60 protein-coding genes (2 of these 60 cut by a window edge) are annotated in these 54366 nt (G+C 74.8%); 21 read left to right on the top strand and 39 right to left on the bottom strand.

Annotated elements, in window-relative coordinates; all coding sequences use genetic code 11:
* Positions 1-1772 carry the 3' portion of a glycoside hydrolase family 65 protein gene (locus O2W17_RS20585; protein WP_269194325.1) on the top strand. 589 nt of this gene lie to the left of the window's left edge, so only the last 1772 of its 2361 coding nucleotides appear in the window; its start codon lies off the left edge, out of view; it ends in the stop codon at positions 1770-1772.
* A 90-nt stretch (positions 1773-1862) separates the two neighbouring features.
* Here O2W17_RS20585 and O2W17_RS20580 read toward each other — a convergent pair whose 3' ends face one another.
* On the bottom strand, positions 1863-2567 hold the full coding sequence (locus tag O2W17_RS20580; RefSeq protein WP_269194324.1) for a M50 family metallopeptidase: 705 nt from the start codon (positions 2565-2567) through the stop codon (positions 1863-1865).
* A 120-nt stretch (positions 2568-2687) separates the two neighbouring features.
* Here O2W17_RS20580 and O2W17_RS20575 point away from each other — a divergent pair, with 120 nt between their 5' ends.
* Positions 2688-3284, top strand: a complete 597-nt coding sequence (locus O2W17_RS20575; protein ID WP_269194323.1) for an antibiotic biosynthesis monooxygenase — start codon at positions 2688-2690, stop codon at positions 3282-3284.
* Positions 3285-3320: 36 nt separating this feature from the next.
* Here O2W17_RS20575 and O2W17_RS20570 read toward each other — a convergent pair whose 3' ends face one another.
* The 3 genes from O2W17_RS20570 to O2W17_RS20560 all read right to left on the bottom strand — a co-directional run bounded on the left by O2W17_RS20570 (position 3321) and on the right by O2W17_RS20560 (position 4603).
* The gene (locus tag O2W17_RS20570; protein ID WP_269194322.1) at positions 3321-3509 is read right to left on the bottom strand and encodes a hypothetical protein; all 189 of its coding nucleotides are present in this window, start codon (positions 3507-3509) and stop codon (positions 3321-3323) included.
* Positions 3510-3580: 71 nt separating this feature from the next.
* Positions 3581-3943, bottom strand: coding sequence for a VOC family protein (locus tag O2W17_RS20565; RefSeq protein WP_269194321.1), 363 nt, complete (start codon positions 3941-3943; stop codon positions 3581-3583).
* A 69-nt stretch (positions 3944-4012) separates the two neighbouring features.
* The gene (locus O2W17_RS20560) at positions 4013-4603 is read right to left on the bottom strand and encodes a hypothetical protein (protein WP_269194320.1); all 591 of its coding nucleotides are present in this window, start codon (positions 4601-4603) and stop codon (positions 4013-4015) included.
* 50 nt (positions 4604-4653) lie between these two features.
* Between O2W17_RS20560 and O2W17_RS20555 the strand changes: the two genes are divergently transcribed.
* Positions 4654-5736 (top strand): DNA glycosylase AlkZ-like family protein, encoded by a 1083-nt coding sequence (locus O2W17_RS20555; RefSeq protein ID WP_269194319.1) that lies wholly within the window; start codon positions 4654-4656, stop codon positions 5734-5736.
* Positions 5737-5738: 2 nt separating this feature from the next.
* Here O2W17_RS20555 and O2W17_RS20550 read toward each other — a convergent pair whose 3' ends face one another.
* The 3 genes from O2W17_RS20550 to O2W17_RS20540 are packed head-to-tail and all read right to left on the bottom strand — an operon-like array spanning position 5739 to position 6797.
* Positions 5739-6041 (bottom strand): transcriptional regulator, encoded by a 303-nt coding sequence (locus O2W17_RS20550; RefSeq protein ID WP_269194318.1) that lies wholly within the window; start codon positions 6039-6041, stop codon positions 5739-5741.
* A complete protein-coding gene (locus O2W17_RS20545; RefSeq protein ID WP_269194317.1) occupies positions 6031-6474 on the bottom strand; it encodes a hypothetical protein in 444 nt (147 codons plus the stop codon). Before O2W17_RS20545 ends, O2W17_RS20550 begins: the two co-directional genes overlap by 11 nt.
* Positions 6475-6518: 44 nt before the next feature.
* Positions 6519-6797, bottom strand: coding sequence for a hypothetical protein (locus tag O2W17_RS20540; protein WP_269194316.1), 279 nt, complete (start codon positions 6795-6797; stop codon positions 6519-6521).
* A 427-nt stretch (positions 6798-7224) separates the two neighbouring features.
* Between O2W17_RS20540 and O2W17_RS20535 the strand changes: the two genes are divergently transcribed.
* Complete coding sequence (locus tag O2W17_RS20535) at positions 7225-7452, top strand: hypothetical protein (protein ID WP_269194315.1); 228 nt, start codon at positions 7225-7227, stop codon at positions 7450-7452.
* Positions 7453-7461: 9 nt separating this feature from the next.
* Here the strand turns inward: O2W17_RS20535 and O2W17_RS20530 are convergent, their stop codons facing one another.
* Positions 7462-7869, bottom strand: a complete 408-nt coding sequence (locus O2W17_RS20530) for a hypothetical protein (RefSeq protein WP_269194314.1) — start codon at positions 7867-7869, stop codon at positions 7462-7464.
* A gap of 65 nt (positions 7870-7934) precedes the next feature.
* On the opposite strand from O2W17_RS20530, the gene O2W17_RS20525 reads away from it, so the two are divergent.
* The 6 genes from O2W17_RS20525 (at position 7935) to O2W17_RS20500 (ending at position 13521) form a co-directional block, all read left to right on the top strand.
* Positions 7935-9158, top strand: coding sequence for a MalY/PatB family protein (locus O2W17_RS20525; protein WP_269194313.1), 1224 nt, complete (start codon positions 7935-7937; stop codon positions 9156-9158).
* Between the two features lie 4 nt (positions 9159-9162).
* On the top strand, positions 9163-9939 hold the full coding sequence (locus tag O2W17_RS20520; protein ID WP_269194312.1) for a glycerophosphodiester phosphodiesterase: 777 nt from the start codon (positions 9163-9165) through the stop codon (positions 9937-9939).
* The gene (locus O2W17_RS20515; protein WP_269194311.1) at positions 9936-10817 is read left to right on the top strand and encodes a lysophospholipid acyltransferase family protein; all 882 of its coding nucleotides are present in this window, start codon (positions 9936-9938) and stop codon (positions 10815-10817) included. The genes O2W17_RS20520 and O2W17_RS20515 overlap by 4 nt, the downstream gene beginning before the upstream one ends.
* Positions 10818-10869: 52 nt before the next feature.
* Complete coding sequence (locus tag O2W17_RS20510; RefSeq protein WP_269194310.1) at positions 10870-12225, top strand: MFS transporter; 1356 nt, start codon at positions 10870-10872, stop codon at positions 12223-12225.
* On the top strand, positions 12222-12986 hold the full coding sequence (locus tag O2W17_RS20505) for a thymidine kinase (protein ID WP_269194309.1): 765 nt from the start codon (positions 12222-12224) through the stop codon (positions 12984-12986). The genes O2W17_RS20510 and O2W17_RS20505 overlap by 4 nt, the downstream gene beginning before the upstream one ends.
* Before the next feature lie 190 nt (positions 12987-13176).
* Complete coding sequence (locus tag O2W17_RS20500) at positions 13177-13521, top strand: RNA polymerase-binding protein RbpA (protein ID WP_269194308.1); 345 nt, start codon at positions 13177-13179, stop codon at positions 13519-13521.
* Positions 13522-13598: 77 nt separating this feature from the next.
* On the opposite strand, the gene O2W17_RS20495 is transcribed toward O2W17_RS20500, so the two are convergent.
* From O2W17_RS20495 to O2W17_RS20480, 4 genes are all read right to left on the bottom strand, one after another.
* Positions 13599-14096: an FxsA family protein gene (locus tag O2W17_RS20495; RefSeq protein ID WP_269194307.1), complete on the bottom strand. Its 498-nt coding sequence runs from the start codon at positions 14094-14096 to the stop codon at positions 13599-13601.
* A gap of 63 nt (positions 14097-14159) precedes the next feature.
* Complete coding sequence (locus tag O2W17_RS20490; RefSeq protein ID WP_269194306.1) at positions 14160-14933, bottom strand: polyprenol monophosphomannose synthase; 774 nt, start codon at positions 14931-14933, stop codon at positions 14160-14162.
* Positions 14930-16579, bottom strand: coding sequence for an apolipoprotein N-acyltransferase (gene lnt / locus O2W17_RS20485; protein WP_269194305.1), 1650 nt, complete (start codon positions 16577-16579; stop codon positions 14930-14932). The genes O2W17_RS20490 and lnt overlap by 4 nt, the downstream gene beginning before the upstream one ends.
* 502 nt (positions 16580-17081) lie before the next feature.
* Entirely contained in the window at positions 17082-18659 is a 1578-nt protein-coding gene (locus O2W17_RS20480) for an amidohydrolase (RefSeq protein WP_269194304.1), read from the bottom strand.
* A 189-nt stretch (positions 18660-18848) separates the two neighbouring features.
* On the opposite strand from O2W17_RS20480, the gene O2W17_RS20475 reads away from it, so the two are divergent.
* Entirely contained in the window at positions 18849-19376 is a 528-nt protein-coding gene (locus tag O2W17_RS20475; RefSeq protein ID WP_269194303.1) for a GNAT family N-acetyltransferase, read from the top strand.
* Between the two features lie 10 nt (positions 19377-19386).
* On the opposite strand, the gene O2W17_RS20470 is transcribed toward O2W17_RS20475, so the two are convergent.
* Both O2W17_RS20470 and O2W17_RS20465 read right to left on the bottom strand, forming a co-directional pair.
* Positions 19387-20250 carry a lysophospholipid acyltransferase family protein gene (locus O2W17_RS20470; RefSeq protein WP_269194302.1) on the bottom strand — a complete coding sequence of 288 codons (864 nt, stop codon included), beginning with the start codon at positions 20248-20250 and terminating at the stop codon, positions 19387-19389.
* 9 nt (positions 20251-20259) lie between these two features.
* A complete protein-coding gene (locus O2W17_RS20465) occupies positions 20260-21438 on the bottom strand; it encodes a carboxylate-amine ligase (RefSeq protein WP_269194301.1) in 1179 nt (392 codons plus the stop codon).
* A gap of 239 nt (positions 21439-21677) precedes the next feature.
* Here O2W17_RS20465 and O2W17_RS20460 point away from each other — a divergent pair, with 239 nt between their 5' ends.
* Complete coding sequence (locus O2W17_RS20460; protein ID WP_269194300.1) at positions 21678-22523, top strand: hypothetical protein; 846 nt, start codon at positions 21678-21680, stop codon at positions 22521-22523.
* Positions 22524-22530: 7 nt separating this feature from the next.
* Here O2W17_RS20460 and O2W17_RS20455 read toward each other — a convergent pair whose 3' ends face one another.
* Genes O2W17_RS20455 through O2W17_RS20445 form a run of 3 tightly spaced genes read right to left on the bottom strand, consistent with a single transcriptional unit; the run spans position 22531 to position 25319 of the window.
* On the bottom strand, positions 22531-23676 hold the full coding sequence (locus O2W17_RS20455) for an Rv2578c family radical SAM protein (protein WP_269194299.1): 1146 nt from the start codon (positions 23674-23676) through the stop codon (positions 22531-22533).
* A gap of 40 nt (positions 23677-23716) precedes the next feature.
* Entirely contained in the window at positions 23717-24190 is a 474-nt protein-coding gene (locus tag O2W17_RS20450) for an Lrp/AsnC family transcriptional regulator (protein ID WP_269194298.1), read from the bottom strand.
* Entirely contained in the window at positions 24165-25319 is a 1155-nt protein-coding gene (locus tag O2W17_RS20445) for a M24 family metallopeptidase (RefSeq protein ID WP_269194297.1), read from the bottom strand. Before O2W17_RS20445 ends, O2W17_RS20450 begins: the two co-directional genes overlap by 26 nt.
* Before the next feature lie 171 nt (positions 25320-25490).
* Here O2W17_RS20445 and O2W17_RS20440 point away from each other — a divergent pair, with 171 nt between their 5' ends.
* Positions 25491-26408: a 5'-3' exonuclease gene (locus O2W17_RS20440; RefSeq protein ID WP_269194407.1), complete on the top strand. Its 918-nt coding sequence runs from the start codon at positions 25491-25493 to the stop codon at positions 26406-26408.
* 6 nt (positions 26409-26414) lie between these two features.
* Here the strand turns inward: O2W17_RS20440 and O2W17_RS20435 are convergent, their stop codons facing one another.
* The 4 genes from O2W17_RS20435 to O2W17_RS20420 all read right to left on the bottom strand — a co-directional run bounded on the left by O2W17_RS20435 (position 26415) and on the right by O2W17_RS20420 (position 31154).
* Positions 26415-27122 (bottom strand): DUF4333 domain-containing protein, encoded by a 708-nt coding sequence (locus O2W17_RS20435; RefSeq protein WP_269194296.1) that lies wholly within the window; start codon positions 27120-27122, stop codon positions 26415-26417.
* 89 nt (positions 27123-27211) lie between these two features.
* Entirely contained in the window at positions 27212-30040 is a 2829-nt protein-coding gene (locus O2W17_RS20430; RefSeq protein ID WP_269194295.1) for a DEAD/DEAH box helicase, read from the bottom strand.
* Between the two features lie 59 nt (positions 30041-30099).
* Positions 30100-30996, bottom strand: coding sequence for a diacylglycerol kinase family protein (locus O2W17_RS20425; RefSeq protein ID WP_269194294.1), 897 nt, complete (start codon positions 30994-30996; stop codon positions 30100-30102).
* Positions 30993-31154, bottom strand: coding sequence for a hypothetical protein (locus O2W17_RS20420; RefSeq protein ID WP_269194293.1), 162 nt, complete (start codon positions 31152-31154; stop codon positions 30993-30995). The genes O2W17_RS20425 and O2W17_RS20420 overlap by 4 nt, the downstream gene beginning before the upstream one ends.
* A gap of 104 nt (positions 31155-31258) precedes the next feature.
* On the opposite strand from O2W17_RS20420, the gene O2W17_RS20415 reads away from it, so the two are divergent.
* A complete protein-coding gene (locus O2W17_RS20415; protein WP_269194292.1) occupies positions 31259-32641 on the top strand; it encodes an FAD-dependent oxidoreductase in 1383 nt (460 codons plus the stop codon).
* Between the two features lie 16 nt (positions 32642-32657).
* Here O2W17_RS20415 and tatC read toward each other — a convergent pair whose 3' ends face one another.
* The 5 genes from tatC to O2W17_RS20390 all read right to left on the bottom strand — a co-directional run bounded on the left by tatC (position 32658) and on the right by O2W17_RS20390 (position 36257).
* A complete protein-coding gene (tatC, locus tag O2W17_RS20410; RefSeq protein WP_269194291.1) occupies positions 32658-33632 on the bottom strand; it encodes a twin-arginine translocase subunit TatC in 975 nt (324 codons plus the stop codon).
* Between the two features lie 25 nt (positions 33633-33657).
* Positions 33658-33981, bottom strand: coding sequence for a Sec-independent protein translocase subunit TatA (tatA, locus tag O2W17_RS20405; protein WP_269194290.1), 324 nt, complete (start codon positions 33979-33981; stop codon positions 33658-33660).
* 111 nt (positions 33982-34092) lie between these two features.
* Positions 34093-34299 carry a hypothetical protein gene (locus O2W17_RS20400; RefSeq protein WP_269194289.1) on the bottom strand — a complete coding sequence of 69 codons (207 nt, stop codon included), beginning with the start codon at positions 34297-34299 and terminating at the stop codon, positions 34093-34095.
* A gap of 9 nt (positions 34300-34308) precedes the next feature.
* Entirely contained in the window at positions 34309-35283 is a 975-nt protein-coding gene (locus tag O2W17_RS20395) for a helix-turn-helix transcriptional regulator (RefSeq protein ID WP_269194287.1), read from the bottom strand.
* Positions 35280-36257, bottom strand: coding sequence for a helix-turn-helix transcriptional regulator (locus O2W17_RS20390; RefSeq protein ID WP_269194286.1), 978 nt, complete (start codon positions 36255-36257; stop codon positions 35280-35282). Before O2W17_RS20390 ends, O2W17_RS20395 begins: the two co-directional genes overlap by 4 nt.
* A 75-nt stretch (positions 36258-36332) precedes the next feature.
* Here O2W17_RS20390 and O2W17_RS20385 point away from each other — a divergent pair, with 75 nt between their 5' ends.
* Together O2W17_RS20385 and O2W17_RS20380 are read left to right on the top strand one after the other, a co-directional pair.
* Positions 36333-37496 carry a DUF3866 family protein gene (locus O2W17_RS20385; protein ID WP_269194285.1) on the top strand — a complete coding sequence of 388 codons (1164 nt, stop codon included), beginning with the start codon at positions 36333-36335 and terminating at the stop codon, positions 37494-37496.
* Positions 37493-37786 carry a putative quinol monooxygenase gene (locus O2W17_RS20380; RefSeq protein ID WP_269194284.1) on the top strand — a complete coding sequence of 98 codons (294 nt, stop codon included), beginning with the start codon at positions 37493-37495 and terminating at the stop codon, positions 37784-37786. The genes O2W17_RS20385 and O2W17_RS20380 overlap by 4 nt, the downstream gene beginning before the upstream one ends.
* A 5-nt stretch (positions 37787-37791) precedes the next feature.
* Here the strand turns inward: O2W17_RS20380 and pafA are convergent, their stop codons facing one another.
* From pafA to O2W17_RS20350, 6 genes are all read right to left on the bottom strand, one after another.
* On the bottom strand, positions 37792-39150 hold the full coding sequence (gene pafA, locus O2W17_RS20375) for a Pup--protein ligase (RefSeq protein ID WP_269194283.1): 1359 nt from the start codon (positions 39148-39150) through the stop codon (positions 37792-37794).
* 55 nt (positions 39151-39205) lie between these two features.
* On the bottom strand, positions 39206-39553 hold the full coding sequence (locus O2W17_RS20370; protein ID WP_269194282.1) for a hypothetical protein: 348 nt from the start codon (positions 39551-39553) through the stop codon (positions 39206-39208).
* A gap of 28 nt (positions 39554-39581) precedes the next feature.
* Positions 39582-40463 carry a proteasome subunit alpha gene (prcA, locus tag O2W17_RS20365; RefSeq protein ID WP_269194281.1) on the bottom strand — a complete coding sequence of 294 codons (882 nt, stop codon included), beginning with the start codon at positions 40461-40463 and terminating at the stop codon, positions 39582-39584.
* 3 nt (positions 40464-40466) lie between these two features.
* The gene (gene prcB / locus O2W17_RS20360; protein ID WP_269194280.1) at positions 40467-41324 is read right to left on the bottom strand and encodes a proteasome subunit beta; all 858 of its coding nucleotides are present in this window, start codon (positions 41322-41324) and stop codon (positions 40467-40469) included.
* Positions 41325-41420: 96 nt separating this feature from the next.
* The gene (locus O2W17_RS20355) at positions 41421-41903 is read right to left on the bottom strand and encodes an endonuclease VII domain-containing protein (RefSeq protein WP_269194279.1); all 483 of its coding nucleotides are present in this window, start codon (positions 41901-41903) and stop codon (positions 41421-41423) included.
* Positions 41904-42104: 201 nt separating this feature from the next.
* Entirely contained in the window at positions 42105-42314 is a 210-nt protein-coding gene (locus tag O2W17_RS20350) for a ubiquitin-like protein Pup (protein ID WP_269194278.1), read from the bottom strand.
* Positions 42315-42596: 282 nt separating this feature from the next.
* Here O2W17_RS20350 and O2W17_RS20345 point away from each other — a divergent pair, with 282 nt between their 5' ends.
* Positions 42597-43574 (top strand): hypothetical protein, encoded by a 978-nt coding sequence (locus tag O2W17_RS20345; protein WP_269194277.1) that lies wholly within the window; start codon positions 42597-42599, stop codon positions 43572-43574.
* A gap of 62 nt (positions 43575-43636) precedes the next feature.
* On the opposite strand, the gene dop is transcribed toward O2W17_RS20345, so the two are convergent.
* Positions 43637-45142 (bottom strand): depupylase/deamidase Dop, encoded by a 1506-nt coding sequence (gene dop / locus O2W17_RS20340; protein ID WP_269194276.1) that lies wholly within the window; start codon positions 45140-45142, stop codon positions 43637-43639.
* Positions 45143-45428: 286 nt separating this feature from the next.
* Between dop and O2W17_RS20335 the strand changes: the two genes are divergently transcribed.
* Positions 45429-46037, top strand: a complete 609-nt coding sequence (locus O2W17_RS20335) for a LysM peptidoglycan-binding domain-containing protein (RefSeq protein WP_269194275.1) — start codon at positions 45429-45431, stop codon at positions 46035-46037.
* Between the two features lie 76 nt (positions 46038-46113).
* Here the strand turns inward: O2W17_RS20335 and arc are convergent, their stop codons facing one another.
* Positions 46114-47892 carry a proteasome ATPase gene (gene arc, locus O2W17_RS20330; RefSeq protein WP_269194274.1) on the bottom strand — a complete coding sequence of 593 codons (1779 nt, stop codon included), beginning with the start codon at positions 47890-47892 and terminating at the stop codon, positions 46114-46116.
* A 116-nt stretch (positions 47893-48008) separates the two neighbouring features.
* Entirely contained in the window at positions 48009-48932 is a 924-nt protein-coding gene (locus O2W17_RS20325) for a tRNA (adenine-N1)-methyltransferase (protein WP_269194273.1), read from the bottom strand.
* Between the two features lie 96 nt (positions 48933-49028).
* Here O2W17_RS20325 and O2W17_RS20320 point away from each other — a divergent pair, with 96 nt between their 5' ends.
* Positions 49029-49979 (top strand): RecB family exonuclease, encoded by a 951-nt coding sequence (locus O2W17_RS20320; protein ID WP_269194272.1) that lies wholly within the window; start codon positions 49029-49031, stop codon positions 49977-49979.
* A gap of 58 nt (positions 49980-50037) precedes the next feature.
* Here the strand turns inward: O2W17_RS20320 and O2W17_RS20315 are convergent, their stop codons facing one another.
* The 4 genes from O2W17_RS20315 to O2W17_RS20300 all read right to left on the bottom strand — a co-directional run bounded on the left by O2W17_RS20315 (position 50038) and on the right by O2W17_RS20300 (position 52914).
* A complete protein-coding gene (locus O2W17_RS20315; protein WP_269194271.1) occupies positions 50038-50517 on the bottom strand; it encodes a mycothiol transferase in 480 nt (159 codons plus the stop codon).
* Between the two features lie 51 nt (positions 50518-50568).
* Complete coding sequence (locus O2W17_RS20310; RefSeq protein ID WP_269194270.1) at positions 50569-51297, bottom strand: HAD family hydrolase; 729 nt, start codon at positions 51295-51297, stop codon at positions 50569-50571.
* A 64-nt stretch (positions 51298-51361) separates the two neighbouring features.
* Positions 51362-52054, bottom strand: coding sequence for a class F sortase (locus tag O2W17_RS20305; RefSeq protein ID WP_269194269.1), 693 nt, complete (start codon positions 52052-52054; stop codon positions 51362-51364).
* 83 nt (positions 52055-52137) lie between these two features.
* Positions 52138-52914 carry a hypothetical protein gene (locus tag O2W17_RS20300; protein WP_269194268.1) on the bottom strand — a complete coding sequence of 259 codons (777 nt, stop codon included), beginning with the start codon at positions 52912-52914 and terminating at the stop codon, positions 52138-52140.
* Between the two features lie 309 nt (positions 52915-53223).
* Between O2W17_RS20300 and O2W17_RS20295 the strand changes: the two genes are divergently transcribed.
* Positions 53224-53829, top strand: a complete 606-nt coding sequence (locus O2W17_RS20295) for a copper resistance CopC family protein (RefSeq protein WP_269194267.1) — start codon at positions 53224-53226, stop codon at positions 53827-53829.
* Positions 53830-53843: 14 nt separating this feature from the next.
* On the top strand, positions 53844-54366 hold the start of the coding sequence (locus tag O2W17_RS20290; protein WP_269194266.1) for a copper resistance D family protein. The gene runs 845 nt beyond the window's last position; 523 of the gene's 1368 nt are visible here — the first part of the coding sequence; the start codon lies at positions 53844-53846; its stop codon lies off the right edge, out of view.

The raw sequence follows: 54366 nt of genomic DNA, 5'->3' as shown, positions 1-54366 counted from the left end.
GGCCGCTGGAGTGCGAGCTGGCCGCCGGCCGGGGCCGGCGTGCCGTGCTGGTGCACCGGACGAAGCGCAGCCGGCTGCGCATGGCGGCCGGCATGGACCACGTCATCCAGATCCCCGACACCTGCACCGAGGACATCGAGGCCGCCGGGGACCTCGCCCGCTACACCCTCGCCGCGCGCATCCCGCCCGGTGGCTCGCTGAAGCTGGTCAAGTTCCTGGCCTACGGGTGGTCCTCGCGCCGGTCGGGCGCGGCGCTGCGCGACCAGGTGGAGGCCGCGCTCGCGACGGCGAAGCTGGCCGGCTTCGAGCGGCTGCTGCGCGAGCAGCGGGAGCTGCTGGACCAGCACTGGGAGGAGGCCGACGTCGAGATCGAGGGCGACGACGAGCTCCAGCAGGCCGTGCGGGTCGGGATGTTCCACGTCCTGCAGGCCGGGCTGCGCGGCGAGCGGCAGGCGATCCCCGCCAAGGGGCTCACCGGGCCCGGCTACGACGGCCACACGTTCTGGGACACCGAGACCTACGTGCTCCCGGTGCTCACCTACACCGCGCCGCAGGCCGCACGCGACGCGCTGGTGTGGCGGCACACCACCCTGGCGCTGGCCCGGGAGCGGGCGCGGGTGCTGGGTCTGCGCGGGGCGGCCTTCCCGTGGCGCACCATCCGCGGCGAGGAGACCTCCGGCTACTGGCCGGCGGGCACCGCCGCCTTCCACATCAACGCCGACATCGCCGACGCCGTCGTCCGCTACCACGACGCCACCCTGGACGAGGCCTTCGACCGCGACTACGGGGCGGAGCTGCTCGTGGAGACGGGCCGGCTGTGGGCCTCGCTGGGGCACTTCGACCCCGAGCACGGCTTCCGCATCGACGGCGTGACCGGGCCGGACGAGTACACGGCCGTGGTCGACAACAACGTCTACACCAACCTCATGGCGCAGCGGAACCTGCGCGAGGCCGCCGCGGCGGTGCGCCGGCAGCCCGAGGTCGCCGCCCGGTTGTCGGTGACCGAGGAAGAGGTCGAGGTGTGGCTGCGGGCGGCGTCGCTGATGGCGGTGCCCTACGACACCCAGCGCGGCGTGCACATGCAGTCCGACGGGTTCACCCACCACGAGGAGTGGGATTTCGCCGCCACGCCGCCGGAGAAGTACCCGCTGCTGCTGCACTACCCCTACTTCGAGATCTACCGGACCCAGGTGGTCAAGCAGGCCGACCTGGTGATGGCGCTGCACCTGCGGGGGGACGCGTTCACCCTCGAGGAGAAGATCGCCGACTTCGCCTACTACGAGGCCCGCACCACCCGTGACTCGTCGCTGTCGGCCACCCAGCAGGCCGTCGTCGCCGCCGAGACCGGGCACCTGCAGCTGGCCTACGAGTACTGGGCCGAGGCGGCGCTGACCGACCTGCAGAACCTGCACTCCAACTCCGGGCACGGGCTGCACATCGCCTCGCTCGCGGGGGGCTGGACCGTCGCGGTCGCCGGGTTCGGCGGGCTGCGCGACCACGGTGGGCAGCTGGCCTTCGCGCCGCGGCTGCCCCAGCGGATCAGCCGGCTGCGCTTCCGGGTGGTCTACCGCGGCCGCAAGCTGACCGTGACCGTGACGCGGGACCGGGCTGTCTACCGGCTGGTCGACGGCGACCCGCTGGACATCCGGCACCACGGCCGGCAGGTCCGGATCGACCACGACGACGTGGTGCTGGACGTGCCACCGCCTCCGCAGGTGGAGCCGGTGCGTCAGCCCCCGGGCCTCGGTCCCCGGCGGCGCTCGCGCGGCTGAGCCGGCCCGCCGCCGCCCCGGTGCGGGGTCCGTCGCGTGCGTCGCGGATACGACCGTTATCCCCAACAACCCACCGGCTGGAACCGTGCCTCAGCCGAGCAGCCACCTCGCGCCCAGAACGAGGGCACCGACGTCGACGAGCAGGAAGACGCCCACCCAGACGAGTGCGGGGAACGGGGTCAGCCGGGCCAGCTGGTCGGCGTCGGAGTCGCGGGCGCCCCGGCGCCGGCGGGCGGTCTGCAGCTCGAGCACGGCGCGGGGCGCGGCCAGCAGCAGGAACCACGTGGCCAGCGCGGCGAACACCGACTGGCCTGCCGGTGGCAGCCACCAGGTCGCGGCGAAGACGATCCCGCCGGTGACCAGCACCGACCACAAGCCGAACCAGTTGCGGATCTGCACCAGCAGGAGGGCCAGCAGGAGCAGCAGCGCCCAGAGCAGCCCGACGGCGTGACCGGCGGCCAGCAGGGCTGCGGCGCCGAGCCCGAAGATGGCCGGCCCGGTGTAGCCGGCGGCGCAGGTGAGCACCATGCCCAGTCCGGTCGGCCGCCCCGCGGAGACCGTCAGGCCGGAGGTGTCCGAGTGCAGCCGGATGCCGGACAGCCGCCGTCCGGCGGCCAGCGCCACCAGGCCGTGGGCGCCTTCGTGGGCGATCGTCACGACGTTGCGGGCCGGACGCCAGAGGGCGGGGGAGAGGACCAGGAGGGCGGCGGCGGCCGCAGTGGCGAGCAGCACCCCGGTCGAGAGGTCCGGGACGGTCGTCGTCACGCGGGCCCAGAAGCGGGCGAGGACCTCCACGCCCGGCAGTCAACCGCACGCACCTGGTAGCTCCCGGGGAGCGCGCGGGGTGTCGGAGGAGGCAGGTCTCACACCGGCACGGGGGACGCGGCGGAGCGGTGGAGGCCGGATCCTGGAGGCATGACGACGTCAGCCTCCGTCACCCGGGACGACCTCCCGGTGACGGTGTCCTTCACGCGCCGGGCCGACCCGGCGCACGCCCGGGAGATGACGGCGTGGATCCGCGCCGGCCTCAGCATGGCGGAGAGCTTCCCCGGGTTCCTCGGAGCCGGCTGGGTCCGCTCCCGGCGCGACGCCGACGAGTGGCACATGCTCGCCCGCTTCGCCGACCAGCCGACCCTGGCCGCGTGGGAGGCGTCCCCGGAGCGGCAGTGGTGGCTCCGGTCGGCACAGGGCTTGGCCGAGGTGACCCGCACCGAGCGGCGCACCGGCATCGAGGGCTGGTTCGACTCGCCGGTGGCCGAGGAGGTGGACGCCGCTCCGCCCGTCGCCGCCCCACCGCGGTGGAAGCAGGCGGTCACCATCTGGCTGGTCTTCTTCCCGGTGAACCTGCTCGCCACCGTCACCCTCGGGGCGGCGCTCGACGACGTGCACGTGGTGCTCCGGGTCTTCGCCATCACCCTGGCCCTGACGCCGGTGATGACCTACCTGCTGCTGCCGTGGATCACCGCGCGGCTGCAGTGGTGGCTGCAGGGCCGGCGCCGGCGCGACCGGTAGCGGAGCGGTGCCGGGATGCCCGGCACCGCCGCTCCGTCAGTTGCCCGGCTTGACCGCCTTGCCGCGCTCCTGCTCGGCCTCGTCGGCCTGGTAGGCGCCCGGCACGGCTCGCGCGGCGCCGTCGTCACCGGGCCCCACGGGGCGGTCGGTCAGGTTCCCCGGGCCGGGTGCGGGCGTGCCACCCGGCTCGCGGCGGTCGTCGGTGTCGGGTCGGGCCTCGGTCATGGGTCCTCCTGGTCTCGGGCGTCCTGCACCGGGGCGCTACCCGTGGACCGGCGGCGGAACCGGGCGAGCGCTCACAGCTGCTGCGTCAGGTTGACGGCGTTGCCGTCGGGGTCGGTGACGTGGGCGACGCGCTGGCCCCAGGGCATGTCGTTCGACCCGGACGGCGCAGAGCCGCCGAGCTCGGTGACGCGGGGGAGGACCCCGTCGACGTCGGGCACCTCGATGCTCAGCAGCACCCGGCCCGGTGCGCCGGGGCCGGCGTCGCCGTCGGCGGTGAGACCGAGCTCGGAGTTCCCCACGCGCAGGCCCAGGTAGAACAGCGGGCCCTCCTCGGGGAACCGGTCGGTCTCCTCCGCGTCGAGCAGGCCGACGTAGAACGAGCGCAGCCGCTCGAGGTCGGGCGTGACGAGGATCGGGCGGACGGTGGGGGACATGCGGGCTCCCTGAGGTCGGCGTTCGCTGCTGCTGCGGGGTGGACCGCCGGGACCGCGGGAACTGAGCGGTCAGCCCTCGCGGGTGAACAGCCAGCGGGCGAAGACGGCGTCCTCGTAGAGCTCCGTGCGCCAGCGCACCGAGAGCCGGAACGCGCCCGGGGGCACGACCAGCAGCGGGCTGGCGTCGGTGGCCGCGCCGTCGTCGAGCACATCGGAGTCCGGCGTCGGGCCGGGGGACTCGGGCAGGAGGAAGGCGCCGTCCTCACCGGTGCCGTCCAGCGCCGCGCTGATGAACGCCAGCCGGCCGCTGGGCACGGTCACCACGTCGCCGACCTGCTCGTCGCCCGCCGGGAAGGCGAGGGCGGCGTCCAGCGTGCCCCGGTAGTCGCCGGCGCTCGCCTGGACGACGGCGATGCTGCCGTCGTCGGCCCGGAACACCTCCAGCCAGCCCTCGTCGCCGATCTCCGGGTCGGTCAGGACCAGCGCCGCGGTGCCGGCACCCACCGGGACGCCGGTGAGCGAGTAGTCCAGCAGCGGAACCAGCGCCTCGTACGCCTCGTCGGTGAGGCCGCGCCAGGAGGGGAGCAGCTCGCCGTCGAGGGCGAGGAACGGCTCGCCGTTGGTCCAGCAGCGGCCGACGTGGGTCCAGGTGCGGGGCATGGTCCGATCATCGTCCCCACCGGCGAGCGGCCGCGGCTACCGTCCGCACCGTGTCGGTGCACCGGCTGAGCCAGGACGAGGCGCGGGCGATCGCGGTGCGCGCCCAGCTGCTGGACGCCCGCCGTCCCGGATCCCTGGTGGAGACGGTCCGGCACCTCACGCTCCTGCAGATCGACCCCACGGCGGCGGTCGCACCGAGCGCGGACCTGGTGGCCTGGAGCCGGCTGGGGAGCGGTGACCGGCCCGAGCACCTGACCCGGGCGCTGGCGGACCGCCGCCTGGTGGAGCACAACGCGCTGATCCGGCCGATGGAGGACATCGGGCTCTCCCTCGGCGACGCGATGGCCCGCTGGCCCGGCCGGGACGCGCCCCGGCAGTGGCTGCGGGCGAACGAGTCGTTCCGGCGGGACGTCCTCGCCCGGCTGCGCTCGTCGGGCCCGCTGCTCTCCCGGGAGATCCCCGACACCAGCGCAGTCCCGTGGGCCTCGACGGGCTGGACGCACGACCGGAACGTCACCCAGATGCTCGAGTTCCTCGGGATGCGGGGCGAGGTCGCCGTCTCCGGCCGGCGCGGTCGGCAGCGCCTGGGGGACGTCGCCGACCGGGTCTACCCGGCGGGGATCCCCGTCGTCCCGGTGGACGAGGCCCGGCGCATCCGGGACGAACGGCGGCTGCGGGCCCTGGGCATCGCCCGGGGGAAGGGTGCCTCCGTGCCGGTCGAGCCGGTGGACGTCGGGGACGCGGGGGAGCCCGCCGTCGTCGAGGGCTTGCCGGGTACGTGGCGGGTCGACCCCGCGGCCCTCGGCCGGTCGTCCCGGGGGCGGACGGCGCTGCTGTCCCCGTTCGACCGCCTGGTGCACGACCGGTTGCGCGCGCGGGAGCTCTTCGGCTTCGAGTACGTGCTGGAGATGTACGAGCCCAGGGCCCGGCGGCGCTGGGGGTACTTCGCCCTCCCGGTCCTGCACGGCGACCGGCTGATCGGGAAGCTCGACGTCACCGCCGACCGCACGGGTGGTCGGCTGGTGATCAACGCCATCCACGAGGACGTCCGGTTCACCGCAGGCGTCCGGGAGGCGGTGCAGGCGGAGATCGAGGACCTCGCCGGCTGGCTCGGCCTGGCGGTGAGCGGGTGATCTCAGCCGGGATCGGCGGCGACGATCTCCTGCAGCGCCCGGACGTGCCCGTGGTAGGCGCGGGCGCCCTCGGGGGTCAGGGCCAGCCACAGCCGGCTGCGGGAATCGCGGACCCCCTTTTCCTGTGTGACGTAACCGGCGTCGGCGAGCTGGGCGAGGTGCTTGCTGAGCGCCGACTTCGAAATGTCCAGCTTCGCCTGCAGCGCCGCGAACTCGACCTTCTGTGCGGCGCTGAGCATCGCGCAGATGCGCAACCGGTGCGGGGCGTGGACGACCTCGTCGAACGCGGCAGCCTCAGCGGCCATGGCCGTACTCCCGCACGTACCGGGACCCGGTGACGAGGACGGCGCCGGCGGTGCCGGCTGCGCCGGGGAACCAGATCCACCAGGCGCCGGTGGTCGCGTCGACGAGCCAGCACACCACGAACGTCCCCAGGACGACGGTCAGGTACGGGACCATGTCGGTGACCTTCACCGACGCGCCGGAGACCCCCTCGGCGTTGAACCAGTACCGGTGGGCGAGCAGGCCCATCACCGCCACCAGGGGCAGCACCACGAAGGCGGCGGTCTTCGCCGGCAGCAGCTGCGCCAGCGTGACCCCCGCGACGACGGCGGCACCCACGAGGAAGAACCACCAGGGGATCGGCGGGTACCGGACGGCGTCCTCGTCCTTCGCGAGCTGGGCGAGGGTGTCCCGGGCTTCCTGGGGCGACGGAGGCCGGTCGCTAGGCGTTTCCATAGCGGAAACACTAGCGCCGAGTTTCCTGTGAGGCAACAATCGGCTCAGGGGCTGACCCGGGGTGACCGGTGGCGAGTGCGGGCCAGGCCCACCAGCAGGCTCGCTCCGCAGAGGGCGAACAGCGGATCCCTCAGCAGGAGGTGCCCGAGCATGCGGGCGCGATCGACCGGGCCTGCGGTGTGGAGCACGCCGGACAGGACCGCCGCGGCGGTCAGCACCTGGGCGGCGCCGCAAGGCAGCAGCAGAGTGCCGCCGACCCAGCTCGCCGCACGGAGGCTGTCGGACTCAAGTGAGTTGACATAACGTCGATTATCGGCGCGCACTGCATGAGCGCGGAGAGGGGTTGATGATCTTGCTGCGCCGCCGGGCGCCCGCGGTGTGACGGCTGCATGTCGCCGCGCGGGTCGGCTGCCGCAGGTCACCCGCTCCGTCGTTCCGCCGTGTCACAGCTCGGCCGTGACGAACTCCGCCTCCCGCTCAGCGGCTCCCGCCGGGCTCCGGTGGCCGGCCACCTGGTCCGGCCGGCGATCCTGTCGGCCGGCGCGCCTCCGGGCGCGACTCCCCCGATGTTGATCTTCGCCATGTCGATCTTGCTGGAGTACCGACGACCTGCCCTGGAGCCTCGGGGATCCTCGAGTGGACTCCTTCCCCCACCGAGCTACACCACCCGTAATACGTCACTGTGACGTAAGCAGCGTGGTGTCGGTCGTTCGACGGGCGGCTGGCGGTCGGCGTTCGTAGGGTCGGTGCATGAGAATCCGACGACCGTTCGCCGCACTGATGACCTCGCTGGCACTGATCGGCGGAGCCGCCACGACGACCGCCTGCCAGGCGGCGGGTGACACCCAGAACGACGGATCGACCGACGAGACGGTCCAGACGCTCGATCCCGAGGACGCCGACCGGGAGAACTTCCCGGACGTCAGCGACCCGGAGGTCGGGCAGAACACCGACGAGGACACCCAGGACCCGGACTGACCGCGGAGATCAGCTGGAGCGTTCGGTGACCCAGAGCCGGTCCAGCCGGCCCGTCGAGTGGACGAGGTCGGCCAGCGAGCGCTCCAGCTCGGCCTTCGTCGGCCGCTCCTGCAGCAACGTCTGGACGTCCTCCAGCGCGCAGCGCAGCTGGAACAACCGGTCCTGCAGCCCGTCGAGCTCGGCCCGGGACACCAGGACGACGTCCCCGGGCAGGCCCGCCTTCGCCGTCGCCGAGCGCTGCTCGTACGCGCGCTGGCGGCAGGCCTGGCCGCAGTACAGCCGCGGCCGCCCGACCGAGCCCTGCTGAGGGAGGACCCGCCGGCACCAGCCGCACCGCCGCTGCTCGCCGCTCCCCCGGCTGGGGAGAGGGGCGACGGGGACGGAGGTCAGACTGCCGGACGCGTGCTGCTGTGCCACGTCTGCGCACGGTAGACGTCACCACCGACAGCGCCGGGTGACACGCCAGAACGGAAGGGCCTGCGATGGAGGACCGCACCGCCGAGGACCTCTCCCCGGTCTTCGACTCGTTCAGCGAGGAAGGGTTGCGCGCGGCCGGCAGCCTCAAGTGGACCCGGTACGGCCCGGCCATCGGCGCCTTCGTGGCCGAGATGGACTTCGGGACGGCGCCGGCGGTGACGGAAGCCCTGCACGCCGCCGTGGCCGCCGGCCGGTTCGGCTACCTGACCCCGGAGGCCGCCGCGGACATGGCCCGCGCCTGCGCGCGGTGGCAGGCCGACCGCTACGGGTGGACGGTGCCCGCCGGGTGGGTGACGCCGCTGGCCGACGTGCTGGCCGGCCTCCAGGCGGCGATCGAGCACTTCACCCCGCCCGGGAGCCCGGTCGTCCTGCCCACGCCGGCCTACATGCCGTTCCTGCAGGTGCCCGGGCTGCTCGGCCGCGAGATCCTCCAGGTGCCGATGGTGCGCCGCGACGGCCGGACGACCTACGACCTGGACGGGATCGCCCGCGCGCTGGGGTCGGGTGGCCGCCTGGTCGTGCACTGCAACCCGCACAACCCGCTGGGACGGGTGTTCTCGGCCGAGGAGCAGCTGGCGCTCGCCGACGTCGTCGACCGCGCGGGGGCCCGGGTGTTCGCCGACGAGATCCATGCGCCCCTGGTGCTGCCCGGCGCCGTCCACCGGCCCTACGCCTCCCTCTCCCCCGTCACGGCGGGGCACACCGTCACCGCGACGTCGGCGTCGAAGGCCTGGAACCTGCCGGGCCTCAAGGCCGCGCAGCTCGTCCTGGCGAACGAGGCCGACGCCGAGCACTGGTCCCGGGTGGGTTTCCTCGCCGGTCACGGCGCCGCGACGCCCGGGGTGCTGGCGGCCACCGCCGCCTACGACGACGGGCGGGCGTGGCTCGACTCGGTCCTCGGCTACCTCGACGGCAACCGCCGGCTGCTGGCGGACCGGCTGGCGGAGCGCGCGCCCGGCATCCGGTTCGACCCGCCGGAGGGCACCTACCTGGCCTGGCTGGACTGCCGGGACCTCGGGCTGCCGGGGCCGGCCGGGGAGTTCTTCCTCGAGCACGCCGGCGTCGCGCTGGTCGACGGCGCTGAGTGCGGTGCTCCGGGAGCAGGCTCCGTGCGGCTCAACTTCGCGACGCCCCGCCCGGTGCTGACCGCACTGGTGGACCGGATGGCCGCCGCCCTCTCCCGCCCGGACGGGGGCCCGCACGGGGCCGCACGGCTGCCACTAGCGTGAACGCGTGCCTGCCGCGCGGTTCGCCTACCTCGACGCGCCGACACCGTTGGCCATGGCCCACCGGGGCGGTGCCATCGAGCACCTGGAGAACACCATGCCCGCCTTCGAGGCGTGCGTGGAGCTGGGCTACCGGTATCTGGAGACCGACGTCCAGGTGACCGCCGACGGCGTGCTCGTCGCCTTCCACGACCCGACGCTGGAACGGGTCACCGACCGCAGCGGGCGGATCGACTCCCTGACCTGGGCGCAGATCTCCGAGGCGCGGATCGGAGGTCGCGAGCCGGTCGTGCGCCTGGAGGACCTGCTCGGCGCGTGGCCCGACGTCCGCTTCAACCTCGACATCAAGGCCGCGGGCGTGCTGGCACCGCTCGTCCGGCTGGTCCGGAGCATGAAGGTCACCGACCGGCTCTGCCTCGGCTCGTTCTCCGACGCCCGGGTCGCGGCCGCCCGGCGGCTGTTCGGCCCGACCGTCTGCACGTCCCTGGGGCCCCGCGGGGTGGCGGCCCTGCGCCTGTCGTCCTACTCGCCCCGGGCGGCCGGGCTGGTGCGCATCTCGGCCGGCTGCGCCCAGGTGCCCCTCCAGCTCGGCGGACGCGCCCTGGTCGACGAGCGGTTCATCGCCGCCGCGCACGCCCGGGACCTGCAGGTGCACGTGTGGACCGTCGACGATGCCGCCGAGGCCGAGGCGATGCTCGACCTCGGCGTCGACGGGATCATGACCGACCGGCCGGCCATGCTGCGCGAGGTGCTGGAGAAGCGCGGCCAGTGGTCGCCGCGGTGAGGCGGCTGCGCGACTGGCGGCCGCGCACCCCTCCCCTGCCGGAGGACCTCGCACAGCTGGTCCGGCCCGGCGACCCCGAGTGGTTCGCCCGGGAGCTCGCCATCGCCGTGGCGCCCCCGTGGTGGGTCTGGCGGTTCGTGCTGCGCCGGCTCTCCTGGCTGGTGGGCGTCTTCGGCCGGGTGGAGGTCACCGGGACCATCCCGGAGGAGCTGCGGCGGGGGCCGCTGCTGCTGGCCGCCAACCACATCGGTGACTTCGACCCGTTCGTGGTCGCCGTCGCCCTGCACCGGCTCGGGATCTCGCCACGGATCATGGCCACCGGCGGGATCATCTCGGCGCCGGTCGCCGGCCCCCTCCTGGAGCGGACCGGTGCCATCCGCGTCCAGCGCGGCACCGAGCTGGCCCGCCACGCCGTGCGGGTGACCGAGGTGGCCCTCGTCCACGGGGGTCACGTCGTCGCCTATCCGGAGGGCCGGGTGGGTCTGGCGCCGGACCTCTGGCCCGAGCGGGGCCGCACCGGCATGGCGCGTCTCGCGCTCGGCCTGCGGGTGCCGGTCGTCCCGGTCAGCCAGTGGGGGGCCCACGAGGTGCTGCAGTACGGCAACGACCGGGGCAAGCTGCGCACCGCGGTCCGTGCGGTCGTGCGCCGGCCGGCGCTGAAGGTGCACGTCGGCCCGCCCGTCGTGCTCGACGACCTGCAGATGGGCCGGGTCGGCGACGCCAACCGGGCGCGCTACCGGATCGCGGCGGCGCTCACCCGCGGGCTGCGCCCGCTGCGCGCCGGCGAGCTCGACGCCCCGGCCTTCGTCGACCCGACGCGCCCGACGACCGCCGTCGCCGCCTTCCCCGGCGGGATCGTCCCGGACGACATCCCGTGACCGAACGGTGCCGGTGCTGGACCGGCCGCGAACCGACTGGAACCCTGCCGCGGTGACCACTGCCCCGTCCACGGCCGGCCCCGCCGTGCCCCCGGCCGACCGCGCCCTGAAGCGCGAGCGGTTCGGCTGGTACTCCTACGACTGGGCGATGTCGGTCTTCAACACCTCGGTGACGACCGTCTTCCTCGGCCCGTACCTGACGGCGATCGCCCGGGACGCCGCCGGCCCGGACGAGCGGCTGTCGTTCCTCGGCCTCTCGATCGCGGCCGGCAGCTGGTTCTCCTACGTGCTGTCGGCGTCGGTGGTGCTGCAGGTGCTCGTGCTGCCGCTGACCGGCGCGGTGGCCGACCGCACCGGCCGCAAGCGGGAGATGCTCGCGGGCTTCGCGGCCCTGGGGGCGCTGGCGACGACCGCGCTGTTCTTCGCCGGGGACGGCCGGTGGCTGCTGGCCGCCGTCCTGTTCGTCGTGGCCAACATCGCTTTCGGCGCCGCGACCGTCGTCTACTACTCCTGGTTGCCGGACCTGGCCGGGCCGGACGAGCGCGACCTGGTCTCCAGCCGGGGCTGGGCCTTCGGCTATGTCGGCGGGGCGCTGCTGCTGGCCGTGCACCTCGGCCTCGTGGTGGCCGCCGAGGACCTCGGGCTGACCACCGGTGAGGCGGTGCGGATCTGCCTGGCCACCGCGGGCCTGTGGTGGGGGGCGTTCACCCTGTTCTCGGTGTCCCGGCTGCGCAACCGCCCGGTCGCGGCCTCGGCGGTGCGGTCCGGCAGCAGCTTCCGGCAGCTGGCCACCACGTTCCGGGAGATGCGGGCCTTCCCGCTGACGCTGTGGTTCCTCGGCGCCTACCTGCTGTTCAACGACGGCGTGCAGACCGTCATCTCGCTGTCGGCCGTCTACGCCACCGAGGAGCTGGACCTGGCCCAGGACGTGCTCACCGGCGCGATCCTGATGGTCCAGGTGGTGGCGATCTTCGGCGCCCTGGGGCTCGGCCGCCTCGCCGGCCGCTACGGGGCCAGGCGGGTGGTCCTGGGAGCCCTTCTGGCCTGGATCGGCGTGCTGTTCGCCGCCTTCTTCCTGCAGACCGGGGCGGTGGCGCAGTTCTACGCCCTCGCCGCCGTCATCGGCCTCGTGCAGGGCGGCACCCAGGCGCTCTCCCGGTCGTTGTTCAGCCAGCTCATCCCGGCGGGCAAGGAGGCCGAGTACTACGGCTTCTACGAGATCAGCGACCGCGGCACCAGCTGGCTCGGCCCGCTGGCCTTCGGCCTGACCTACCAGCTGACCGGGTCCTACCGGCTGGCGATCATCAGCCTGGTCGTCTTCTTCGTCGGCGGGTTCGTCGCCCTGGCGACCCTGCCGATCCGGCGCGCGGTCCTGGCCGCCGGGAACACGCCGCCGGAGCGCCTGTGAGCCCCGGCGGCGGCCCACCAGCTGCGGAGGACGTCCGCTCCCCCGCTCCGCCGGCGCTCTCGGTGGTGCCCGCGTCCGGTGACCGGCGGCGGCACCCCGCACCGGCGCACCTGCGCTTCTTCCACGGCCCCATGGACTGCGGGAAGTCCACCCTCGCCCTGCAGGTCGACCACAACCACAGCCGGCAGGGCCGGCACGGGATGCTGGTGACCCAGGGCGACCGGTCGGCGGCCCCGCAGATCAGCTCGCGGGTGGGCCTGCGCCGGGCAGCGGTCGAGATCGACGGCGGCACCGATCTGCGGCTGCTGGTCCGCGACCGGTGGGCCGCCGGGCACCGCGTGGACTACCTGATCGTCGACGAGGCGCAGTTCCTCTCCCCCGCCCAGGTCGACCAGCTCGCCGAGCTCGCGGACGAGTCGCACGTCGACGTGTACGCCTTCGGCCTGACCACCGACTTCCGGGCGCGGCTGTTCCCCGGCACCCAGCGGCTGCTGGAGGTGGCCGACGACGTGCAGCGCATCCAGGTCGAGGTGCTGTGCTGGTGCGGCCTGCCCGGGTTGCTGAACGCCCGCGTGGTCGACGGGGTCATGGCGCGCTCCGGCGAGACCGTCGTCGTCGCCGACACCGCGCCGCCCGAGCTGCCCGGCGAGGTCGCCGGCTCCTCCCCCGCCGTCCGCTACCAGGTGCTGTGCCGGCGGCACCACGTGCGCGGCGAGCTGGGGCCCACCGCGGCCGGACCGGGGCAGCTGGCTCTCCCCTGAGCGGCGTCCTCACCCGTGCGAGGGGGCGGCGGAGCGCCGGATCTGACCCCATGCGATGATGAACAGCCGATTCGGCGGAATCTCTCCGCCTTTTCCGTCGTTCATCTCTCTGACTCCCCGTTGACTGGGTACTGCCCGGGCACCGGACGTCGAGTCCCCGACCGACACAAGCACGAGAGGACGGTGTGCCATGGGCGAGCGTTCCCTGCGCGGCAGCCGACTGGGCAGCGTCAGCTACGAGACCGAGCGGAACACCGCGCCGATCGAGCGGCAGTACGCCGAGTACCGGTGCCCGTCGGGGCACCTGTTCACGGTGCCGTTCGCCGACGACGCCGAGCTCCCCGACACCTGGGAGTGCAAGTTCGACGGCTCCGCGGCGAAGCTGGTCGGTGGGACCGAGCCGACGCCCAAGAAGGTCAAGCCCCCGCGGACCCACTGGGACATGCTGCTCGAGCGCCGCAGCGTCGAGGACCTCGAGGAGGTCCTCGCCGAGCGCCTCGAGGTGCTCCGCGGCCGGCGCACCCGAGCCAGCTGATCTCAGCACGACCGCGAACGGCCCCGGTGGAGTGATCCACCGGGGCCGTTCCGCGTCCGGGTGCTCGGAGAACCGGGTCAGCCGCGGCTGTCCGGATCCCGGAGGACCTCACCCTCGATGACCAGCCGGTCGCCGGAGCCGTGCGGGTCGACCGGAGCGGCACGGGTGCTGCCGACCCGCACCGGACCACGCATGCGGTCGGGCAGCCTGGCCAGCACCACGCGCATCAGTGCCCGGCGCACCAGGCCGCGGGTGCCCGGCAGCAGGCACAGCAACCCCAGCACGTCGCCGAGGAAGCCCGGCAGCACCATGAGCAGCCCGCCGACGGCGACCAGCCCGGCGTCGCCGAGCTCGCGACCCGCGCTCTCCCGCGACCGGGCCCGCTCCCGCAGGTCCACGAGGGCCCGCCGGCCCTGCCGGGCCAGCAGCACCCACCCCAGGGCGCTGGTGAGCACGGTCGCCACGATCGTCCAGCCCAGGCCGATCCAGGCGGCCACCAGGACGAAGACGACCAGTTCCGCCAGGGCGGCCAGCCCCACCACCACGCGCAGCCGTCGGCGCACCAGATCAGCCACGACGGTTCCTCCTCCAGGTCACCCTGCTCGTGTTCCTCCGGCGGCGGTGCCGCCGGATGCGGGTCACCGTCCGGAGTTCCCGGCCGCACCGGGCGCCGGCGGGGCAACGCGGCCCGGCAGCCAGTCGGCCAGCCGGTCCTGCACGCCCCACACCGTCACCCGGGCCCACGCCTCCCTAACGATCGAACCGCTCATCTTGCTCCGGCCGAACTCGCGTTCGGTGAAGGTGATCGGCACCTCGGTGATCCGGGCACCGGAGCGCAGGGCCCGCCAGGCCCAGTCGACCTGGAAGCAGTAGCCCGCGCTGGCGACCTCGTCGAAGGGCAGCGAGTCGATCAGCTCCGCCCGCGCGGCCCGGAAGCCGCCGGTGGCGTCCTGCAGCGGGAGCCGCAGCACCCACCGGGTGTACCGGTTCCCCATGCGGGACAGCAGGAGCCGGTGGACCGGCCAGTCCTCGACCCGGCCGCCGTCGACGTACCGGGAGCCGAGCACGAGGTCGGCGTCGGCCAGCGCGGCCAGCAGGTCGGGCAGCTGCTCCGGTGCGTGGGAGCCGTCGGCGTCCATCTCCACCAGCACGTCGTAGCCACGCTGCCTCGCCCAGCGGAACCCCGCGACGTAGGCGCGGCCCAGACCCGCCTTGGCGGTGCGGTGCAGCACGTGGACGCGGGGGTCGGCCGCGGCGAGCTCGTCGGCGAGCTGCCCCGTCCCATCGGGCGAGCCGTCGTCCACGACCAGGGCGTGGGCCTCCGGCACGCTGGCGTGCAGCCGCTCGAGGACCCGCTCCAGGTTCTCCAGCTCGTTGTACGTCGGGATGATGACCAGCACCCGCTCGCTCACGCGGCCGCCCTCCCCCGACGCCGGCTCCAGCCCCAGGCGACCGCACCGAGCGCGACGGCGCTCAGCAGCCACTCCGGTGCCGCCCCGAGCCGCTGCGCCACCGTGCGGTCGTCGCGCTGGGCGATCTCCTCGACGAAGACGTCGGGCTCGAACAGCTCCGAGGACCGGACGACGGTGCCGTCGGGGGCGACGATCGCCGAGATGCCGCTGGTCGCGGCGACGGCGACCGTCCGGCCGTACTCGACCGCGCGCACCCGGCTCAGCGCCAGCTGCTGGGCGCTCTCGTCGGTGTAGCCGAAGGTGGCGTTGTTGGTCTGGACGACGAGCATGCCGGCACCGCCGTCGACCACGTCCCGCACCAGCCCGTCGTAGACCACCTCGAAGCAGATGAGGTCGCCCAGCCGGATGCCGCCCACGTCGAGCACGCCCGCCTCGTCGCCCGCGGCGAAGTCCCGCCCGACCAGGTCGACCTTCTCGCTGAAGAACCGGAAGAAGTCGCGGGCGGGGATGTACTCGGCGAAGGGCACCGGGTGGCGCTTGACGTAGGTGTCGCCGGGGCCGTCCTCGGGCGCCCAGACGATCGCGGTGTTGCTCACGAACTCCCCGGGGCCCTCGACGACCGCGCCGACCAGCACCGGGGCGCCCACGGCGTCGGCCGCGCGCTGGATCTGCGCGCCGGCGTCGGCGTTGCGGTAGGGGTCGATGTCGGAGCTGTTCTCCGGCCAGAGGACGACGTCGGGCTGCGCGCGCCGGCCCGCGGCGACGTCCGCGGCCAGCCTCAGCGTCTGCTGGACGTGGTTGTCGAGCACCGCCCGGCGCTGTGCGTTGAAGTCCAGCCCGGCGCGGGGCACGTCGCCCTGGATCACCGCGACGGTGGCGGTCTCGCCGCCGGCGGTCAGGGAGCCGCCCGCCAGCGGCAGCCAGGCGATGCCGCCCACCAGCGGGACCGCCAGGGCGGCGGCGCCCGTCCGCAGCGCCCGGCCGGATGCGGCGCGCCGCTCCCTCACCGGACCGCCGGCGGCCCGCCACGCCCGGGTGAGGGCGAGGACGGTGGCGGCCAGCAGCGTGCCGGTGAGGGCGACGGCGAAGCTGACCAGCGGCACACCGCCGTACGCGGCCAGCGCGAGCAGGGGCCCGTCGGTCTGGGAGAAGCCCAGGCGGCCCCACGGGAAGCCGCCGTAGGGGAAGCGGCCGCGGACGGCCTCGTCGGCCACCCAGAGAGCCGCGGCCCACAGCGGCCACAGCGGCAGCCGGGAGACCATGGCGGTGAGGCCGCCCAGGAGCGCGACGAACAGCGCCTGGCTGACCGCCAGGGCCAGCCACGGGAACGAGCCGACGTAGACGCCGGTCCACGACAGCAGCGGCACGAAGAACGCCAGCCCGGTGACCAGGCCCAGCCAGAGCCCGGCGCGGACTCCCTGCCCGCGCACGGCCAGCGCGAGGGCGGCCGGCCCACCCACGGCCAGGACGATCACGTCGTGGCCCGGGAAGGCGAGGAACATCGACAGCCCGCCGGCCGCGGCCAGCAGCGTGCGCCACGGGAGGCGCGAGCGGTCGGCGGCGCTCGGCGGCGGCTGCGCGGGTGCTCCGGGGCCGGCCGGACGCGGCAGCGTGCCCGTCACCGGCCCGCCATCGCCTGCGGGCACGCAGCGCCTCCCCGAGGTGCAGCCGCCCGACGGGCGGCACCTCCCCGCACCGGTCGGACGGGGTCCGGACCGCGGCGATCGCGCGCGGTCCTGACCCAGCATCCCATTCCGGCCCGGCGGGCGAGCGGGCGTACGCCCGACGGCGCCCGGCCGGGCGCCGGACTCCCCGGCCGGGACGCGCCGGCGGCAGCCCTCCGGGGGCGACGCGCCTTCGGGCCGGACGGCCGGTCGCTGGCGGCGATCGGCGCGACCGTTGTCTGATGGCGCGGGTCCACGGAGGCTCCGCCGGGATGCCCGCCCCACGTCCTCCGGCGGGCCCGCCGCTCCCCCTCGACCTGGCGGCGTGCCGGCCGGAGCCGGTCCACGCCGGCCGGGGGGACCGGGCGTGCCCGAGGAGGAAGCGCGCAGCGGTGCTTCCGGTCAGGAACTGCAGGCACTGTAAGAAGCGCCGCCCGGAGAATCGAGACCCCGACGGGCTGCGAGGCGCAGTGTGATCGGATCGTTACTGATCGTCGCGTGGCGTGAGGTCCGCCGGTCCCGCCGGGGCGCTGACCGGCTCGCCACCGACCAGGAGCAGCTGGCAGGCGGGGCGCCCGCGGTCGGCCAGGACGCGGGAGAGCCCCTCCTCCGTGGCCCACAGCGCGAGGTCCGCGGGCGCACCGACGGCCAGCGGACCGGTCGGGTGCTCGGCCCGGGCGGCGTACCAGCCACCGTGGGTGGCGGCGTCGAAGGCGTCGAACGGGCGCAGCCCGGACGCCGGCGTCCGGTGGTCCACCGCGGCGTGGACCCCGCCCCAGGGGTCCAGCGGGGTCACCGGGGCGTCGCTGCCGAGGGCGAGCGCCACGCCGCCGTCGGCGAGCTCGGCCAGCGGGTTGGTGGCCAGCGCGCGCTCCCGGCCCAGCCGCTCGGCGTACATCCCGGCGTCCCCGCCCCAGGCCGCGTCGAACGCCGGCTGCACGCTGGCCACGACGTGCCAGTCGCGCATCCGGTCGATCACCTCGGCCGAGGGCATCTCCAGGTGTTCCAGCCGGTGCCGGCAGGCCCGGACGGCGGCCACGCCGAGCTCGGCCACCACGGTGCCCACGGCGTCCAGCACCTGCTCGACGGCGGCGTCGCCGATGACGTGGAACCCCGCCTGGATCCCCGCGATCGTGCAGGCGCGGACGTGCTCGACCAGCGACGCCGTCTCGAAGCGGAGCGCCCCCGAGGTCTCCGGCCGGTCGGTGTACGGGGTGCTCAGCGCGGCCGTGTGCGAGCCCAGGGCGCCGTCGCAGAACAGGTCTCCGCCGGCGCCGGCGAGGCCGAGCTCGCGCACCAGGTCCAGCCCGCCCCGCTCCGCCAGCTCGCCCCAGTACCCGAGGACGCGCGGCCCCGGGACCGCTGCGGCGAGCGCCAGCAGCTCACGGAGGTCGTCGGCCGACGACACCTCCGGTCCGGCCATCTCGTGCAGGCTGCCGATGCCCAGTGCCGCCGCGGCAGCCCGGGTGGCCTGCTGCGCGGTGCGGCGCTGGGCGGTACCGACGGCGCCGTAGGCGGCCTTCCGGGCGGCGTGGTGCGCGTCCAGCCGCAGCTGCCCGTCGGCCGAGAACCCGGGCAGCCCGGCGATCCCGGGGATGCGGTCGAGCAGGGCGGTCGAGACGGTCGCGGAGTGCACGTCGACCCGAGCCAGGTAGACCGGCCGGTCCCCGGCGACCGCGTCGAGGTCGTCCCGCGTCAGACCGCGGCGCTCCGGCCAGCCGGTCTCGTCCCACCCGGTGCCCAGCACGATGCCGTCGGGGCTCGTGGCGACGTGGGCGCGGACGGACGACAGGGCGTGCGCAACGCTCGAGCTCGAGTGGAGGTCGAGACCGGTCAGCGCGAGACCCGTGGCGGTGGCGTGGACGTGGGCGTCGACGAACGCCGGCGTCAGCAGGGCGCCTCCCCCGTCGACCACCCGGTCCGCGGGCGGTGCGTCGGCGTCGTCGCCGGTCCACGCGATCCGGCCGTGGACCACGAGCAGCGACCGCCCGGCGCGGTCGCCCACCCGGACGTCGGCGAGCAGCAGCCTCGTGCCGGCACCGGTGTCCCGCTCGATCCGCACGGTCGCCCACCCTCTCCGTTCCCGGCACCGCCTGCTGGCGGCGCCGGGGCCAGCAGATCACGAGCCGGCCGCGGCGCTCCCGGGTGCCGTCGGCGCCCGGCGGTACAGGAACTGCACCTGCGCGCCGGCGGTGCGGCGGAGTCGCCGGTCCGGGTGGCCGCCGCCCGGTCGCGGCGGTAGGCAGGACCGATGTCGGGGGTGGAGGAGGACCTGCGCACCGAACGGCTGCGCTTGCGGCCCTGGACCACCGGCCCTGCTGATCTCGCGCGGCTGACCGACCTCTACGGCCGCCCGGAGGTGACCCGATGGCTGGGGGGCGCGCCCTCGGTCGCCCCGGCCGAGCTGGTCGCCCGGTGGGCCGCGGTCCACCGGCTCGACGCGCGCTTCCTGTGCTGGGCCGTCGAGCGGCCCGACGGCGTCCCGGCCGGCACCGTGCTGCTCAAGCCGCTGCCGCACGGCGTCGGCGAGGTCGAGGTGGGATGGCACCTGCACCCGGACTCCTGGGGGCACGGGTACGCCACGGAGGCGGCGCGGGCGGTCATCGACCGCGGGTTCGCGCTGGGGCTGCCCGAGGTCTACGCCGTCGTGCGGCCCGGCAACGCGCCGTCGATCGCCGTCTGCCGGCGGCTGGGCATGACGGCGCTCGGGCGCATGCGCCGCTGGTACGACGTCGACCTGGAGGCCTTCCGGTCGATGGCCCCGCCCGTCGTGGAGTGACCTGTCCCGGTCAGCGGCGGCGGCGCACGAGCCCGGTGACGCGGCGGGCCAGCGGCGTCCGCGGGGCCCTGGTCCCCCGGCCGGCGGCGCGCTCGCTGTCCGTGACGGCCGCCTCGACGGGCGTCGGGGCGGTGCCGCCGAGGTGGGCCGGCTGCCACCAGCGGTCGTCCTCGCCGGCGGGCCGGTCGGGGTAGCCGCGCTGCGCCTCGTCGAGCAGCACCTCCATCGCGGCCCGCGTCCGTGCCAGGAGGGCCGGGATCTTCTCCCCCGGCTCGGCGGTGATCGGCTCGCCCAGGACGACGGTCACCGGCACGCCGCGCCGCAGGTGGACCTTGCGGTTCCTCGTGGCCACCCGCTGCCCGCCCCACACGGCGGCGGGGACGATCGGCACGCCGGAGTCGATGGCCATGCGGGCCACCCCCGCCTTCAGTTCCTTGACGGTGAAGCTGGTGCTGATCGTCGCCTCGGGGAAGATCCCGACGACCTCGCCGTCCTTGAGCGCCTTCACCGCCGCCTCGAACGCGGCCGAGCCGGCCCTGCGGTCGACCGGGATGTGCTTCATGGACCGCATGAAGGGGCCGGCGAACCAGTGGCCGAAGACCGCAGACTTGGCCATGAACCGCACGAGCCGGTGCTGCGGCAGCGCGCCGAGCCCGAGGAAGGTGAAGTCGAAGTAGCTGACGTGGTTGCTGCAGATGATCGCGCCACCGGTGGGCGGGACGTGCTGCGAGCCGCGGACGTCGAACCGGAAGCCGAAGAGCCGGAACACCACCAGCGTGAGCCGGATGATCGACCGGTAGGGCTTGTCCCGGGGGTCGGGCGAGGCACCGAACAGCCCCTGGCGGACGACATCACGCCAGCTCGCGGTGTACATGGCCGGAATCTAGCGGCTGGCCCCGGCGACCGCCCGGGCGGTGTCCTCCCCGGCCGTCACCCCGACCGCGGCGCGGACGACGGCGGCGAGGCTCCCGGTCTCCCGGTGGACGCGCCGCTGGAGGTCGGCGCCGGTGCCGCGGGTCAGCAGGGCGTCCAGCCCTTCGCCGACCCGGGCCTCGTCCCCGGCGTCGGCGAGGGCGGGGCGGACGTGGTCGAGGAGATCGCCGAGCACGTCGACGGCGGGTGCGGGACGGCCGGTGCGGGGATGCACCAGGTCGCCGGACAGGCCGGAGCGGCCGGCCCGCCAGGTGGCCAGGCGCAGCACCTCCGCCCGGATCTCCGGAGGGGCGACCCCGGCCCGGGCCTCGCGGGCGGCGGTCTCCACCAGGCCGCGCACCACACCGGCCAGGGTGACGGCGTCCTCGACCCGCAGCGCCACGTCGGCCGTGCGGACCTCCACGGTGGGCCAGGTGGCCGAGAGCCGGGCGTCGAAGTAGACCATCCCCGTGTCCAGCACCGTGCCGGTGGCCAATACCGCGTCGACGACGGCGTGGTACTCGGCGGCATCGGCGAAGGGGGCGTTCGGCCCGGCCGAGGGCCACCGGTGCCAGACCTCCGAGCGGAAGCTGGCGTACGAGCTGTCCCGGCCCTGCCAGAACGGCGAGTTGGCGCTGAGCGCGGTGAGCACCGGGAGCCACCCGCGGATGCGGTTGAGGACCGCCACGGCCTCCTCGTCGTCGGCCACCGAGACGTGCACGTGGCACCCGCAGGTCAGGACCTCCTCCGCCGTCCGCCCGAAGGTGTCCACCAGCCGCTCGTAGCGCTCCCCCTCCGTGGGCACCGGCTCGACGGCGACCGGCGAGGTGGCCAGGGCCGCCACGCGCGCACCGACGGCGACGGCGGCGGCGTCGGCACGGTCCCGCCAGTGGCGCAGCTGGTCGTGCACCTGGCCCAGGGTCGAGCACACGGGTGTGCCGAGCTCGAGCTGCTGGGCCTTCAGCTCCGGCATGAGCCGGGCGGTGTCCGGGACGCCGGTCTCCTCGCCCCGCTCGGCCCGGTCGTGCTGCTCGACGTCCTCCCCCTCGCCCCGGCGCGCGGCGACCGTCAGCGCCTCGGGCGCCTGCGGTACGGGGGTCCCGTCCGCATCGACCACGAGCAGTTCTTCCTCGACTCCCACCGTGCGCACCGGTCCATGATCCGGACCCGGGCGACGAGCCGGGGGAGGGTCCGCAGGGTCGGACCCTCCCCCGGCTCACCCGGTCGGGGCCGCGCGGGGCGCGCCAGGAGGCCGGTCGCCCCGGATGCCGGTCGGCGCCAGGCCCCCGGGTTGGTGCGGGGCGCCCGGAGGGTGCCGTGACTTCGGTCTTGGCAGGTGACGACAATGACGAGTCGCATTATTGTTGGGGATAACGGTAGTATTGCGACATGCCACGTGCCTGGCAGCAGCCGCTGCCCGACATGCCCGCCCCTCCGCCGGCGCGCGCCTGGGCGCGGTGGAGCCCGCCGCCGGGGTACGAGGCCCAATGGCGGCGGCTGGTCGATGCCGCTCTCGAGCTGGACCTCGGCCCCGACGCTCTCGCGTCCGGCGGGCTCGACGAGCTGGCCGCCGCCCGGGAGTGGAAGCCGGCCACCGTGGCCCTGTACAGCAAGGTCGCCCGGTACGGCGGCCTCGCGCTCCCCCTCCCCCGCACGCCCGAGCCCGATCCGCCGCGGCTGGACCTGCGGCCCCTCACCCGGATCCGCGGCGAGGATCCCGAGCACCTCCGCTCGGTGGCCTGGTGCGCGCTGGCCCTGGGCTGGCCGGCGCCCGTCGGGGTGTTCCGGTCCCTGCGCCGCCACCAGGTGCGGGTGACCACCCGACGGCTGCTCCTGTCCACCGACGACGGCGAGTGGGCGGTGCCCGGCGCGCTCACCGCCTGGCACGCGTGGGAAGCCGTGCGCGGTAGGTACCCGGCGCTGGCGGCCAGCGCGTGGGTGCTCCCGGCGCTGCGGCGCGGCCCGGGCCTGGACTCCCGCATCGGCGGACGGCTCTCCAGCCAGGCGCTGCAGGCCACCTTCACCAAGCACGTGCGGAACACGGTCGGGCACCTGCGGGCGACCGTGACACCGTCCCGCCGCGAACAGGTGGAGGAGCTCGCCGCCGCCTACCGGTCGCTCTCCTACGACTCCTACCGCCGGCTCGCCCTGGCCGCCGGCGCCCCGCCGGTGGCTCGGCGGGGCGTGGTCCGCGCGAGCCGGGCGGTGGCGCGGGCCTCCCGGCTGGCCGGCTGAGCTCCGTTCACAGCAGCGTCAGCTGCTCGGCCGGCCTGGCCGGCGCGGCCGCACGGTCGGCGGCGGCGTCCCGCCCACGGGCGGGGGCCGGAGCGGTGCCGGGCAGCCCGCCGGAGGGCAGGCTCCCGGCGGGGAAGCCGTCCTCCTCGTCGCCGGGTACGCCGTCGGCGGTCGCCGCCACGCCGCGGGTGGTTCCCCCGGACCGCCGGTCGAGCCCGTGTCGGGCGAGCAGCGGCGCCACCTGACGCGCCAGCCACGTCCGGTACTCGGCCGGCACGTACGCCCGGCGGGCGTAGAGCTGCTCGTAGCGCGGGACCAGATCGGGGTGGGCCCGGGCCAGCCAAGCCATGAACCACTCGCGCGCCCCGGGGCGCAGGTGCAGCGGGATGACCGTCACCCCGGACGCCCCGGCGGCGGCGATCGCCCCGAGGGCGGTGTCGAGGTGCTCCACCGAGTCGGTGAGGCCGGGCAGCACCGGAGCGAGGAAGACGCCGCAGGGCAGGCCGGCCTCGGCGAGCGCGCGCACCAGGTCCAGCCGGGCGCGCGGTGTGGGCACCCCGGGTTCCAGGCCGGTGTGCAGCTCGTCGTCCCAGATCGCGAGGGAGACCCCGAGCCCGAGCGGCACGTCCCGGGCCGCCGCCGCCAGCAGCGGCACGTCCCGCCGCAGCAGCGTGCCTTTCGTCAGGACGGAGAAGGGGGTCCCCGAACGGGCCAGCGCCCCGATCACCCCGGGCATGAGCCGGTAGCGGCCCTCGGCCCGCTGGTAGGGATCGGTGTTCGTGCCGAGGGCGACGTGCTCGCGCCGCCAGGACGGACGGGCCAGCTCCCGCTGCAGCACCTCCACCAGATTGGTCTTCACCACCACCTGGCTGTCGAAGTCCCGGCCGGAGTCGAGCTCAAGCCACTCGTGCGTCCGGCGGGCGTAGCAGTAGACACACGAATGACTGCAGCCCCGGTAGGGGTTGATCGTCCACGGGAACGGCATCGCGGACTCGCCGGGCACGCGGTTCAGCGCGCTCTTCGACCGCACCTCGTGGAACGTGAGACCGGGGAACTCCGGCACATGGACGCTGCGCAGCAGGCCCCGGAAGCTCGGCATGCCGGGCAGCGCCCCGGGCTCGTCGAGGTCCAGCCGCTGCGCATCCCACCGCATACCCTCATCCGAACACACGTTCGAACGACTGTCCAGCGGATCAGATGAGCGGGCGGGCCTCGTACGAGGTGGAGAGGACCACCGTGGTCCGGGTGGTGACGTTCGCGGCGCACCGGATCTCCTTGAGCAGGTTCTCCAGCGCGTCGGGCGAGGCCACCCGCACCTTGAGGATGTAGCTCTCCACGCCGGCGACCGCGTGGCACTCCTCGATGGCGTCCAGATGGGCCAGCAGCGACGGCGCGTCGTCGGTCTGCGCGTCGGTCGGGGTGATCGACACGAAGGCCGTCAGCGGCAGCCCGATCTGCGGGGCGTCGAGCGTCGCGCGGTACCCGGTGATCAGCCCCCGCTGCTCGAGCCGGCGCACCCGCTGGTGCACCGCCGAGACCGACAGGCCCACCCGCTCGGCGAGATCGGTGAAGCTCGCGCGGCCGTCGCGGGCCAGGGCCGCCAGCAGGGCGCGGTCGACGTCGACCGCGGTCGCCCCGGCCTCAGCCGGGGAGTTCGACGAGCTCACGGGAACCGTTGTTGAGGACGCGGACGCCGTCGTCGGTGCAGACCACGATGTCCTCGATGCGGGCGCCGTGACGGCCGGGCAGGTAGATGCCCGGCTCGACGGAGAACGCCATGCCGGGCTCGAGGGGCAGCTGGTTGCCGGCGACGATGTAGGGCGCCTCGTGGGAGTCCAGGCCGATGCCGTGGCCGGTGCGGTGGATGAAGTACTCGCCCCAGCCTCCGTCGGCGATGACCTCGCGCGCGGCGGCGTCGATCTGCTCGGCGGTGGCGCCCGGCCGCACGGCCGCGGTCGCGGCCTGCTGCGCCGCGTGCAGCACCGCGTACCACTCGGCGACCTCGGCGTCGGGCGCGCCGCCGACGACGTAGGTGCGCGTGCAGTCGGAGCGGTAGCCGGTGGCGGTCTGCCCGCCGATGTCGACGACGACCAGGTCGCCGGCGGCGACCACGCGGTCGGAGAGCTCGTGGTGCGGGCTGGCCCCGTTCGGCCCGGACCCGACGATGGTGAAGTCCACGCCGACGTGCCCCTCGGCGAGGATCGCCGCGGCGATGTCCGCGCCCACCTCCGCCTCGGTCCGCCCGACGGTCAGCCACTCCGCCATGCGGGCGTGCACCCGGTCGATGGCGGCGCCGGCCAGCGCCAGCTCCGCCACCTCGGCCTGGGTCTTGACCATGCGCAGCCGGTCGACGACCGGCGACGCGAGCTCGAGGGCGGCGCCGGGCAGGGCCCGCTGCACGCCGAGGGCGTGCTCGGCCCAGGTTCGCGAGCCGACGGCGACCCGCGCCGGGGCCGAGCCCAGTCGCTCGGTGGCCGCCCCGGCGAGCACCGCGAACGGGTCGTCGGTCTCGTCCCAGGCCAGGAGTTCCAGCCCGAGTGCGCCGGCGGGGCTCACGCCCACCATGGGCGCCTCCAGCCGGGGCACGACGAGGAACGGCTCGCCCGACCGCGGGACGGCGAGCGCGGTCAGCCGCTCCATGGCGTGCGCGTCGTACCCGCAGAGGTACCGCAGGTCGGCGCCCGGGGTGAGCACGAGCAGGTCGACGCCCAGCTCCCCGGCGACCGCGCGTGCGGCGTGCACCCGGTCGACGGTCACGAGCGGGCCGGTTCCGGCCGGATTCGTCGCGGTTCCCACCAGCGCAGACTAACCACGGGGGCCGTCGTTTCCCGCAATCGTTGCCAGACCGCTACCGTCCGCCGTCGTGGAGGAGTTCGGAAGGTCCCCGAGGAGCACGGCACCGTCGACCGCACGGGCAGCGGGCTGCCGCCCGGCCGCGGGGAACGGCGGTGCGGCCGCGTGACCACCATGCTGCTGGACGCCGCGTCGCTGTACTTCCGCGCCTTCTACGGCGTCCCGACCAGCGTGACCACGCCGGACGGGCGACCGATCAACGCCGTGCGCGGCTTCCTGGACATGACCGCCCGGCTGCTCACCACCCACGGCCCCGACCGGTTGGTGGCCTGCTGGGACGACGACTGGCGGCCGGCCTTCCGCGTCGAGGCGCTGCCCTCGTACAAGGCGCACCGGCTCTCCCCCGACGGCGGCGAGGAGACACCCGACGAGCTGGGTCCCCAGGTGCCGATCCTGGTCGAGGTGCTCGCGGCGGCCGGGCTCGCCCGCGTCGGTGCGCCCGGGTACGAGGCCGACGACGTGATCGGCACGCTCGCCACCCGCGCCCGCGGCCCGGTCGACGTCGTCACCGGCGACCGGGACCTGTTCCAGCTCGTCGACGACGCCCGGGGCGTGCGGATCCTCTACACCGCCCGCGGCATCTCCGACCTGGAGTTCGTGGACGAGGCGGCGGTCAAGGCCAAGTACGGGATCCCCGGCCGGGCCTATGCCGACTTCGCCGTGCTCCGCGGGGACCCCAGCGACGGTCTGCCCGGCGTCGCCGGGGTCGGTGCCAAGACGGCGGCGGCGCTGATCAACGAGTTCGGCGACCTCGCCGGCATCCGGGCGGCGGTCGCGCGGACCGTCGTCCCGAAGCCGCCGCTGACCGCCGCCGTGCTGAAGAAGCTGACCGCCGCGAACGACTACCTCGACGCGGCCCCGGTCGTGGTCGCGGTGGCCACGGGCATCGACCTGCCCGCGGTCGAGGGCGCGCTCCCCCGGTCGCCGGCCGATCCCTGGGCCCTCGCGGAGCTGGCCGAGGCCTACGGGCTGCAGTCGTCGCTCAGCCGGCTCGGCGCCGCGCTCGGCTGGCCCGACGGCGTCCTGGGCTGAGCGGGGTCAGGGCTCGGTCCAGGTGTAGCGGGCGCCGTCCTCGTCGGTGATCTCGATCCGCAGGGTGATCTGCTCGTCGTCGGCGGTCACGCCGGTGCACTCGTAGGTGGCGCCCTGCTCGACCGCCATCTCCTCGGCGCACTCGAGGTCCACCGCCACGCCCTCGAGCTGCTCGAACTGGACCGCGACGTCGCGCTCGACCGCCGTCCGGGACAGGGCGGTCGGCCCGGCGGTGGTGGCGAGGAGGGCGACGGTGACGGCGACGACGGCGAGGGCCGCCAGCACGGCGAGCAGCCCCCACCGGGGCCCGCGCGGGGCGGGCGGCTGCCCCGGCGGACCGAACGGCCCGCCGGGGCCGGTTGGGGCGTACCCCGGCCCGCCGTAGGGCGCAGCCGCGCTCCCCGGCGGCCGTCCGTGCTGCTGGCCGGACGCCCCCCACGGCGGCTGCCCCCAGCCGTGCGGGGGCGGCACGGGCTGACCGAAACCACCGGGCGGGCGGGTGTAGGGCTGGGTGGCGCCGTGCGGCGGACCACCCGGCTGCGGGCCCCAGGGTCCGTACGGCCCCTGGGCGTGCGGGGCCGGCCCGTACGGGGGCTGGCCGTAGGGAGGCGGCCCGTGCGGCGGCGGCCCGTGCCGCGGGTGGTCGACGGGACCCGGCACCGGGCCGTCCGGGCCCCCACCGCTGCGGCCGTCGCGGTACGGCGGGTCGGTCATCGTCGCTCCCGGGTCGCTGGCGCCCCTCGCCGGGACACGCTCGGATTCTGCCGCACCGGCCCCGCTCCCCGCGGCCGGCGACGCGCTCGTCAGCCGCCGACCGCGACGGCCACCACGCCGCGGCGGATCCGCTCCACCGCGGCGCGTGCCGTCCGCGCGACCCCGTCGTCGGCGACCTTCCCGAGCTGGTCGAGCAGGTCCAGCAGCTGCCGGGTCCACCGCACGAAGTCGCCGCCGGAGAGCTCGGTGCCGGCCTGCTCCGCCCCGGCCAGCACCCGGTCCAGGCTCTGCCCGTCGGCCCAGCGGTAGGCGGCCCAGGCGAAACCGAGGTCCAGGTCGCGGCCGGCCGGGACGCCGCGGTCGAGCTCGACGTCCTGCAGCCGCGAGCGGATGCCGCGCATCTCGCCGATCGCCGCCGCGACCTTTCCGGCCGGCACCGCGGGCAGGCTCGGGGTGTCCCGCCGCGCCTCGAAGACCAGCGTGGAGACCGCGGCCGCCAGCTCCGCCGGGTTCAGCCCCCGCCACGCGCCGGCCCGGAGGCACTCGGCGGCCAGCAGGTCCGACTCCGACCAGATGCGGGACAGCCGCCGGCCGTCGTCGGTGATCCTGACCTCGCCCGCGTCGACCACCCCGGTGTCGGCGGCCACCAGCGGAGCCGGCTCCGGCACCAGGTACCCCAGCTCCTCCAGGACGTCGCAGGTGCGGTCGAACTGCCGGGTGAGCGACCCCGTGCGCTCGGCCATCTTGCGGTGCAGCGACTCCGCCTCGTGCACCGCGCGCAGCCAGCGCTCGGCCACCCGCACCCGCTCCTCGCGGTCGGGCAGCTGGTGCACCGGGTGGTTGCGCAGCGCCTGCCGGAGGTCGGCGAGCACCGGGTCGTCCGCGGCGGCCGAGCGGTGCTTCACCCGCCGGGCACCCAGGTCGTGCTCGACGCGGGCGTTTCGCAGCGTGGAGGCGAGGTCGCGGCGCGCGTGCGGGCTGCGGTGGTTGAAGTTCTTCGGCACCTTCACCCGGGCCAGCGCCGACACCGGTGCGGGGAAGTCGACCGAGCCGAGCCGGCCGGCCCACTTGTCCTCGGTCAGCACCAGCGGGCGCGGGTCGGCGAGGTCGGTGATGCCCGGGTCGAGGACGACCGCCAGCCCCTGCCGCCGTCCCGTGGGCACCCGGATGACGTCGCCCGGGCGCAGGGCGGCCAGGGCGTCGGAGGCCTCCATGCGGCGCTTGGCCTGCGAGTCGCGGGAGAGTTCCTTCTCCCGGTCGGCGATCTCCCGGCGCAGCTGCACGTAGGCCCCGACGTCCCCGCGGTCGGACCGCATCTGCGCGGCGAGCTGCTCGGCGTCCCGCTCGTGGCGGGCCGCCGCCCGGGCCAGGCCGACGACCGAGCGGTCGGCCTGGAACTGGGCGAACGAGCTGGCCAGGAGCTCCCGCGCCCGTGCCCGGCCGAAGGAGCTGACCAGGTTGACGGCCATGTTGTAGCTGGGCCGGAAGCTCGATCGCAGCGGGTAGGTGCGGGTGCTGGCCAGCCCGGCGACGACCGACGGGTCCATGCCCGGCGCCCACAGGACGACGGCGTGCCCCTCGACGTCGATCCCGCGGCGGCCGGCCCGGCCGGTGAGCTGGGTGTACTCCCCCGGCGTGACGTCGACGTGCGCCTCGCCGTTCCACTTGACCAGCCGCTCGAGGACGACGGTCCGCGCCGGCATGTTGATGCCCAGCGCGAGCGTCTCGGTGGCGAACACGGCCTTGACCAGGCCGCGGACGAAGCACTCCTCGACCGTCTCCTTGAACGCCGGCACCAGCCCGGCGTGGTGGGCCGCCAGCCCGGCCAGCAGCCCCTCGCGCCACTCCCAGAAACCGAGGACGTGCAGGTCCTCCTCGGGCAGCGAGCCGGTGCGCTCGTCGATGATCGCGGCGATCTCGGCGCGCTCGGTCTCGTCGGTGAGCCGCAGGCCGCTCAGCAGGCACTGGGAGACCGCGGCGTCGCAGCCGTTGCGGCTGAACACGAAGGTGATCGCCGGCAGCAGCCCCGCCCGGTCGAGGCGCTCGACGACGTCGGAGCGCGCCGGGGGCCGGTATCGGGGCCGGTGGTGGCCCTCTCGGCGGCCGTTGCCGCCCCAGGTGTCGAGGCGGCGCTCGTGCTCCCGCACGTAGCGGACCAGCTCCGGGTCGACGACGGAGGCGCCGCGCTCCCGGGTGGACAGCGGGCGGGGCCCCTCCCCCTGCTCCCCCGCGTGCGCCGCCGGGCGGAGCGAGAACAGGTCGAACACCCGGTTGCCGACCAGCATGTGCTGCCACAGCGGGATGGGCCGGACCTCGCTGACCACGACCTCCGTGTCGCCGCGCACGGTGACCAGCCAGTCGGCGAACTCCTCGGCGTTGCTCACCGTCGCCGACAGGGAGACCAGGGTGACCGACTGCGGGAGGTGGATGATCACCTCCTCCCAGACGGCGCCGCGGAACCGGTCGGCGAGGTAGTGCACCTCGTCCATCACCACGTAGCCCAGCCCGGTCAGCGCCGGCGACTCGGCGTAGAGCATGTTCCGCAGCACCTCGGTGGTCATCACCACCACCGGGGCGTCGCCGTTGACGGCGTTGTCGCCGGTCAGCAGCCCCACCCGGTCGGCGCCGTAGCGCTCGACCAGGTCGTTGTACTTCTGGTTGGACAACGCCTTGATCGGCGTCGTGTAGAACGCCTTGCGCCCCTCGGCGAGAGCCTTGTGCACGGCGAACTCGCCCACCACGGTCTTGCCGGCGCCGGTAGGCGCGCAGACCAGGACGCCCGAGCCGTCCTCCAGCGCCTCGCATGCCTCCACCTGGAAGGGGTCCAGGGAGAAGCCCAGCTCGGCGGCGAAGTCGGCCAGCGTCGGGTGGGAGGTCCGCCTCCGGGCAGCGGCGTACCGCTCAGCGGGGCTGGACATGCCCCCACGTTAGGCGCTCGCTCCCGGACGATCAGGTCGGCTGATCACCGGAGGGCCGGTCAGGCGGGGGCGGCGCCGACCACGCGGAGGGCTCCGGGCACGCACTCGCTGACCACCGGCAGCGGCGCCACCGGCTCCCCGTCGGCGTAGGTGGTGACGCCTGCGCAGGCCAGCTCCACGCGGGCGGCCCGGTGCACGCTCACCGCGGGGTGGGTGACGTGGGAGCCGTCGGCCAGCCGCGGTTTCGTGCGGATCAGCTCGCGCCGCGTGGTGGGGCCGACGACGGTGACGTCGAACAGCCCGTCAGCCGGGTCGGCGTCCGGGCAGATCCGGAGCCCGCCGCCGTACCAGGCGGTGTTGCCGACGGCGACCATCGTCGCCGCCAGCGTCCGCTGCGCCCCGTCCAGCGAGAGCGTCACCTCGTACGGGCGCAGCCGGGCCAGCTCGGCGAGGACGGCCAGGTCGTAGCGCCGTCGCCCCGGCGGCCAGCGCAGCCGGTTGGCCCGGTCGCTCACGGCGGAGTCGAAGCCGCAGCAGAGCACCGTGGCCCACCACCGGCCCGCGGAACGGCCGGCGTCGACGCTGCGGGCCCGGCCGGCCAGCAGGTCGGCCGCGGCGGCGCGGACCGCCGCGGCCGGGTCGGCGGGCACCCCGAGGGCGAGCGCCAGGTCGTTGCCGGTCCCGGCCGGGACGAGCGCCAGCGGGACCGCCGTCCCGGCGACCACCTGGAGCGCGGCGTGGGCGGTGCCGTCCCCGCCCACGGCGACCACGGCGGAGGCACCGCCCGCGACCGCGGCGGCCACCTCGGCCTCGGCGCGGGCCCGGGTGGCGGCCTCGAGCACCCGCGGCGTGATCCCCGAGGCCCGCAGGGCGGCGAGCACGCCCCCGGTGACCGTCCGGGCCCGCCCGTGGCCGGCTGCGCGCCCGGCCAGGACGGCGACCTCGAGGCCGCTCACCGCTCGCCCGCCGGACCGGCGCGCAGGTGCGCCCGCTCGCCCGTCCGCCCGAAGCGGCCGAGGAACTCCACCGCCCCGGCGCCGGCGGCACCGGACCGGTGCGGCACCCGGGTGGCGGCCCCGGCGGCGGAGAGGGTGTGCTCGAGCTCGTCGTCCACGCCACCAGCTTGCACGCCGTCCCGAGGTGCGGGTGTGCCGCGGCGTCTCCACTATGGGCGCTCGGACACTTCCCGCCCCCGCGGCGGCCGTCGGGAGGAGCCCCATGCGCGTCGTCGTCGCCGGAGGAGGGGTGGCCGGCTGCGCGGCAGCTCTGGCCCTCGCCCGCCAAGGGCACCCGGTCGCGGTGCTGGAGCGGGACGCCACCCCGCGACCCGCGGCGGTGGTGGAGGCGGAGAACTGGGCGCGCCGTGGCGTCGCCCAGTTCCACCAGCCGCACGCCGTGCTCGCCCGGCTGTACGCCGAACTGGCCGCGGGGCTGCCGGACGTGCTGGACGCGCTGGCGGCGCAGGGCGTGCCGGAGGTGCCGCTGCCGGAGGGGCTCCGGTCGCTCTGGTGCCGCCGGAGCACGCTCGAGTGGGTGCTGCGCGCAGCGGTGGAGACCGAGCCGGGCATCTCCCTGGTGCCGGAGTCCGTGGCCGCGGTGGAGGCGGACGGCGGCACCGTGCGCGGCGTCCGGCTGCTCGACGGCGCCACCCTCCCCGCCGATCTCGTGGTGGACGCGGGCGGCCGGCGCGGCCGGCTGTCCCGGCCGTGGCTGGCCGAGACGCTCTCGTCCCCGGCCGACGAGGTGTACGTCTCGCGCCGGTACCGACTCCTGCCCGGCGCCCGGACGCCAGCAGCCAACCGTGGGGTCATCTCGGTGGCCGAGGCCGACGGCTACGCGGCCCTGGTGTTCCCGCACGACGGGCGGACCTTCTCGGTCTGCTTCACCCGGCTGCCCGACGACGACGAGCTGACCTCGCTGCAGCGGACCGCCGTCTTCGAGGCGGCCGCCCGCCTCGTCCCCCTGACCGCGGAGTGGGTCGCCCCGGAGCGGTCCGTCCCCGCCTCGCCTGTGACGGTCATGGGTGGGCTGCGCAACACGTTCCGGCAACTCGACCCGGCCGCCCCCCTGGGCCTGCACCCCCTCGCCGACGCCGTCTGCACGACCAACCCGCACTTCGGCCGGGGGACGGCGCTGGCCGTCGCCCACGCGCTGCGGCTGGCCGAGGCGGTGGCCGGTGACCCTGGCGACCCCCGCGCCTGGCGGGAGCGCGAGGGCTCCTGGGTCGCCGGGGAGCTGCGGGGGTGGTTCGACGACTCGCGCGAGATCGATGCCGACCGGGCAAGGGTGTGGCGTGCGGTCCGGGACGGGCAGCGGCCCGGTGGTGGCGGTTCCCCGGCGCCGGGCCCGGTGCCCCGGCTGCTCGTGCTGGCCGCGGCCGGCGCCGACCCGGAGGTCGCCCGGGTGGTGCTGCGGCACATGCACCTGGTCGACCCGCCGGACGGGCTCTCGGCCGCCCACGCCCGGGTAGGAGCTCTGCTCGCGCGGGGCTGGGCGCCGGGCCGGCCGGCGCCCGACGGGCCGCCGCCGGGTCTCCCCCTGGCCCCGCCACGCGACGAGCTGGTGGCGGGGCTGGCTGCCGCGTCGGAGCTGCCGGCCTGAGCGCCGGCCGTCCCCCTCAGCGGTGCGAGGAGGCCGGTGGCCCGTCGGCCGGCTTCCGCGTGCGCCCGAGGTCGTCGCGGGGCCGCACCAGGTCGACGTCGGCAGCGGTGGTGTCCAGTTCCGAGGGCCGGGCGTCCAGCGGGGAGGCGTCGTCGTCGTCCAGGCCGTGGAAGTGCTCGAGCGCGTCCCGCTTGGCCCGGCGCCGGTCCACGATGCGGGCCAGCTGGATGGCCAGCTCGAACAGCACGATCATCGGCCCGGCCATCAGCAGCATGGTGAACGGGTCCTGCGTCGGCGTGACGAACGCGGCGAACACGATGGTGAGGAAGAAGATCCAGCGGCGGCTCTTCGCCAGCACCTCGTGGCTGAGCACGCCGACCAGGTTCAGCGCGACCGCGATGAGCGGGACCTCGAAGCTGGCGCCGAACGCGACCAGCAGCGAGAGCACGAAGCCGATGTAGTCCTGCGCGGTGAGCGCCACCACGACGCCGTCACCGGCGAGGCTGAGCAGCAGTTCCAGACCGGCCGACAACGACACGTAGGCCAGCACCGCACCCAGGGCGAACAGCACGGAGGAGACGGCGACGAAGCCGATGCCGTAGCGCTTCTCCTTGCTCTTGAGGCCCGGGGTGATGAACGCCCACAGCTGCCACAGCCAGAACGGGGCCGAGAGCACCACGCCGGCCAGGAAGGCCACCTTGAAGCGGATGAAGACGCCGCCGAAGACGTTGGTGATCAGCAGCCCGCACCCGCCGGCGTCGTCCCCGCCGTAGCGGAGGTCCTCCGGCAGCCCGCAGTACGGGGCGCGGATGAACTCGCCGAGGCCGTGCTCGTACCACCAGAAGCAGACCGCGGTGGCCAGCAGGATGGCCAGCCCCGCCTTGGCGATGCGGTTGCGCAGCTCGGTCAGGTGCGCGACGAGGCTCATGGTGGCCTGCGCGTCGCGGGGTGGCCGACGCCGGCGGCGCGAACCGCGGGTCGACTCGCTCACCGCCGTGCTCCCGGGTGCAGGGAGGTCAGCGCGAGCCGTCGGACGAGCGCGCCTGATCCGCCCGGGCCCGCAGCTCGGCCGCGCGGAGCTCGGCGATCCGGGCCTCCTCCTGCAGCTGCGCGTCCAGGTCACCCGACGCGGCGGGCGGGGTCACGATCTCACCGCGCAGGGGCGTGGTGGTGGCGGCGTCCTTCGCGCGGACGTCGTCGTCCTTCATGCCCTTCATCTCGCCCTTGAAGATGCGCAGCGAGCGACCGAGCGAGCGCGAGGCGTCAGGCAGCTTCTTGTAGCCGAAGAGCAGCAGGATGGCCAGGATGATCAGGCCGATCTCGAGCGGGCCGAGTCCCATGGCGCGTCCTCCAGAAGTTCGGGTGGCAGCGGCGATGCTACGTGAGGAAGTGCTCGCGCTTAAGCCCTGCGCGGACGCATCCGGATCGGCCCGGACCTGTTCGCCGGCCGTTCAGTTCGGGGCCGTGCGCTGGTCGCGCAGCCGGCCGGCCCGCTCGGCGGACCGCTGCACCTGGGTGCGCACCGGGGCGACGTCGTGCTCGACCGCCTCGAGCTCCCGGCCCAGCCGGCCGAAAGCGCCGAGGGTGCCGTGCGCGACCACGCCGAGGACGACGAGCGCCAGCACCACCACGACGGCCAGGACGATCCAGAACACCACGGGGCGACCCTAGCCGTCGCGGCCCGGCGTCACCCCGTAGCGGGCGAGCGCGGCCCGCGCCTCGGCAGCCACCTGGGCGCCGATCTCGGCCGGCTCGTCCACGACCGCGCCGCCGCCCAGGGTGGCGACCAGCCGCCGCGCCCAGGCCAGGTCGCCGGTGCGGACGGTGACGGCCAGCCCGCCGGGTGGGTCGTCGACCGGGGTGACGTCCTCGGTCGGGTAGTACTCGGCGACCCAGCGCGCGCTCCGGTCCAGCCGCAACCGGACCGCCGGGGCGTCGGGGGCCGGCTGGTAGACGCCGTTGTCCACGTTGCGGCCGGTGGCCTGCGGCGGGGGCGCCGCCGCCTCGTCGAGGACCGCGACGTCGTCGAGCCGGTCGAGCCGGAACAGCCGCACGCCCTCCGCCCGCCGGCACCAGGCCTCCAGGTAGGACCGGCCGTCGACCAGCAGCAGCCGCATCGGGTCCACGGTGCGCTCGGTGCGCTCGTCCCGGGTCGGCACGTAGTAGTGCAGGTGGAGAGCCCGGCCGCGCTCGAGGGCGTCGCGGACGACGGCCAGGTTCTCCTCGCGCGCGTCCACGCTGACCGCCACGGGGCTGACCCGGTCGGCGGCGTCACCGGCCGCGGCGGACACCTTCGCCAGCGCGTGGCTGACCGCGTCGCGCTCGGCGAGCCCCGGCAGCTCGAGCAGCGTGCGCAGCGCCACCACCAGGGCCACCGCCTCGTCGGTGGTGAGCCGCAGCGGCCGCACCATGCCGGCGCTGAAGGTGACCCGCACCCGGTCGCCCTCGAAGGCGACGTCGATCAGGTCGCCGGGGCCGTAGCCGGGCAGGCCGCACATCCACAGCAGCTCGAGGTCGCTGCGCACCTGCCGCTCGGTGACGCCGAAGTCGCGGGCCGCCTCGGCGAGCGCCACCCCGTCGGGCCGGGCGCTCAGGTACGGGACGAGGGCCAGCAGCCGGGTCATCCGGTCGGTCGTGCTCACGCGCGCTCCCCCATCGCCGCCAGGCGGGTCAGCCGGCCGATCACCGCGTCGCGCACCTGGGTGGGCGCCTCCACGACGACGTCCGCGCCGTAGGCGGCCAGCTCGTCGGCCAGCGCCCACGGCTCGGTGGTGCGCAGCTGCAGCCGGTCGTCGCCGTCGTCGGCGGGGCCCAGCGACGTGGCCCGCCGGCGCAGCCCGACCGCCGTACCGGGCCGGGCCCGGACGACGACCAGGTGCTCCTCCCCCGTGACCTGACCGGCCACGACGACGGTGAGGTCGAGGTCGGCCGGGGGCTCGAACGCGCCGGCCGGGCCGACGGCCTTCGGCGCGCCGACCACCCGGGACAGGCGGAACACCCGCGGGGCCTGCCGGTCCAGGTCGTGGCCGACGAGGTACCAGCGGCCGTGCCACGCGACCACCCCCCACGGCTGGACGTCCCGGCGGACGGCGGTGTCCTCGTCGGGGCGCCGGTAGTCGAACTGCAGCCGGCGGCGGTCGCGGGCCGCGGCGTAGCAGGGCTCGAAGGCGGCCTCGCCGCGGTCGATGCGGGGCTGGATGGGGAGCGACCGGGAGGTGTCGACGTCGACCCCGGCCGCCCGCAGCTTCACCAGCGCGCTCTGGGCGGCGCCGGCCAGCTGGGCCGACTCCCACAGCCGCAGGGCCAGGCCCACGGCGGCCGCCTCCTCGCCGGTCAGGTGGATCTCGGGCAGCTCGTAGTCGGCGCGGGCGATGCGGTAGCCGTCCTCGGTGTCGAAGACGCTGGTGCGGCCGGTCTCCAGCGGCACGCCCATCTCGCGCAGCTCGGCCTTGTCCCGCTCGAACATGCGCTTGAACGCCTCGTCGGCGCGGTCGCTGCCGTCGTCGGCCTCGTACCCGGGCACCGTGGCGCGGATCCTGGCCGCCGTCACGTACTGCCGGGTGCTGAGCAGCGCGATGACCAGGTTGACCAGTCGCTCCGCCCGCTTGGCCGCCATGCCCTCAGGCTAGTCAGCCCGCCGTCCGGCCGTCGCCGTCCGGCCGTGCCGCGGGGTGCTGGATAGCCTGCCGGTATGAGCAGTGCAGGCACGTCCGCGCCCGTCTCCCGCATCCGTTGGCGGCGCGGCCGGGTCACCGCCACCGGCCGGACCGGGCGCGACTCGCTCGAGCTGACCGTCGACGTGCCCGGCGACGGCGAGGTCGCGGCGCTCGCCTACCCGTCGCTGGTCGGCGTCCCGGAGATCGGCGACGACGTGCTGCTCAACACGACCGCGCTGGCGCAGGGCCTGGGCACCGGTGGCTACGCGCTCGTCGTCGCCGTCCCCGACCGGCTGCCGGCCGACCCTGAGGGCGGCGGCCACCTGGTCAAGGCCCGCTACACGCCGCTGCAGGTGACGGTGCAGGGCGTGGACGAGCAGGAGACCGAGCACCACGCCGCGATCGCCGCGGCCGACGACCTCGGCGGGATGCCCGTGGTCGTCGCGGACCTGCACTCGGCGCTGCCGGCCGTCCTCATCGGGATGCTCGCGACCGATCCCGACCTCAAGGTCGCCTACGTGATGACTGACGGCGGCGCGCTGCCCGCCGCCTTCTCCCGCACCCTCGACGCGCTGCGGACGTCGCTGGCCGGCGTTGTCACCGTGGGCCAGGCCTTCGGCGGCGACCTGGAGGCGGTCACCCTGCACACCGGGTTGCTGGCGGCCAGGCACGTGCTCGGCGCCGACCTGGCGATCGTCAGCCAGGGGCCCGGCAACCTGGGCACCGGGACGCCGTGGGGCTTCTCCGGCGTCGCGGCCGGCGAGGCGTGCAACGCGGTGAGCGTCCTCGGTGGCCTGCCCGTGGGTGCGCTGCGGATCTCCGACGCCGACCCCCGCCCGCGGCACCGCGGGGTCTCGCACCACTCGCTGACCGCGTTCGGGCGGGTGGCGCTCGGCGGGGTCGCGCTGATCGCGCCGCGCGGCCTCTCGTCGGAGCTGGGCGGCCAGGTGGACGAGGACCTCGCCGGGCAGCCGGAGCGCAACGTGGTGGTGTGGGTCGACACCGACGGGCTGGACGCCGCCCTCGGCCTCTCCCCCGTGCCGCTGCGTACGATGGGCCGCGGCTACCCGGAGGAGCGCGCCTACTTCCTGGCCGCCGCCGCGGCCGGCCGGTACGCGGCCCTCCAGGTCCCCCTCCCCGAGGAGGCGGAGACGTTCGGAGCCGAGGCGGAGCCCGAGTCCGCCGGCCGGCCGTCGTGATCATCATCGCCGGGTCGCTCCGCCTCGCCGCCGACGACCGGGCGCGGTACCTGGCGGCGGTCGCCGACGTGGCGCCTGCCGCGCGCCGGGCACCCGGCTGTCTGGACTTCGTGCAGGCGCCCGATCCGGCGGACCCGGAGCGGATCCTCGTCTTCGAGCGGTGGGAGTCCGACGCGGACGTCGAGCGGTTCCGCACGTCCGGGGACCGGGACGAGCCGCAGCCCGAGCTGCCGCCGCTCCAGGACGCCGACGTGCACAGGTACCGGATAGCGTCGGTCGAGGCGCCCTGAGCGGCTCACATGCTGGCGATGAGCTTCTCGACCCGCTCGTCGACGGACTTGAACGGGTCCTTGCACAGCACGGTGCGCTGGGCCTGGTCGTTGAGCTTCAGGTGCACCCAGTCGACGGTGAAGTCGCGGCGCTTCTCCTGGGCCTTCCGGATGAACTCGCCGCGCAGCTTCGCGCGGGTCGTCTGCGGCGGCACGTTCTTCGCCTCGAACACCCGCGGCTCGTGGACGACGCGGTCGACCTGACCCGCGCGCTCGAGCAGGTAGTACAGCCCGCGGGTGCGGCTGATGTCGTGGTAGGCGAGGTCCATCTGCGCGACCCGGGGGGAGGACAGCGTCAGGTCGCGCTTGGCCCGGTAGCGCTCGATGAGGCTGTACTTGATGGCCCAGTCGATCTCACGGTCGATGAGGCTCAGGTCCTCGCTGTCGACGGCCTTGAGCACCCGGCCCCAGAGCTCCAGCATCTGCCGGTGCACGGGGCTGCAGCCCTCGCGGTCGACGAACTCCGTGGCCCGGCTGTGGTACTCGGACTGGATCTCCAGCGCCGACATCTCGCGGCCACCGGCCAGCCGCACCTTGCGCCGGCCGGTCATGTCGTGGCTGATCTCCCGGATCGCCCGGATCGGGTTCTCCAGCGTCATGTCCCGGATCGGCACGCCCGCCTCGATCATGCGGAGCACGAGGTCGGTCATGGTGACCTTGAGCAGCGTCGTCGTCTCGCTCATGTTCGAGTCGCCGACGATGACGTGCAGCCGCCGGTAGCGCTCGGCGTCGGCGTGCGGCTCGTCCCGGGTGTTGATGATCGGGCGGGAGCGCGTGGTGGCGCTGGAGACGCCCTCCCAGATGTGCTCGGCCCGCTGGCTGACGCAGTACAGGGCGCCGCGCGGCGTCTGCAGGACCTTGCCGGCGCCGACGACGATCTGCCGGCTGACGAGGAACGGGATCAGCACGTCGGCCAGCCGGCCGAACTCGCCGTGCCGGCCGACGAGGTAGTTCTCGTGGCAGCCGTAGCTGTTGCCGGCCGAGTCGGTGTTGTTCTTGAACAGGTAGATGTCGCCGGTGACGCCCTCCTCGGCCAGGCGCTGCTCGGCGTCGACCAGCAGCCCCTCGAGGATCCGCTCGCCGGCCTTGTCGTGGACGACGAGCTCGGCCAGGTCGTCGCACTCGGCCGTCGCGTACTCGGGGTGGCTGCCGACGTCGAGGTAGAGCCGGGAGCCGTTGCGCAGGAAGACGTTGGAGCTGCGCCCCCACGACACCACGCGCCGGAAGAGGTAGCGGGCCACCTCGTCCGGTGAGAGGCGGCGCTGCCCCTTGAAGGTGCACGTGACGCCGTACTCGGTCTCGATCCCGAAGATCCGTCGGTCCACGCTCCGAGACTAGGCGCCGGGAGCGACACCGGCCCAGCACCGGACCGGCGGGCCGTCACCGCTTCGCGTCGAGTCGCTGCAGCAGGTCGTCGAACGCCCGCTCGATCTCGTCGTGCCCGTTCTGGGACGCCCGCTGCTTGCCGTGGATCAGCGCGGCCCGGTTCACCTTCCGGAAATCCCCGTACGGGAAGGAGTAGCGCTTCTTGGTCTGCTCGTTCGCGTCCGGGTCGACGGCGAGGTGCCAGGCGGCGTAGCCGTCCCAGCCGTGCTGCTCGATCTCGGTGTTGCCGTCGTCGGCGGACGGGGCGGCGTCGGACCACCCGGTCCGGTCGTCGACGGTTCCCTCGTCGATCAGCTTCCGGGCACGGGTGACGGCGTCGTCGTTGATCTCGTAGTTCGGCATGCCGACTCCCCTACCCCGCCGACGGGAGTCAGCCGGCCGTGTCCCCGCCGGTCTGCGGGTGCCCCTCGCCGGTGTCGGGAACGCCGCCCGCGGTGTCCGGCGCCGCCGGGTCGCCGAGGCCGGCGGGCGTGCCGGGTGCGGGGTGGGTGGGCACGTGGGCGGAGGGCTGCACCTGCGAGCCCTCCTCGCCGGCCTGCCCGTCGCCCAGGAGTCCGTGGAGGGCGGCACCGACGACCCGGCGGAAGGCGCGCTTGGGCCGCCGTCGGTCGAGGACGGCGACCTCCAGCTGCTGGGCGCCCAGGCGGGAGGGGCCGCCGTCGGCGGCACCGGCGGTGGCCGGGCTGACGGCCGAGAGCGCGTCCACCCCCACCTTCAACGCATCGGCCAGGCCCATGCCGGGGTGGAAGTTCTCACGCAGGTGCGAGGTCACGGAGTCGGCCTGGCCGCCCATGACGACGAAGTTCGGTTCGTCGACGACCGAGCCGTCGAAGGTCAGCCGGTAGAGCTGGTCGTGCTCCGGCGTCTCCCCCACCTCGGCCACGCAGAGCTCGACCTCGTAGGGCTTCATCTGCTCGGTGAAGATGGCGCCGAGGGTCTGGGCGTAGGCGTTGGCGATCACCCGGCCGGTGACGTCGCGCCGGTTGTAGGAGTAGCCGCGGACGTCGGCCAGGCGGACGCCGGCCACCCGGAGGCTCTCGAACTCGCTGTAGCGGCCGACGGCGGCGAAGCCGATCCGGTCGTAGATCTCGCCGATCTTGTGCAGCGTGGAGCTGGGGTTCTCGGCGATCAGCAGGACGCCGTCGGCGTAGGTGAGGACGGCGACGCTGCGGCCGCGGGAGATGCCCTTGCGGGCGTACTCCGAGCGGTCGCGCATGACCTGCTCGGCGGAGGCGTAGTACGGCATGGTCATGGCTCAGGCCTCCCGCGGCATGTTCCGGCGGTCGGCGGCCGCGCGCTCGGTGATGATCTGGTCGGCGATCGCGGCCACCTCGGCGTCGGTCAGCCGGACGGCGCCCTCGGCGTCGACCCGGTAGACGATCGGGTACAGCCGGCGCACCGGGTCGGGGCCGCCGGTGGCGGAGTCGTCGTCGGCGGCGTCGTACAGCGCCTCGACGACGGTGCGGGTGGCCTCGTCGGCGGGCAGGCCGTTGCGCCAGGTCTTCTTGAGCGAGTTCTTGGCGAACAGCGAGCCGGAGCCGACGGCGGCGTAGCCCCGCTCCTCGTAGTTCCCACCGGTGACGTCGTAGCTGAAGATCCGCCCGGGGGCGCTGCCGGGCGCGGCGTCGAGGTCGAACCCGGCGAACAGCGGGACGACGGCGAGACCCTGCAGCGCTGCGCCGAGGTTGCCGCGGATCATCTGGGCCAGCCGGTTCGCCTTGCCGTCGAGGCTCATCGTGAGCCCCTCGATCTTCTCGTAGTGCTCGAGCTCCACCTGGTAGAGCTTCACCATCTCGATGGCGATGCCGGCGGCACCGGCGATGCCGATGACGCTGTAGGAGTCGGCCGGGTAGACCTTCTCGATGTCGCGGCTGGAGATGAGATTGCCCATCGTGGCGCGGCGGTCGCCGCCCATGAGGACGCCGCCGTCGTAGGTGGCCGCGACGATCGTGGTGCCGTGCGGCGCGATCTCACCCACGGGCAGGGCCGGGACCGGCCGGCGGCCGGGCAACAGGTCCGGCGCGGCCGACGACAGGAAGTCGGTGAACGAGGAGCCCACCCGGTCCAGGTAGGCGGGCGGGAACCCGCTCCGGCCAGCTGACGACTCGTTCACCCATCCACCTCTCCCGCCCGCTCTCGCCGGCGTGACCGCTGCTCCGCCGGGTGCGCGCCACCTGCTGGTGCGGCGTTCCCGGGCGTCGTCGCGACCCTACCGGCGGCCGGTGACGTCGGCCGGACCGTCCGGCTCCTCCGCGCCCAGCTGCGCCAGGACGGCGAGCGCCTGCTGCTGGCGGTGGTGCTCGACGTAGAAGGCGGCCACGTGCAGCAGTTCGGGGTCGTCCCGGAACTGGCCCAGTCCGCCGTTGCAGTTGAAGCAGAGCAGTGCGCGGACCGCGCCGGTCTCGTGGTCGTGGTCGACGTGCTCGTCCGGCGCGGTGCGGCAGAGCGCGCACAGCCCGCCCTGAGCCGCCAGCATGACGTCCGCCTCCGCCGCCGTGATCCCGTAGCGCCGTCGGAGGTGGTACGTACGTCCTCCCCCGACGAGTTCCTTGGACTTGCGGCCGGGGGCGTTGTGGCATGGCTTGCAGTAGGACGTGCGACCGCTAGAGGAGGCGGCGTTACGACCGAAGGAGTCCAGCGGCAGCACCAGCCCGCAGTCCGGGCACCACTTGTGCCCGTCCGGCACGATCACGTCTCGTGGGTGGCGACGTTGCGGGGGACCTCTCCGGCCATCCCGGCTCACCTGATGGCGCCTGCGCGCGTGCGCGCGGCAGTAGAAGGCGTATCCGTCCCGGGAGTTGCTGTTCCGGGAAAACTCTGTGATCGGCCGGTCCTCACCGCAATCGCGGCAGAACTTCCTCTCCACCGACGGTCAACAACGAAACTAGATCGTTCACTGGCCCCCTTTTTGCACGTACGCCTTAACGAAGTCTTCGGCGTTCTCCTCGAGCACGTCGTCGATCTCGTCCAGGAGGGAGTCGACGTCCTCGGTCATCTCCTTGTGCCGCTCGGTGACCTCGGTGTCGACCGAGGCCTCGACCTCGTCGGTCTCCTCGCGCGACCGCGTCGCCTTCTGCTGCCCGCCGGTGTCCCTGGTCGCCACGGTGTGCCCTCCGGTTTCTCGGATGTGCTGTGCGCTGAAAGCTACCCGCCGGGACCGACATCCGGCGGTCGGTGATCAGCCGCGCGACGCGTCCCCCGGCTCGGCCACCCCGCGTGTCGCGGGGTCGTCATCGGACCGTCATGGCTTTGCACGACTCCCCCGGTGTGACCCAGGGCACATACCGGGTGCGGAGCTGCCGCCTCATCCGCGAGGCCCCGCGACGAGAGCCCGCACCGCGGTGCCGTACCGGGCACCACCACAGCCGGCATGGAGGAGACGGACGTGAATCTGCGACTTCGAGGACGACGAGGCCCCCTGACCGGAGCCGGCGCCGCGGCCCTGACCGCTGCGGCGGTGTTCCTCGCCCCGGCGGCCGCCGCCGCACCGGCCGACGACGTCCGGGACGCCGTCGAAGCGGTGCAGGAGCAGGCCCGGCAGGCGGTGGAGGAGGCCGAGCAGGCCCTCCGGGACGCCCAGCGGGAGGCCGAGCAGGCCGCCGGGAGCAGCGACGCCCGGGCGCAGCGGGAAGCCGAGCAGGCGGTGGAGGAGGCCGAGCAGGCCCTCGACGACGCCCAGCAGGAGGCCGAGCAGGCCGCCGACGACGTCACCGACCAGGCGCAGCAGGAGGCCGAGCAGGCGGTGGAGGAGGCCGAGCAGGCCCTCGACGACGCCCAGCAGGAGGCCGAGCAAGCCGCGGAGAACGGCAGCGCCCGGGCCCAGCAGGAGGCCGAGCAGGCGGTGGAGGAGGCCGAGCAGGCCCTCGACGACGCCCGGCAGCAGGCCCGGCAGGCACTGGAGGAGGCGCAGCAGGCGGCCGGCGACGTCCAGCGGCAGGCGGAGGACGCCCTCGGCAACCTGCCGACGTTCCAGTTCGGTGACTGGATGCCCCGGCAGTTCCTGCAGAACCTCGACGACCTGCGGGACACCCCCGCGTCCGAGCGCGCCGAGGAGCTCCAGGACATGGTGGAGGACGCGCTCCGCGGCGACTACGGCGCCAGGACCGAGAACCTGACCGAGCGGTTCGGCGGGATGCTCGCGTCCCTGCCGCCGGACCTGCGGTCGGACATCGAGGAGGTGCTCGGCAAGGAGCCGCAGCAGGCCCGAGCCGACGTCCGGCAGATCATGGAGGACGCCGTCGACGGCGAATACGGACCCGAGGTGGAGGAGCTGGCCGACTGGCTCCGCGAGACCTCGCAGCGCTGGGACCTCGCCGGGGCGATCCAGGGCACCGGCGGAGCTGCGAAGGACAGCACCGACTGAGCCGGTGAGCGGCAGCGCCGCGATCCCCACCGTCGGCGGCGATCCGGTGACGGTGGGGCGGCTCAGCCCCCCGTGATGGTGTCGACCAGCTCCTGGGCCGTCGCGGAGGCCTCGAACAGGGCCCCCACGTGCTCGCGGGTGCCCCGCAGCGGCTCCATCGTGGGAATGCGCACCAGGTTCTCCCGGCCCAGGTCGAACACCACCGAGTCCCAGGACGCCGCGGCGACCTGTGCGGGGAAGCGGCGCAGGCACTCGCCGCGGAAGAACGCCCGGGTGTCGCCGGGCGGGTGCACCATCGCGCGGGCCACCTCCTCGTCGGTCAGCAGCCGCTGCATCGCCCCGCGGGCCACCAGCCGGTGGTACAGCCCCTTGTCAGGCCGGACGTCGGAGTACTGCAGGTCGACCAGGCGCAGCCGGGAGTCGCCCCAGGCCAGCCCGTCGCGGGAGCGGTAGCCCTCCAGCAGGCGCAGCTTCGCCGGCCAGTCCAGCCGGTCGGCCAGCCGCATCGGGTCCGCCTCCAGGTCGTCGAGCACCTCGGCCCAGCGGCGCAGCACGTCGGCGGTCTGCTCGTCGGCCTCCCCCCGGCTCTCGACGAACGCCACCGCCCGCTCGAGGTAGCTGCGCTGGAGCTCGACGGCGGTCATCCGGCGGCCGTCGCGCAGCAGCACCCGGTGGGTGAGCGTCGGGTCGTGGCTGATCGCCTGCAGCTCCGCCACCGGCTCCTCGAGGGCCAGGTCGTGGGAGAGGGCGCGCGCCTCGATCATCGCCAGCACCAGCGACGTCGTCCCGACCTTGAGGTAGGTGGCGAGCTCGGCGAGGTTGGCGTCGCCGATGATCACGTGCAGCCGGCGGTACTCGTCCGGATTGGCGTGCGGCTCGTCCCGGGTGTTGATGATCGGCCGCTTGAGCGTCGTCTCCAGGCCCACCTCGACCTCGAAGAAGTCGGCCCGCTGGGACAGCTGGAAGCCGTCCTTGCGGCTCTCGGTGCCGATGCCCACCCGGCCGGACCCGGCGAACACCTGCCGGGTGACGAAGAACGGCACCAGCCCGCGGATGATGTCGATGAACGGGGTGCGCCGGTCCATCAGGTAGTTCTCGTGCGAGCCGTAGGACGCGCCCTTGCCGTCGGTGTTGTTCTTGTAGAGCTGGATGGGCTGGGTGCCTGGGACGCGGGCGGCGCGACGGGCGGCCTCGGCCATCACCTGCTCCCCCGCCTTGTCCCACAGCACGATGTCGCGCGGGGTCGTGACCTCCGGCGTCGAGTACTCGGGGTGCGCGTGGTCGACGTAGAGCCGGGCGCCGTTGGTCAGGATGACGTTGGCCATCCCGGAGTCCTCGTCGAGGTCGTTGTGGTCGAGCGCCTGCGCCGGCGTGAGGTCGAAGCCGCGGGCGTCCCGCAGCGGCGACTCCTCCTCGAAGTCCCAGCGCGGCCGGCGCGGCGTCGGCGCCTCGGCGACCGCCCACGCGTTGACCACCTGGCTGCTCAGCGTCGTGGGGTTCGCACCCGGCTGACCCGGCACCGAGATCCCGTACTCCACCTCGGTGCCCATGACCCGCCGCACGCTCATGGCCCAACCCTAGGCCGCGTCCGCACCGGGTCTCCCGCTCGGCACCGGACCGGCGCGGTGGCAGACAGCGGAACCGGTACGTAGCCTCGGTGGTGCCCCGGCCCAGCAGAGCGGTCGGGCACGTGCGCGGGATGCCACGGCCGTCGAGCCGCTCCCCCGCCGCATCCACCGGACGTGCCGCGCGTCGTCTCCACCCAGCGGCACGGTCGCTCATCTCCCCGGCTCCGTGGGTGGAGCGTGCTGCCGTCGGACGGCGGGCACGTGGCGCCCGCCGTTCGAGAGGATCATGACGAACCCGAGCACGACCACCGGCCTGACCACCCGCTCCCTCCGGCGCCGCACCGCAGGCATCGCCGCCACCGGCGCCGTGCTGCTGGCCCCGTTCCTGGGCGCCGGCACCGCCGGGGCAGCCGACGGCGCCACCTGGGACCGCCTCGCGGAGTGCGAGAGCAGCGGCAACTGGTCGATCAACACCGGGAACGGCTACTACGGCGGCCTGCAGTTCTCGCCGTCCACCTGGGCGGGCTTCGGCGGCACCGAGTACGCGGAGCGGGCCGACCTCGCCACCCGTGAGCAGCAGATCGCGATCGCAGAGAAGACCCTGGCGGTCCAGGGCTGGGGTGCCTGGCCGGCCTGCTCGGCGAAGCTCGGCCTGACCGAGGCCGACAAGGCGGGCAGCGCCGCGGCACCGGCACCGGCACCGGTCGGCCCCGCGCCGGCCGCCCCCGCGCCGGCTGCCGCGGGCCCGTCCTACACCGTCCAGTCCGGCGACACTCTCTCCGGCATCGCGGCGGCGAACGGCCTGGGCTGGCAGGACCTCTACGAGAGCAACCGGGACGTCATCGGCGCCGACCCGGCGCTGATCCACCCCGGTCAGGTGCTCGTCCTGGGCTGATCGCCCGGCAGGCACACGAACGGCCCGGCCACCCGAGGGTGACCGGGCCGTTCGCTCGCCCGGCAGGGGCCGGCGTCTACAGGTACTGGCCGGTGTTGGTGGCCGTGTCGATGGCGCGGCCGGCCTCGTTGCCCTTGCCGCTGATGAGCGTGCGGATGTAGACGATCCGCTCGCCCTTCTTGCCCGAGATCCGCGCCCAGTCGTCGGGGTTGGTCGTGTTGGGCAGGTCCTCGTTCTCCTTGAACTCGTCGAGGCAGGCCTGCGTCAGGTGGCTGACCCGCAGACCCGACGTGCCGGTCTCCAGGTGCTCCTTGATCGCCATCTTCTTGGCCCGGTCGACGATGTTCTGCAGCATGGCGCCGGAGTTGAAGTCCTTGAAGTACAGGACCTCCTTGTCACCGTTGGCGTAGGTGACCTCGAGGAAGCGGTTCTCCTCGCTCTCGGTGTACATGCGCTCGACGGTGCGCTGGATCATCCCGGCGATCGTCGCCTCGCGGCTGCCGCCGTGCACCGCCAGGTCGTCGGGGTTGATCGGCAGCGACGTCGTCAGGTACTTGCTGAAGATGTCCCGCGCGGCCTCGGCGTCCGGTCGCTCGATCTTGATCTTCACGTCGAGCCGGCCGGGCCGCAGGATGGCCGGGTCGATCATGTCCTCGCGGTTGGACGCCCCGATGACGATGACGTTCTCCAAGCCCTCCACGCCGTCGATCTCGCTGAGCAGCTGCGGCACGATCGTCGACTCGACGTCGGAGGACACCCCCGAGCCGCGGGTCCGGAAGATCGAGTCCATCTCGTCGAAGAACACGATGACCGGGGTGCCCTCGCTGGCCTTCTCCCGCGCCCGCTGGAAGACCAGGCGGATGTGCCGCTCGGTCTCGCCCACGTACTTGTTCAGCAGCTCGGGGCCCTTGATGTTGAGGAAGTAGGACTTCCCCTGGCTGGTGTCGCCGTCGCCACGGAGCGCCGCCACCTTCTTGGCCAGCGAGTTCGCCACCGCCTTGGCGATCAGCGTCTTGCCGCACCCGGGCGGGCCGTACAGCAGGATCCCCTTCGGCGGGCGCAGCTCGTAGGTGCGGAACAGGTCGGCGTGCAGGAACGGCAGCTCGACGGCGTCGCGGATCTGCTCGATCTGCCGCGACAGGCCACCGATGTCGGTGTAGTCGATGTCGGGGACCTCTTCGAGGACGAGCTCCTCGACCTCGCTCTTGGGGATGCGCTCGTAGACGTAGCCCGAGCGCGTCTCCAGCAGCAGCGAGTCACCCACGCGCAGCGGCTGGCCGGTGAGCGAGTCGGCGAGGTAGACCACGCGCTCCTCGTCGGTGTGCCCGATGACCAGCGCCCGCTGCGTGACGCCGTCGACCGGCTCCAGGAGCTCCTTGAGCATGACGACGTCGCCCTGGCGCTCGAACGCGCGCGCCTCGACCACGTTCATCGCCTCGTTGAGCATGACCTCCTGGCCGGCCCGCAGCTCCTCCACCGGGACGTTCGGCGAGACGGAGACCCGCAGCTTGCGTCCGCCGGTGAAGATGTCGACCGTGCCGTCGTCGTACCCGGTCAGGAAGACGCCGTAGCCCGACGGCGGCTGCCCGAGCCGGTCGACCTCCTCCTTGAGCGTGACCAGCTGCTCGCGGGCGTCCCGCAGCGTGCCGGCCAGCTTGTCGTTGCGCTCCGAGAGGAAGGCCGCGCGGCCCTCCGCCTCGGCGATCCGCTCCTCCAGCGCGCGCACCTGGCGCGGGCTGTCGGCCACCTTGCGGCGGAGCAGGCCGATCTCCTCCTCGAGGTAGGAGATCTGGCTGAGCAGCGCCGTCACGTCGCGTTCGCGCCGCGCGCGCAGTTCGTCAGGACCCAGGCCCATCACGCACCTCCGCACTGTCGGGGGAGCCAGGACGCAAATCTATACACGCGTGAGGACAGTTCGCCGTGGGCTCGCGGAGCCCGCGCCCGGGTGCTAGGCGATCCCCCGCGAGCCGCTCAGTGCTTCTGCGCGCGGCGCTGGCGGATCGGCGCGACGGTGCCCTCGGCGAGCCGCCGTGCGGTCACCAGGAAGGCGGTGTGCGCCACCATGCGGTGCTCGGGGCGGACCGCCAGGCCCACCGCGTGCCACGGCCGCATCAGCGTCTCCCAGGAGTAGGGCTCGGTCCAGACGCCCTGCGCGCGCAGCGCCTCCACGTAGGTGGACAGCTGCGTCACCGTCGCGACGTAGCCGACCAGCACCCCGCCGGGGCGCAGCGCGGCGGCGACCGTGGGCAGCACCGCCCACGGCTCGAGCATGTCGAGGACGACGCGGTCGACGACCTCGTCGGCCGGGTGGTCGGCCAGGTCGCCCTGGCGCAGGCTCCAGTTGGCCGGCACCTCGCCGAAGAAGGCGCCGACGTTGGACCGGGCGACGTCGAGGAAGTCCTCCCGCCGCTCGTAGCTGGTGAGCGATCCCCCCGAGCCGACGGCGCGCAGCAGCGAGCAGCTCAGCGCGCCCGAGCCGGCGCCGGCCTCCAGGACCCGCATGCCCGGCCCGACGTCGCCGAAGCCGACGATCTGCGCGGCGTCCTTCGGGTAGATGACCTGGGCGCCACGCGGCATGGAGAGCACGTAGTCCGCCAGCAGCGGCCGCAGCGCCAGGTAGCCGGTGTTGGCAGTCGAGTGCACGACCGAGCCCTCGGGGGCGCCGATGAGGTCATCGTGCTCGATGGCGCCGCGGTGGGTGTGGAACTGCTTGCCGGGCGTCAGGACGACGGTGTGCAGGCGGCCCTTGGGGTCGGTCAGCTGCACCCGGTCACCGGCGACGAAAGCGCCCTCGACCGGCTCGGCCCGCTGGGCGGGCGGTTCCGGTGCGGTCTCCTCCGGCGCGGGCTGCGCCTCGTCGACGACGTCGGTCCCGGCATCCTGCGAACTGTCCACAGGCGACCAGCGTACGGAGGCGCTCGCGGGAACCCGTGCCCCGCGCGTCGGCGCGGGCGCTCGGAAGTGTCGGAGGGCCCACCTAGCCTCGGGGGCATGACGGTGATGGTGCAGACCGACCCGCAGGCCGACGGATCCGCCCCGGCGGCCGCCCCGCCCGCCGGGGAGGCCCCGGCCCCCCGGCGCCCGTCGCTGTCGCCCAGCCGCGCGGCCGACTTCAAGACCTGCCCGCTGCTGTACCGCTTCCGCACCATCGACCGGCTGCCCGAGCGCAAGAGCCTCGCCGCGGTCCGCGGCACCCTGGTCCACTCGGTGCTGGAGCGCCTCTACGACCTGCCGCCCGCGCGGCGCACGCCGGAGAACGCGCTGGAGCTGCTCGAACCGGCCTGGGCCGACCTGCGCGACGAGCCGGGCATCGCCGAGCTGTTCGGGACGGCGCAGCCCGACGGCGCCGAGACCGACGCGAACGCGCCCGAGTCGGTGGAGGCGTGGCTGGCCTCGGCCGGGAAGCTGGTCGAGAAGTACTTCGCGCTGGAGGATCCGCGCCGCATCCAGCCCGAGGGCCGCGAGCAGCTCGTCGAGGTCACCCTGCCCGACGGCCTGCTGCTGCGCGGGTACGTCGACCGGCTCGACGTCGCCGCGAACGGCGCGCTGCGGGTCGTCGACTACAAGACCGGGTCGATGCCGCGCGAGGCGTTCGAGTCCAAGGCGCTGTTCCAGATGAAGTTCTACGCGCTGGTCCTCTGGCGCACCCGCGGCGTGGTCGCCGCCCAGCTGAAGCTCATCTACCTGGGCGACGGTGACGCGCTGACCTACGCCCCGGAGGAGACGGAGCTGGTCCGCTTCGAGCGGACGCTGCTGGCCATCTGGTCGGCCATCGAGCGGGCCGTCGCCACCGGCGAGTTCCGGCCGAACAAGACCCGGCTCTGCGGGTGGTGCGACCACCAGGCGCTGTGCCCGTCCTGGGGTGGCACTCCCCCGCCGTTCCCCGCCGAGGCAGCCGCGTCGGCCGGCTGGCGGACCACCCTGCCGGTCAGCCCCGCCTGAGCCCACCGGCGGCTCGCGGGCCGATGGCCGGCACCGGCCGAGCCGCGCGGCCACGCACTCAGCGCCCCGTCACGCCGTCCAGGAGCTCCCGGGTGGCGTCGGCGTGGCCCGCGTGCCGGGCCGTCTCCTCGACCAGGTGCAGCAGCACCCACCGGAGATCGCGGCCGCTGCCGTCCGCGCACGGCCGGTTCATCGGCAGCGAGCGCACCGCCTGCGCGGTCGCCTGCGCCTGCTCCCGGTAGCGGCGGACGGCGTCGGCCACCGTGAGCTCGGGACCGGGCGCGAACTCCGCCTCGCTCCGGCTCACCTCCGCACCGCCCACGGCGCCGTCGATCCAGCGCCACTCCACGTGGGTCAGGTGGTTGACGATGCCCAGCAGCGGGATCAGCGCCCCGTCGGGGCGCCAGCGCGCCTGCTGCTCGTCGAGGTCGGCCACCTTCCGCAGGATCGACTCGCGCAGGTGGTGCAGCCACGCGAGCACCAGCTCCGACTCGTCCTCGATCGGGCCGGGCTGAGGCGGTCCCGCGGGCTGCGACATGCGCGGCAGGGTAGTGACGACGGCTGGCCGCGCGCAGAGCCAGGAGCCCGGTCAGCGTGCGACGAGCACCTCGGCGAGGTCTGCGAGGCCGATCCCGGCCAGCGTCTCGCGCAGGGTGAGCCCGGGGGCGGGCGGGAGCGTCTGGAGAGCCGGGACCCCGAGGACCGCCATCCCGGCGGCCAGCCCCGCGGTGACGCCCACCAGTGAGTCCTCGACGACCACGCAGCCGGCCGGATCCACGCCCAGCGACGCAGCGGCCTGCAGGTAGGGCGCCGGATCGGGCTTGCGGGCGGGGACCTCGTCGCCGCAGACGGTCACGTGGAAGGGGTCGGCGCCCAGATCGGCGGCGATGCTGGCCAGCACGAGGGCGGCCAGCCGGCGCGGCGTCGTCGTCACCAGGGCGGTGGCCGTGCCGGCGTCGCGGACGGCGGCCAGCAGCTCCCGTGCCCCGGGGCGCCACGGGATGCCGGACCCGGCCATCAGCTCGGCCACCCGGTCCTCGATCCAGCCGGCGTCGGCCTGCAGCTGCGTCTCGGTCCGCACCACACCGAGGTCGGCGTGCAGGACCTCCATCGCGCGCCGCATGCTGGTGCCGACCGTCGCCGCCCGGGCCTCCGGTGACATCCGGCCGCCGAGCGAGGCGGCCAGCCCGAACATGGCCTCGCCCCAGTACTCCTCGGTCTCCACCAGCGTGCCGTCCATGTCGAACAGCACCGCCTGCGGGCCGTCGCCGACCGAGGGGGTCGCGGTGCCCCGTCCACCTACCGGAGCCACCGACACGCCCCCGAGTCTAGGGACCGCGGCCACCGGCCCTGGCCGCCCGGCCGGGGACGTGGTGCGGATCTCAGGCGGCGCGGGTGCCGACGAGCGTGGCGAAGGCGATCACGTTGTCCTCGTAGCTGCGCACCGCGGAGTCGAAGTCGCCGCCGCAGGTGATCAGCCGCAGCTGTGCGTCGTCGGTGTTGCCGTAGACCTCGATGGTCGGGAACTCGTCCTTCGGGTGCACCTCCACCCGATCGACGGCGAACACGGCGATGGTGCCGTCCGCGCGGGCCACCTCCACCTCGTCACCGGCCTGCAGCGCGCCGAGGTCGAAGAAGACGCCCGGGCCGTGCTCCGCGGAGTCGACGTGGCCGAGGATCACCGCCGGTCCGACCGCGCCGGGAGCCGGGCCCCGCTGGTACCAGCCGGCCCGGTCGTCGGGGCCGAGCGGCGGCACCTCGACGGTGCCGTCGTCGTTGAGGTCCAGGCGCAGCAGGTCGCTGGTCACGTCGATGGCCGGGACGGTCACCGAGACGGGCACGGCCACCGGCGGTGCCTCGTCGGCCGGCGCGGGCTCCTCCCCCGCCGCCGGAGCAGGTCCGCTCGGGGCCGTGGGAGCGGGCTGGATCCGGTCAGCAGTCGCGGTGGTGGGCCGGGGCGCCTGCCGCTGCCCGGTCACGGCCACCGCCACGGCGACGACCGCGACGACGAGGAGGCCGACGGCCAGCGCGATCCACGCGCGGGTGCTCGGCCGACGGCTGCTCTGCTCGGTCACGGGGTTCCTTCCGGGAAGGGGTGGCGCGGGGGTGGAGCCGGGCCGCGCGGGAGGGTCACCCCCCGCGCGGCCCGGCAGCCGGATCAGGCCTGCTCGGCCGAACGGCGGCGGTAGGCGACGGCGCCGGTGGCAGCCGCACCGACCGCGGCCAGGGCGGCGATGCCGATGGCGGCCTGGTTCTCGATGCCGGCCGTGTCACCGGCGCCGGTCTCGGCACCACCGGCGGGGGCGGTACCCATCTGGGCGGCGTTCAGCGCACCGCAGGCGGCCGGGGCGGTGGCCTCCATGGGCAGCGACGGGTCGAGGTCGCTCATGACGTCCCCGTCGTAGGCACCGCTGCCGTCCTTGTCGATGCCGTGCAGCACGAGCACGGCGGTGCCGTCCTCGAACGCCTTGTGCACGTCGTCGCTGACCTCGAACGTCCGCTCGTAGCTGACCGAGCCGCCCTCGGCGGTCGGGAAGCGGTCGACGGCCAGGCCGCTGTCCGGGCTGGTGTCGCCGGTGGTGGTGAGCGACGAGCCGATGGCGCCGTAGTACTTCGCGGCCTCGCTGACGCTCACGAAGCCGTCGCCGTCGGCGTCGTCGCTGAGGTCGTCGGTCGGGCACTCGCCCAGTGCGCCGATGTGGAAGTGCTGGGCATGCGGCGAGCCGGCGAGCAGCCCGGTCGCCTCGACCATGACGGTCGCGGTGTTGCCGTCGAGCGTCACCATCCCGGTGCCGCTGACGCCCGACTGGTTCACCGCACCGAGGTCGGCCTGGTAGCTGTGGGCGCCCTCGTGGGCGGAGGCCGTGGAGACGGCCAGCAGCGGGAAGGCCGCGGCGGCGAGGGCGACGGTCGGGAGTGCGAGTGCCTTGCGCATGATGTGCTCCTCGTGCTCGGAGTGGTAGCAGCGGGCAGCGGTCAGGACCGTCCACCCGTGGTGCCGGCCGGCGCGCCTGTGCGCCGGCCGTGGAACCGGTCCGGAGACCGGGAGCAGCGGCGATCCCTCGCAGGAGACCTCCCCTGCTCTCGTGCTGTCCGACCGGCATTCGGGCCCCGGGACCGGATCGGTTCACCGGTTCGCGGAAAAGTTCCGACGGCGCTGCAGCGGGTTGACCACGTACGGGTGGTCCCGGACGCTGTCCCGGCCGCGACCAACCGGAAACCACGCGGCGGACGAAGGACGGGCATGACTGCTTCGCGACGCGCGCCCCTCGGCCGCCGACGGCGGATGACGGCGCTGCTGCTCCCCCTGGTGGCCGGCGTGCTCCTGCTCGTCGCGCCCCCGTCGGCGCTCGCGCACGACGGGCTGGTGGGCACCAGCCCGGGAGCGGGGACGACCGTGGAGACGGCGCCCGCCACCGTCCAGCTGGACTTCACCGGCGAGCCCCTCCCGCTCGGCACCCAGGTCGCGGTGGTCGGGCCCGACGGCGGCACCGTCTCGGACGGGCCGGCCGAGATCCGTGGCACATCGGTGGTCCAGGCGCTCGCCGCAGATCTGCCCGCTGGGAGCTACCGCGTCGACTGGCGCAGCACCTCCTCCGACGGGCACCCGCTGTCGGGCAGCTTCGACTTCACCGTCGCCACGGGCAGCGCACCGGCCGGACCGGCATCCGCGGCGCCCGACTCCGCGGCGCCGTCGCCGGAGCCCGTTGCGCCGTCGCCGGCGGCGGCGGGCGACGACGTGGACGCCGCCCCGGCCGACGACGGCCTGCCGGTGTGGCCGGTGGTCGCCGCCGTCTCGCTGATCGGGCTCGGCGCCCTCGTGGTGGACCGGCTGCGCAGGCGCGCGTGAGCCGCGCCGGGACCGTGACCTCTGGACGGCCGGCACCCGCCCGGGACCGGACGCCGCGGGCCGGACAGGCGCCGTGGCGCGCGCTCGCGCTCACCGGCGGGGGCCTGGCCGCGCTGCTCGCCGGCGCGCTGGTGGTCGGGGGCGGGGAGCCGGCCGCCCCGTCCGGGCTCGCCGGCGCGGGCCCGCTCGTCGAGTCGGGGCTGCCCCTGGTGACGCTCGCCGGCCGGATCGCCGCCGTCGGCACGGTGGGCACGCTGCTGCTCGCCGCCGTCCTGCTGCCCGGCCCGGCCGGGCTGCCCGCGGAGTCGCGGCGGGCGCTGCGGGCGGCGTCCGCCTGGGCGCTGGCCTGGACGGCGGCCACCGCGCTGGGCGCGCTGCTCACGGTCAGCCGGCTGGTCGGCACCGCACCCACGTCGCTGACCTGGGAGTCGCTCCGCATCTTCGCCGGGGACACCGGGGCCGGTCGTGCGGCCGTGCTGGGCGTGGCGCTCAGCGGCCTGGTCGCCGTCGCTGCCCGCCGCTGCACCGGAGCGCCCG

Origin of the sequence: Blastococcus sp. VKM Ac-2987 (assembly GCF_026967805.1) — a bacterium.
Classification (GTDB): Bacteria; Actinomycetota; Actinomycetes; order Mycobacteriales; family Geodermatophilaceae; genus Blastococcus.
The sequence above is the reverse complement of the archived record's forward strand: the minus strand, read 5'-3'. Positions and strand labels throughout refer to the sequence as shown.

What these genes read in the sequence shown, in the direction of transcription:
- O2W17_RS20455 (WP_269194299.1), bottom strand. Translation starts at nt 23,676, where the DNA reads ATGCGGTGGGATGCGCAGCGGCTGGACCTCGACGAGCCCGGGGCGCTG.
- O2W17_RS20300 (WP_269194268.1), bottom strand. Translation starts at nt 52,914, where the DNA reads ATGCGCAAGGCACTCGCACTCCCGACCGTCGCCCTCGCCGCCGCGGCC.
- O2W17_RS20295 (WP_269194267.1), top strand. Translation starts at nt 53,224, where the DNA reads ATGACTGCTTCGCGACGCGCGCCCCTCGGCCGCCGACGGCGGATGACG.
- O2W17_RS20315 (WP_269194271.1), bottom strand. Translation starts at nt 50,517, where the DNA reads ATGTCGCAGCCCGCGGGACCGCCTCAGCCCGGCCCGATCGAGGACGAG.
- O2W17_RS20460 (WP_269194300.1), top strand. Translation starts at nt 21,678, where the DNA reads ATGCCACGTGCCTGGCAGCAGCCGCTGCCCGACATGCCCGCCCCTCCG.
- arc (WP_269194274.1), bottom strand. Translation starts at nt 47,892, where the DNA reads ATGGGCCTGGGTCCTGACGAACTGCGCGCGCGGCGCGAACGCGACGTG.
- O2W17_RS20560 (WP_269194320.1), bottom strand. Translation starts at nt 4,603, where the DNA reads ATGCCCCGCACCTGGACCCACGTCGGCCGCTGCTGGACCAACGGCGAG.
- O2W17_RS20575 (WP_269194323.1), top strand. Translation starts at nt 2,688, where the DNA reads ATGACGACGTCAGCCTCCGTCACCCGGGACGACCTCCCGGTGACGGTG.
- O2W17_RS20390 (WP_269194286.1), bottom strand. Translation starts at nt 36,257, where the DNA reads ATGGCGGCCAAGCGGGCGGAGCGACTGGTCAACCTGGTCATCGCGCTG.
- O2W17_RS20550 (WP_269194318.1), bottom strand. Translation starts at nt 6,041, where the DNA reads ATGGCCGCTGAGGCTGCCGCGTTCGACGAGGTCGTCCACGCCCCGCAC.
- O2W17_RS20440 (WP_269194407.1), top strand. Translation starts at nt 25,491, where the DNA reads ATGCTGCTGGACGCCGCGTCGCTGTACTTCCGCGCCTTCTACGGCGTC.
- O2W17_RS20430 (WP_269194295.1), bottom strand. Translation starts at nt 30,040, where the DNA reads ATGTCCAGCCCCGCTGAGCGGTACGCCGCTGCCCGGAGGCGGACCTCC.
- O2W17_RS20525 (WP_269194313.1), top strand. Translation starts at nt 7,935, where the DNA reads ATGGAGGACCGCACCGCCGAGGACCTCTCCCCGGTCTTCGACTCGTTC.
- O2W17_RS20470 (WP_269194302.1), bottom strand. Translation starts at nt 20,250, where the DNA reads ATGTACACCGCGAGCTGGCGTGATGTCGTCCGCCAGGGGCTGTTCGGT.
- O2W17_RS20570 (WP_269194322.1), bottom strand. Translation starts at nt 3,509, where the DNA reads ATGACCGAGGCCCGACCCGACACCGACGACCGCCGCGAGCCGGGTGGC.
- O2W17_RS20475 (WP_269194303.1), top strand. Translation starts at nt 18,849, where the DNA reads ATGTCGGGGGTGGAGGAGGACCTGCGCACCGAACGGCTGCGCTTGCGG.
- dop (WP_269194276.1), bottom strand. Translation starts at nt 45,142, where the DNA reads ATGAGCGTGCGGCGGGTCATGGGCACCGAGGTGGAGTACGGGATCTCG.
- O2W17_RS20370 (WP_269194282.1), bottom strand. Translation starts at nt 39,553, where the DNA reads ATGCCGAACTACGAGATCAACGACGACGCCGTCACCCGTGCCCGGAAG.
- O2W17_RS20565 (WP_269194321.1), bottom strand. Translation starts at nt 3,943, where the DNA reads ATGTCCCCCACCGTCCGCCCGATCCTCGTCACGCCCGACCTCGAGCGG.
- O2W17_RS20500 (WP_269194308.1), top strand. Translation starts at nt 13,177, where the DNA reads ATGGGCGAGCGTTCCCTGCGCGGCAGCCGACTGGGCAGCGTCAGCTAC.
- O2W17_RS20335 (WP_269194275.1), top strand. Translation starts at nt 45,429, where the DNA reads ATGACGAACCCGAGCACGACCACCGGCCTGACCACCCGCTCCCTCCGG.
- O2W17_RS20415 (WP_269194292.1), top strand. Translation starts at nt 31,259, where the DNA reads ATGCGCGTCGTCGTCGCCGGAGGAGGGGTGGCCGGCTGCGCGGCAGCT.
- prcA (WP_269194281.1), bottom strand. Translation starts at nt 40,463, where the DNA reads ATGACCATGCCGTACTACGCCTCCGCCGAGCAGGTCATGCGCGACCGC.
- O2W17_RS20385 (WP_269194285.1), top strand. Translation starts at nt 36,333, where the DNA reads ATGAGCAGTGCAGGCACGTCCGCGCCCGTCTCCCGCATCCGTTGGCGG.
- O2W17_RS20435 (WP_269194296.1), bottom strand. Translation starts at nt 27,122, where the DNA reads ATGACCGACCCGCCGTACCGCGACGGCCGCAGCGGTGGGGGCCCGGAC.
- O2W17_RS20320 (WP_269194272.1), top strand. Translation starts at nt 49,029, where the DNA reads ATGACGGTGATGGTGCAGACCGACCCGCAGGCCGACGGATCCGCCCCG.
- tatA (WP_269194290.1), bottom strand. Translation starts at nt 33,981, where the DNA reads ATGGGACTCGGCCCGCTCGAGATCGGCCTGATCATCCTGGCCATCCTG.
- O2W17_RS20535 (WP_269194315.1), top strand. Translation starts at nt 7,225, where the DNA reads ATGAGAATCCGACGACCGTTCGCCGCACTGATGACCTCGCTGGCACTG.
- O2W17_RS20545 (WP_269194317.1), bottom strand. Translation starts at nt 6,474, where the DNA reads ATGGAAACGCCTAGCGACCGGCCTCCGTCGCCCCAGGAAGCCCGGGAC.